Origin of the sequence: Enterobacter sp. PI-10, from assembly GCF_027947695.1 — a bacterium.
Classification (GTDB): Bacteria; Pseudomonadota; Gammaproteobacteria; order Enterobacterales; family Enterobacteriaceae; genus Enterobacter; species Enterobacter vonholyi.
The window spans coordinates 112033-167805 of the sequence record NZ_JAJNOG010000006.1 but is presented as its reverse complement, the minus strand read 5'-3'; the positions used below and the strand labels follow the sequence as shown (position 1 = coordinate 167805).

The window sequence follows — 55773 nt, the reverse complement described above, 5'->3', positions numbered from 1 at the left end:
AAGACATCACCCTGGCGATGGACTGTGCAGCATCTGAATTCTACAAAGACGGTAAATACGTTCTGGCTGGCGAAGGCAACAAAGCGTTCACCTCCGAAGAGTTCACTCACTTCCTGGAAGACCTGACCAAACAGTACCCAATCGTGTCTATCGAAGACGGTCTGGACGAGTCTGACTGGGCTGGCTTCGCATACCAGACTAAAGTACTGGGCGACAAAATCCAGCTGGTTGGTGACGACCTGTTCGTAACCAACACCAAGATCCTGAAAGAAGGCATCGAGAAAGGCATCGTTAACTCCATCCTGATCAAATTCAACCAGATCGGTTCTCTGACCGAAACTCTGGCTGCGATCAAAATGGCGAAAGACGCTGGCTACACCGCGGTTATCTCTCACCGTTCTGGTGAAACTGAAGACGCTACCATTGCCGACCTGGCTGTGGGTACCGCTGCAGGCCAGATCAAAACCGGTTCTATGAGCCGTTCTGACCGTGTTGCTAAATACAACCAGCTGATTCGTATCGAAGAAGCGCTTGGCGAAAAAGCACCATACAACGGTCGTAAAGAGATCAAAGGCCAGGCATAATTGCTTAAGCCTTAAAATGAAAATGCCAGTCGAATGACTGGCATTTTTTTTGGCTATTTAAAATCGACCGCCATTTGCTCCGGAATGGTCAGCCCCTGTGTAGTTTGCACGCAGCGGGCGATATAATCCGTAAACCGGGGCGGCTTTGGCATTCCCATGCTCAGCAGCTTATCGTTGCTGAAACGCACGTTAAGCGTGGCAAACGCGCCGTATAACCGCATGGCTTTAAGCATCAGACGCTCGTTGCACGGGCCAAAAATATGTTTCAACTCGCGGCGCATTCGGACCAGCGTTTCGTAGCTGACCTGGGCATATTTATCCCCGACGGGGGCTTTCTCCAGCGCCTGCGCCATCGCCTGATCGATATCCGCAAAGCGAACGCTGTTCTCTTCACCCGCAGAAATGTGCACCACTTCCCCCGGACGCGCGTTGCTGTTAAGCAACATTAACAGCGCGTCGGCGCAGTAATCCACTGGCACAACGTCAATCCGGTCTTCCATGGAGCACATAAACTTCTGCAGCATCAGGCCCATGCTAAAGACCCAGAAAATGCTGCTCGACGGCGTGCAGCCGTGACGGGTATGGCCGACAACGATGGACGGACGGGCGATGAGCAGGGGAAGGTTAGGGCACTCCTGGCGCATCAGCTGTTCGATGGTTGACTTCGAAAACGTGTATTCCACCAGGTGTTCAGCATTCTCTCTGAATTCGGCGCTTTCGGCGACCAGGGAATCCTGCTCCGGCGTGCATGACATCGCAGTGCCGACGTGGAGGAAACGCTGCAGTCCTGTGACCTGCTCCATACGACGCGCCAGCGCGAGCGTACCTTCAACGTTGACCTTCCAGATCAGCGGGTTGTTACCAAATGAGGCGACGGCCGCACAGTTCACGACATGCGTGACCCGATCCAGACGGGGATCGTTCAGGAAGGCTTCTGGCTGGCTGAGGTCGCCAATCAGGATATTGTCCACATTCAGGGAGGCCAGTTTGTCCTCAGGAACGTTGAACTTGCGCATATTCTCCAGTACGCGCTCCAGCCCGCTCTGCGGATCGCTGGCGCGCGCAAGCAAAAGGAGTTCTATGGATTGATCGTTGGTCAGAATTTTTTCAAGAACTGCACCGCCCAGAAATCCGGTCACGCCTGTAATCAATAACATCTTCATTAATACCGTCTCATTATGATTGATGAGGCGGATTGTAGGCGGGCAAAAGTAAACGGCATTTAAATAATAAAACGCCGAAATCAGTGGCGTCTTAAGCTTATTTTAAGGAAAGGAAATCAGGTGAAGATATTGGACATTATCGCAATGGTAAAAATTCAATCTATTAAAATTTAAATTTTAACTCGTTGAATTTAATTGATTTAATAAGGTCTGTGCCGAATGGTGGACTTAATTCAAAATGTAATAAATATAATACTTTGTTACACCAAACATTTGCCGGATAAATGATGAAAACCCCACTTAACGAAAATCAGACAATATAAGTCGCAGGCCGATTTATTTAGCCTGCGAATGATTTTCAGAGCAAAAGGGGAAGCGTGGCGCTGGCTGTTTGCTGGCTAACGTCGCCGTAATGACCATCCAGCGCAATCATGGACGTGGTCAGCAACTCGACCAGCAGCATCACACCAACCTTAGCATTGAGTGCGCCAGCGCTAAGGGGACCCTCTGGTTTGGCCGCAACCAGCAGCATGTCGCTCAGGGATGCCAGCGGGCTGCGGGGCGTATTGCTGAGTGCCAGAACCTTAACGCCGCGCTTGCGGGCAAGCTTCACCACGTGGAGTAAATCCCGCGTTGAACCCGAACTGGAGATAGCCACGACCAGGGTCTCTTTTGAAAGCGTTGTCGCATTCATGGCCGCGCGGTGCATATCGCTGAACAGCTGCGCGGGTTTGCCCAACCGCAACAGCTTGTAGTGGAGATACTCCCCGAGGATCGCGCTGGCCGCAACGCCATAAATCTGCACGGACTGCGCCTGGTGCAGCGCCAGTGCGGCCTTTTCAAGCAGCGTGCGGTCAAGAAGCCGGGCGGTATCCTGCAAAGCCTGCACCGACTCATCCACGACGTTATCAATCTCATCGCCCGCCTGACGCGCGGGCTGGCCCTGCTGAATATCCAGCGCAAGCGCCATTTTAAATTCGTTATAGCCCTTGCAGCCCAGCGTCCGGCAAAGACGCGTGACGCTGGCCTCGCTGGTGTGGCTCTCGCGCGCCAGCTCGGTGATCGTCAGGTAGAGCACCCGGGCAGGATCGCTGAGGACAAACTCGCCGAGTTTTTGTTGTGTTGGGCTGTACCCGGAAGCCTCCTGGCGTAGCTTCAGCAGCAGGTTTTCATGGTCTGACATGCTCGATCCTTAATGCGTTTCTCTGCGACTAGTGTGGCGGAAAGCGGGGGAAAGATGCCAGTCATTTTGAAAAAGTATGATCGTCGTCCTGGTTTGTGATGATAATTTTCACTATTAAATATTAATATGGTAAAAATTTTCATCGTTTAATAAGGGGATGAAAAAATGATGCAAATATTCAGTGGGGCTTCTTCAGGAGGATGGTTTGAAAAAGCGCAGCGATTTGGCAAATCCTTTATGTTGCCGATTGCCGTGTTGCCTGCGGCGGGTCTGCTGCTGGGGATAGGCGGCGCGCTATCGAATCCCAACACGCTGGCAGCCTATCCGTTTTTAGACGTGAGCTGGCTGCAGGCCATTTTCACCATCATGAGCAGCGCTGGATCCATCGTGTTTGCGAACCTCTCGGTGCTGTTTGCCGTTGGGGTGGCCGTCGGGCTGGCAAAAAGCGATAAGGGCACGGCCGGGCTGGCGGCATTACTCGCGTTTCTGGTGATGAATGCCACCATCAACGCGCTGCTGATCCTCACCGGCAAACTGGCGCATGAGAACCCGGGGGCCGTGGGGCAGGGCATGACGCTGGGTATTCAGACGCTGGAAACCGGCGTGTTTGGCGGCGTGGTGATTGGACTGGTGACCTGCGCGCTCCATCATCGGTTTAATAAAATTGCGCTTCCGCAGTTCCTGGGCTTTTTTGGCGGCTCGCGCTTTGTCCCCATTATCAGCTCCCTGGCGGCGATACTCGTCGGTGCGCTCATGACCGTGGTCTGGCCGCATTTCCAGAAGCTGATTTTTGGTCTGGGCGGGCTGGTGGATGCGACCGGTTATCTGGGCACCCTGCTGTACGGCTTTATTCTCCGCATGCTGGGCCCGTTTGGTTTGCACCACATCTTCTATCTGCCTTTCTGGACTACCGCGCTTGGCGGGAGTGAAATCGTCAACGGCCATCTGGTTGAAGGCACACAGCGGATCTTCTTCGCCCAGCTGGCCGACCCGAACACGCAGCATTTCTATGAGGGCACGTCGCGTTTCATGTCCGGGCGCTTTATTACGATGATGTTTGGCCTGCTCGGCGCGTGTCTGGCGATGTACCACACGGCAAAACCCGAGAACAAAAAGCGCGTTGCCGGGCTGCTGCTCTCTGCGGCGTTAACCTCGTTCCTTACCGGGATTACCGAGCCTATTGAGTTCTCCTTCCTGTTTATTGCGCCGGTGCTCTACGTCATCCATGCACTGTTTGACGGGCTGGCATTCATGCTCGCGCACATGCTGCATATCACCATCGGGCAAACCTTCTCCGGCGGCTTCATCGACTTCGTGCTGTTCGGCATTTTACAGGGAGAGGCCAAAACCAACTGGATGTTCGTACCGCTGGTCGGCGTACCGTGGTTCTTCCTTTACTACTTTACCTTCCGCTATCTGATTAACCGTTTTGATTTCGCCACGCCGGGTCGGGAAAAGGAGGCGATGGCTGACGAGGTCAGCCTGCCGCAAAACGAACGTGCCGCTGCGGTGATCGCCGGATTAGGCGGAAAAGACAATCTGGAAGAGGTGGACTGCTGCGCCACTCGTCTTCGCGTTACGGTCAAGGACGGCAGCAAAGTGAATGACGCGGCGCTGAAAGCCACCGGGGCGCGCGGCGTTATCGTGCGCGGCAACGGTGTTCAGGTCATCTATGGCCCGCACGTCACGATTATCAAAAACGAAGTGGAAGAGATCTTATCGTAATGAAAACTGTACTGGATACCCTGAAGGGAAAACTGGTCGTCTCCTGTCAGGCGCTGGAAAATGAACCGCTGCATAGCCCGTTTATTATGTCGCGAATGGCGCTGGCGGCGGCACAGGGCGGGGCCGCCGCAATTCGTGCCAACAGCGTGGTGGATATCGAGGCCATTAAGCAGCAGGTCTCTTTGCCTGTTATCGGCATCATCAAACGGGATTACCCGGAAAGCGAGGTATTTATCACCGCGACAATGAAAGAGGTGGATGAGCTCATGGCCGTATCTCCGGAAATCATTGCGCTTGATGCGACGGCGCGGGAGCGTCCCGGCGGAGAATCTCTGGAAACGCTGGTCACGCGCATACGCTCACGTTACTCCTCAGTATTGCTGATGGCGGATATTTCAACGGTCGAAGAGGCAGTGACGGCGCAGGCGCTGGGCTTTGACTGCGTCGGCACCACGCTTTATGGCTATACGGCGGAAACGGTGGGCCATTCGCTTCCTGAGAAAGACTGCGCGTTCCTGAAGGCCGTGCTGGCTGCCGTAACGGTCCCCGTAATTGCCGAAGGCAACGTGGATACGCCTGAACGCGCGGCCAGATGCCTGGCGCTAGGGGCGCATACGGTCGTTGTCGGCGGTGCGATCACCCGCCCACAGCAAATTACCGAGCGCTTTATGGCGGCGATTGGCGCGCAAAGCACCGATGGAGCATGACCATCCGGCGGGGATCTGCGATACTTATCGTTTATCCCCTTTACTGAGATGACTATGCAGTACCCGATTAACGAGATGTTCCAGACCCTGCAAGGCGAGGGTTACTTTACCGGCGTTCCCGCTATTTTCATTCGTTTACAGGGATGCCCGGTTGGCTGTGCCTGGTGTGATACCAAACATACGTGGGATAAGCTCGCAGATCGGGAAGTGTCGCTGTTTAGCATTCTGGCGAAAACCAAAGAGAGCGATAAGTGGGGCGCGGGCAGTTCAGAAGATCTGCTGGCCATTATTGGTCGTCAGGGCTGGACGGCGCGTCACGTGGTGATCACCGGCGGTGAACCCTGCATCCACGATCTGACGCCGCTGACCGAGCTGCTCGAAAAGAACGGCTACAGCTGCCAGATTGAAACCAGCGGCACCCATGAAGTGCGCTGTTCACACACCACCTGGGTGACGGTATCGCCAAAAGTGAATATGCGCGGCGGGTATGACGTGCTGTCTCAGGCGCTGGAACGCGCGGATGAGATTAAGCACCCGGTTGGGCGCGTGCGTGATATCGAAGCGCTGGATGAACTGCTGGCAACGCTGACGGATGAAAAGCAGCGCGTCATTGCGCTACAGCCGATCAGCCAGAAAGACGACGCGACGCGCCTGTGCATTGAGACCTGTATTGCGCGCAACTGGCGCCTGTCGATGCAGACGCACAAGTACCTGAATATTGCCTGACCCTTTCGTGGCCCCGCCTATTGCGGGGCCCGACCTGAAGGGAGTAACGCCCAGGTCACTCCCACCGAAGCGAGACACATCGCGCTGTTGAAAAGGAGGGCATACTGTGCGGCGCTGGCCATGCCCAGCGGCAGCAGCAGCGCATAGAGCGACGCGGTAACCGCGATCCCCATCGCTCCCCCCAGCGAGCTGCCCATTTTGTACACCCCCGAGGCCACCCCGACTTTGTTTTCTGGCGCGTTCATCACCGCCGTATCTGTTGACGGCGTGGCGTAACATCCCAGCCCCAGACCAAATAAAATGTTACTGAGAAAGACGGTGACGATGTAGATCTCCTTGCTTAAAAACGTGCAGGAGATGAGCGTGATGCCCGTTGCGGTCAGCAGCGGCCCGGTCATCATCGGCAGGCGCGCGCCGTAGCGCTGAAGCAGCTTTTCCCCTACCCGGATCATCGCCAGCACGGTAATCAGATACCCCAGCGTCATCATGCCGGTTTGCAATGGCGACAGACGGTGGCCCTGCTGCAGCCAGATGCTGGCGATCATCATGGTGCCAATGCAGCCGTTGAGCAAAAAGTTAGAGAATACCGAGGCGCTGTAGGCCTGGTTTTTAAACAGGGCAAAATCAATCAGCGCCGCGTCACCCTTGCGTCGCCCGGTGAGCACAAAGCAGGCCGCTGCCAGCGCGGAGCCCCCCAGCACCAGCAGCGACAGGCCGCTGCTCCAGCCCCAACCGTGTCCCTTGCTGATAAACAGGTTCAGCAGCACCAGCATAAGGACAAAACTCACCAGGCCGCCAATATCTAGCTTATGGCGACGTGCGCCGTCGCTTCGGCTTTCCGGCGTGCCGCGGAGCAGCAGGAGTGCCATCGCCGCCACCAGCATGGAAAAAATAAAGATCCATCGCCAGCCGAGCGTGGTGGCGATGGCGCCGCCGACAAACGAGCTCAGCCCGCTGCCGCCCCATGAACCAATCACCCAAAAGCTGATTGCCCGCTGGCGAGCGTTGCCTTGATACCAGGTTTTAATCAGCGCCAGGGTGGCGGGCATGATGCAGGCCGCTGACAGCCCCTGTATCGCTCTCCCCAGCAGAAACAGAACCGGCTCCCACGAGAAAAAAAGCAGGGCGCTGCCGATGATGCTCAGCGCGAGGCCAATGTAGGTCATACGCACGCGGCCAAACTTATCGGCAAAGCCGCCGCAGGCAACGACAAAACAGCCGCTGAACAAGGCGCTAAGGCTGACCGCCAGCGTGAGGGTTTCAAGGGAGATAGCGAGGCTGTTTTTCATTGCCGGGACAACGTTTATCACCGACTGCGCAAATAACCAGAAGGTCAGAACGCTCATCACAATACCGGCCAGCAGCCGATCGTTACCGGCGTAGGACGGTGTGCCTGTCAGGGGTACGGTACTCATCGTGCGGCCCTCCGGGGTTGGTGCGAATCAGCGCAGATAGTGCTCGGTCAACGCACTCCAGAGTGCCGCGCCGGTAAGCAGAAGCTTGTCGTTAAAGTCGTAGCCTGGGTTATGCACCATGCAGCGGTCCGGCTCATCGCCAGCGCCGAGGGTGAAGTAACAGCCGTTGGGGTTTTTCTCGAGCATGAACGCAAAATCTTCGCTTCCCATAAAGGCATTCACCGACGTGACGGCATCCTGACCGAACAGGTCGGTCGCCACCGTGCGCACCATGTCATTGGCCTGCGGGCTATTGCGCAGCACCGGGCTGCCGTTGACGTGACGAATCGTGGCCGTGGCGTTGAAGCTTTCAGCCTGTGCCACGGCAATGTCGTGGATTCGCTGCAGGACGGTTTGACGCACCGCTTCGTCCAGCGTGCGCACGGTCAGCTTCATTAATACCTTATCGTTGATAATATTCGGGGCATGTCCCGCCTGGATGCTGCCCACGGTTACGACGACCGGCTGGAATGGGGTGATATTCCTCGACACAATCGACTGCAGGGCGAGGGTGATATGGCAGGCAACCAGCGTGGCATCAACGGTGTGTTCCGGAACGGCGCCGTGACCCCCTACGCCGTTCACCTCAATATGAACGGTGTCAGAGGAGGCCATCATGGCGCCATCGCGCAGGCCAATTTTCCCAAGCGGCTGGGAGGGCATGTTGTGCAGGCCAAAAATATGGTCGCAGGGGAATTGTTCAAACAGGCCATCTTCAACCATGACGCGCCCGCCATACAGCAGCTCTTCGGCTGGCTGAAAAATCAGATGCAGCGTGCCGCTAAAGTTGCGGGTTCGGGCCAGATACTCTGCGGCATAAAGCAGGGTAGTGGTGTGGCCATCGTGCCCGCAGCCGTGAAATTTACCTTCAACCGTGCTGCTCCACGCTTTGCCGCTATTTTCCTGCATCGGCAGCGCATCCATATCGGCGCGCAGACCCAGACGTTTGCTGCCGTTTCCTACCTTAAGGGTGCTGACCACCCCGGTTTTGGCCATTCCCCGGTGGACCTCATAGCCCCACTGCCCCAGGAGTGACGCGACGCGGTCGCTGGTTTTGTGCTCCTCGAAGCCTGTTTCGGGATGTCGGTGAAACTCGCGGCGTAATTCAGTGAACTGAGCCTCGGAGCCTCGCAGCGCGTCAACAATTGGATGTGTCATTTTTGTTATCCTTTTCCTGCCAAATGGTGTTAGTTTCGAGTTTATGTCGATCGCATTGCCGGAAAATGTCCTTTTTTGTTGTAAATCGACGCCTTTTTTCTGATTGTTTTTCATACGATTCGGTTATGACAAAAAAGAGTGCGTCATTTTTTGTCTTCGTGGAGGGGGCGAATGGAACATCGTGGAAATGAGTTTGCGATAGCCGTTGAGGACATTCGCCTGTTCGCGCAGGATGAAGGCGATTTGCTGACGATACTGTGGGTGCTGGAAGGGCAAGCTGAACTGCAAACCGAGGCGGGACTAGAAAGGGTTCCGACAAATGGCCTTGTAGTGATAAACCGCCATCAGCGATGGAGGCTTATCAGCCAGAACGCGAATGTGACTCTGCGTGTCGTTCTATCCGGACGCTGGGTAATCCAGCTGTACAATGATTTTTTTGCCCATGATTACGCGGTTCCGGAGGAGTCAGGCGGGCGCTGGCCGCAGTGTGACGAGCTTCGGCACCTGCTGCGCCAGCTGCTGGTGGTGACGCTCGTCAACGATCCGCATCGCTACCGGCTGGAGGCGAATCGCTGGCTGAGCGAGATCCTGCTGCTGCTGATTGGTCGCTTTCAGCAGCCCGTCCGCCAGAAACCCCGGAACCAGCACGCCAACGTAAGCAAGCGCATCGCCCGTGTACTGGAGCGGATCGACGCCAGCTACACCCGCCGCATTACGTTGGCCGAAATCGCAGAGAGTGAGTTCGTCTCAGAAGCGTGGCTCTCTCGTCTCTTTAGAAAAGAGACGGGAGCTAGTTTTATGCAGTACATCACTGCCCTGCGGCTGGAAAAAGCGGCTGACGCCCTGTGTCTCACCAGCCGCCCTCTGCATCAGATTGCGCTGGAGAATGGATTTGCCAGCACACGTATGATGACCGATAGTTTCCAGCGCTATCACAATATGTCTCCGGGTGAGTTTCGTAAGGCCGGGCGTCATCGTCCCCTTGCGTTCCGCCCGCGCACGACCGTGGATGAACAGCGTATCCCTGTTGCGGTGGATACGTTATTTAGCCTGCTTAACGACGCTGAGACCCGCGGTTGGGAACCCTCGCCGCTAACCTACTCCCCGTGTCAGGAGCGGATACTGGATGTGCAGCAGCTTTATCCGCTCTCTTCCGCGCTGCGCCGCACGCGGCTGGTCATCACCCTGCGCGAGCTAGACGATTTGCTGCGAGAGGATGTTCGTCGGCATCTGGAGGCGCTACACGAGGCGATCCCGATTGAGGGCATTGATATCGCCGAACCTTTTCTCAGCAGCCGTCTGTTCGCTACGGGATGGGACGATCCCCAAATGGCGGGCTACGCCTGTTGGTATCATCTGCAGCAATTGTTTACCTGGGTGGCGAAAAAAGGCTGGACGGTCCTGCTGCACACGGGGGTCACTACCCGATGCGATCTCCTGACGCGCTTTTTGCAGCTTTCGGTTAACCGATTTTTGCCCGACATTACCGCTGGCTGGCACGTCGTCATGCACTGGTCTCCCCAGGCAAACGCGGAAACCCAGGAGCACGCCTGGCGGGCGCAGCGGGCGGCGCTGAGGGCCTACCTTCCGCAGGCAAAATTGGGGGTGTGGCATCGCTTCTCCCCCGATGGTAGCGAGCTGAGCGGTGACGCGCTGTTCCGTTCTGACATTCTGGACGAGGCTGATTTCCTCGCATGTCCGGCAGATGCCAACGAGCTGCTCGATCTGGCGCAGCTGGATCCCGCGCATCTTTCCTCTTCTGAAAATTACCCGGTGCTAAAGGTCCGCCAGATCCTCGCCGCCCTTCGCCAGCGGCAGCGGACGCTGCCGGTATGGTTACTCTCATGGAACACTCTTACGGGGAATACGCGGGCGACCAACGGCTGGTTTTTTCGCGGTGCGCTGTTGATGCAGAATCTGCTCGGGCTTTCAGAACAGGTATGGCTGGCGGGATTCTGGCTTAATTCTGGTTTACAGGGGGAAGCGAGGGCGAACAACACCCTCGATACATCAAGCCTTGCGCTTCAATATAATCACGGCCTTCCACGGCCCATCTATTGGGTACTCTGGCTGTGGCAGCGTCTGCGGGGAGAGGTGCTCGTTAACGACAAGAGCGTGCTGCTGCTCCGCCATCAGGGGCGATATCAGCTGCTGTTGCGTAACGTGGTGGTCTTCAATCCTCTGCTCTCCAGCGAGGAGGCCTTTATTCAGCGTTTTCGCCAGCAGTATCATCTTGAGCTACGAGGAATGCGCGGTCACTGGCGCATTAAGAGCCATTTGTTCGATCGGCACAACGGTGCGCTCTATCCGTTGCTGGAAGGAGTACACAGCGACAGCGGGCCTGATGAGGAGATGTGGCGCTGGATTGCGCACAAAGCGCGCCCAACGCTTTCCTTACGCGATGAACGGCTTTATGACGGCTGGCAAATTACTGAATCGCTGGAAAGTAACGCGCTTGTGCTCTATGAGTTCACGCCGCTAAACGTGCGTGGGGAAGAGGAGAATCACTCCCCGCGATAGATGCAGCCCGCGGTGCAGGTCTCTTTGATCATCACCGCGCTCAGCAGCGGTACCAGCGGCTTCATCTGATCCCAAATCCATTTTGCCAGCACTTCGCTGGTCGGGTTTTCAAGGCCCGGGATCTCATTCAGGTAATAGTGATCCAGACGATCGTAGGTCGGCTTAAACGCCGCCTTCAGCTCGGCAAAATCCATGATCCAACCGGTATGCGGATCAACTTCACCGGTGATCTCAAGACGCACCATGAACGAATGCCCGTGCAGACGGCCACATTTATGTCCTTCAGGGACATGCGGAAGGTGGTGGGCGGCTTCGAAGGTGAAATCTTTAAACAGTGTGGTGGACATGATCGCTCTCAGTAATGCGGAAAAAACCGCCGCATAGTACCGGAAAGCACAATTTTTAGCATTAACTAAAACGGCTCTGAGCGTCCACCGCTTCGTATTCGGGGTGTTTATCGCTATTTGTTCTTATATTTCAAATAATTATTTAATCGGTTTTATCGCTAAGCATGACAACCAAAACAGGTTAGTCCATTTGGTTATTTATTATTTCCATCCCTTCTTTAATTGTTATTATCCTCGCCGTTAACCTTATCTTCAGTTTGGATTTATTCGCTTAAAGTCCGCTTGGCTACTGGAACATAACGACGCATGACAACACAGGCCCCACCTTCAAATTTGCTTCCCCTGAACCCGGAGCAACTGGCGCGCCTTCAGGCTGCCACCTCTGATTTTTCTCCCACTCAGCTTGCCTGGGTCTCCGGTTATTTCTGGGGAATGCTCAATCAGCAGCCTGGCGCTGTGGCGGGTGCACCGGCTACGGCCGTTGAGATTCCGGCCATTACCCTGATTTCCGCCTCGCAGACGGGCAACGCCCGCCGCGTGGCCGAAGCGCTGCGCGACGACCTGCTGGCCGCTAAACTGAACGTGAACCTGGTCAACGCCGGGGATTATAAATTCAAGCAAATCGCGTCGGAAAAACTGCTGGTGGTGGTCGCCTCTACGCAAGGTGAAGGTGAACCTGCTGAAGAAGCGGTGGCGCTTCATAAGTTCCTGTTCTCGAAAAAAGTGCCGAAGCTGGATGGGACGGCGTTTGCCGTCTTTGGCCTGGGCGATACCTCCTATGAATTCTTCTGCCAGTCCGGCAAAGACTTCGACAGCAGGCTGGCGGAGCTGGGCGCGGAGCGTCTGCTGGACCGCGTTGATGCGGATATCGAATACCAGACCGCCGCCGCTGAATGGCGCGCCCGCATCGTTGAAGTGCTAAAAGCGCGCGTGCCGAAAGAGACGTCGGCACAGGCCGCGTTCACCGCGACGGGTGCTGTCAACGACATCCACACCAGCCCGTACACCAAAGAGGCGCCGCTGACGGCGAGCCTGTCGGTGAACCAGAAAATTACCGGCCGCGACTCAGAAAAAGACGTGCGTCATATCGAAATCGATTTAGGCGACTCGGGGCTGCGCTATCAGCCTGGCGATGCGCTGGGCGTCTGGTATCAGAACGATCCTGCGCTGGTGAAAGAGCTGGTTGAGCTGCTGTGGCTGAAAGGCGACGAGCCTGTGACCGTTGACGGCAAATCGCTGCCGTTATCCGAGGCGCTGCAGTGGCATTTTGAACTGACGGTGAACACCCCGAATATCGTCGAAAATTATGCCACCTTAACGCGCAGCGAATCCCTGCTGCCGCTGGTGGGCGACAAGGCGAAACTGCAGCATTACGCCGCGACGACGCCGATTGTCGATATGGTGCGTTTCTCTCCGGCTCAGCTGGATGCCGATGCGCTGATCGGCCTGCTGCGTCCGCTAACCCCGCGCCTTTACTCCATCGCCTCTTCGCAGGCCGAAGTGGAGAGTGAAGTGCATGTTACCGTCGGCGTGGTGCGCTACGACATCGAAGGCCGCGCGCGCGCGGGTGGGGCGTCGAGCTTCCTGGCCGATCGCGTGGAAGAAGAGGGCGAAGTGCGCGTCTTTATCGAGCACAACGACAACTTCCGCCTGCCGGCAAACCCGGAAACGCCGGTCATCATGATTGGCCCGGGCACCGGCATTGCGCCGTTCCGCGCCTTCATGCAGCAGCGCGCGGCAGACGGCGCGTCGGGTAAGAACTGGCTGTTCTTCGGCAATCCGCACTTTACCGAAGATTTCCTCTACCAGGTTGAGTGGCAGCGCTATGTGAAAGAAGGCGTACTGACCCGCATCGATCTGGCCTGGTCCCGCGACCAGAAAGAAAAAGTATACGTACAAGACAAACTGCGCGAACAGGGCGCAGAGCTGTGGCGCTGGATCAATGACGGTGCCCACATTTATGTCTGCGGCGACGCCAATCGCATGGCGAAAGACGTTGAGCAGGCACTGCTGGAAGTGATTGCCGAATTCGGCGGTATGGATGCCGAAACGGCGGATGAATTTTTAAGTGAGCTGCGCGTTGAGCGCCGTTATCAGCGAGATGTCTACTAATGAGCGAAAAACATCCAGGGCCACTGGTGGTCGAAGGTAAACTGACAGACGCCGAGCGCATGAAGCTGGAAAGCAACTATCTGCGCGGCACCATTGCTGAAGATCTGAATGACGGTCTCACCGGCGGTTTCAAAGGCGACAACTTCCTGCTGATCCGCTTCCACGGCATGTACCAGCAGGACGACCGCGACATCCGTGCCGAGCGTGCCGAGCAGAAGCTGGAGCCGCGTCACGCGATGCTGCTGCGCTGCCGTCTGCCGGGTGGGGTGATTACCACCAAACAGTGGCAGGCGATCGACAAGTTTGCCGGTGAAAACACGATTTATGGCAGCATTCGTCTGACCAACCGTCAGACCTTCCAGTTCCACGGCATTCTGAAGAAGAACGTCAAGCCGGTGCACCAGATGCTGCACTCGGTCGGGCTGGACGCGCTGGCGACCGCCAACGACATGAACCGTAACGTGCTCTGCACCTCGAACCCGTATGAGTCCGAGCTGCACGCCGAAGCCTACGAGTGGGCGAAGAAGATCTCTGAGCACCTGCTGCCGCGTACGCGCGCCTATGCCGAGATTTGGCTCGATCAGGAAAAAGTCGCGACCACCGACGAAGAGCCGATCCTTGGCCAGACCTACCTGCCGCGCAAGTTTAAAACCACGGTAGTGATCCCGCCGCAGAACGATATCGACCTGCACGCCAACGACATGAACTTCGTGGCGATAGCCGAAAACGGCAAGCTGGTGGGCTTTAACTTGCTGGTGGGCGGCGGCCTGTCCATCGAACACGGTAACAAGAAAACCTACGCCCGCACCGCGAGCGAGTTCGGCTTCCTGCCGCTGGAGCATACGCTGGCCGTGGCGGAAGCGGTGGTGACGACCCAGCGCGACTGGGGTAACCGTACCGACCGTAAAAACGCGAAAACCAAATACACCCTGGAGCGCGTGGGCGTGGAGACGTTCAAAGCGGAAGTGGAGCGTCGCGCGGGCATCAAGTTTGAGCCGATCCGCCCTTACGAATTCACCGGTCGCGGCGATCGCATTGGCTGGGTGAAGGGTATCGACAATAAATGGCACCTGACGCTGTTTATCGAAAACGGCCGTATTCTGGATTATCCGGGACGTCCGCTGAAAACCGGTCTGCTGGAAATTGCGAAGATCCACAAAGGTGAGTTCCGCATTACCGCTAACCAGAACCTGATTATTGCCGGCGTGCCGGAAAGCCAGAAGGCGAAGATCGAGAAGCTGGCGCGCGAACACGGATTAATGGATGCGGTTAAGCCGCAGCGTGAAAACTCGATGGCCTGCGTATCGTTCCCGACCTGCCCGCTGGCGATGGCCGAAGCGGAACGTTTCCTGCCGTCGTTTACCGACAAAGTGGAAGCGATTCTGGAAAAACACGGCATTCCGGACGAGCATATTGTTATGCGCGTCACCGGTTGTCCGAACGGCTGCGGTCGCGCGATGCTGGCCGAGCTCGGTCTGGTGGGGAAAGCGCCGGGGCGCTATAACCTGCATCTGGGCGGTAACCGTATCGGCACGCGCATTCCGCGCATGTTCCGCGAGAACATCACCGAGCCGGAAATTCTTGATTCCATCGACGAGCTTGTCGGGCGCTGGGCGAAAGAGCGCGAAGCGGGTGAAGGCTTCGGCGACTTTACGGTGCGTGCGGGCATCATTCGCCCGGTGCTCGATCCCGCAAGGGATTTCTGGGAGTAACCACGAGAGGTAACTATGTCCGAACTCGATCTAAACGCCCTTAATGACCTGCCAAAAGTCGAACGTATTCTGGCGCTGGCAGAAACCAATGCCCACCTTGAAAAGCTGGACGCCGAAGGGCGCGTGGCGTGGGCGCTGGAAAACCTGCCGGGAGAATATGTGCTCTCGTCGAGCTTTGGTATTCAGGCGGCGGTCAGCCTGCATCTGGTGAATCAGATCCGTCCGGACATTCCGGTGATCCTCACCGATACCGGCTACCTGTTCCCGGAAACCTATCAGTTTATTGACGAGCTGACGGACAAGCTCAGGCTGAACCTCAAGGTCTACCGCGCGACGGAAAGCGCGGCCTGGCAGGAGGCGCGCTACGGTAAGCTGTGGGAACAGGGCGTTGAGGGCATTGAGAAATACAATGAGATCAACAAGGTCGAGCCGATGAACCGGGCGCTGAAAGAGCTTAATGCGCAGACGTGGTTTGCGGGCCTGCGCCGCGAGCAGTCCGGCAGCCGGGCAACCTTACCGGTGCTGGCGGTGCAGCGCGGGGTGTTTAAAGTGCTGCCGATTATCGACTGGGATAACCGGACGGTGTACCAGTATCTGCAAAAACACGGGCTGAAGTACCATCCGCTGTGGGATCAGGGCTATCTGTCGGTGGGAGACACCCACACCACGCGTAAGTGGGAACCGGGAATGGCGGAAGAAGAGACGCGATTCTTCGGGCTGAAGCGCGAGTGCGGGTTGCATGAAGGGTGATAACCTTTTTGCCCGGTAAGGCGTAGCCGCCACCGGGCTTAACGGCCTCAGGCTTTCCCCGCTTTCGCCAGCTCCTTCACCAGCGGCAGCATCACCTTCACCACATCACGACTGCGGTGCTCAATCCGCTGCGGCAGCACGCGATCGATGTGCTGCTGATTGTCCAGCATCACGTTGTGCCAGCTCGTCCCGTCCGGGAAGGCCTTCGATTTAGCCCGCTGCTGGTAGCCATCTTTTTTGCCCAGCGCCCAGTTTGTCGCTTCCACGTACAGCACCGGAATGCCCGCCTTATCAAACACTTCCCCGTCGTTGCAGCAGCCTGTGCCTCGCGGATAATCCGGGTTACCGCCGGGATTGCTGGTGGCATAAACGCCATGGCTGCGGGCAATGGCCAGCGCACGGTCGCGCGTCAGTTTTCGCACGGTACCCGGCGTACTCTGCCCGCTGTTGAAATAGAGCTTGTCGCCGACGATCAGGTTGTCGAGGTTGATCACCAGCAGCGTATTTTTCTTCTCCTCGGCGCTCATGCGTTTAAGGAGATTCTCAGCGCCGAGTTTGCCCTCTTCTTCACCGCTGGTGGCAACAAAACGAATGCCATACTGGGTTGGAATATCTTTCATCCGCTCGGCCAGTTCGAGCATCACGCCCAGGCCTGCAGCGTTGTCGTCCATGCCCTGCAGCGTCAGCCCGCCGAGGTTGTTATCCGTGTCGGCATCGCTCATCGGAGCGTAGGTATCAAGGTGCGCCATAATAATAATTTGCTCTTTTGCGCTTCCTTCGTGGGCCGCAATCACCGTACTGCCGGTCACGTTATGCCAGTTTTTCGTTTTATTTCGCGAGGTATAGACGTAGCGGCTGTGAAACGACCGGATGTCGCTCTGGTAACCCATCTCAGCAAACTGCTGGCGAAGATAGTCCGCGGAGAGCATTTCCGCAGGCGAGCCGGTCATGCGGCCAGGGAAAACGGTGGCAATATGCCGCGCCTGCATATTGGCGATTTCACCATAAGGTTGGTTTTTTGCCTGAGCAGGAAGAATAAAGCAAACGCCGAGCGCCAGGGCAGCAATACGGTGGCGCGTTGCGGAAAACATAGTGAGTCCTTAAAAACAGAGCAAAATAATAACCCGCCTAGTATGAAACTGTGATCGTCCATACACAATTTGAATTGCTCTTAAATGCCCGAAATTTCGCGCGTTAAGCACTTTTTGGTATTAGCATTTTTACGGCGTTATTCCATTGAGTAACTACTCATTCCAATTCGTAATTTCATTCGGTCTAAGCCGCCCCCTATAGTCCCTCTATTCCTCGTTGTTAGTGAGTTGTTGCCTGTGGACTATCTGCCCTTATTTGCTGCGATTAAAGAGAAACCGGTGCTGGTTGTTGGCACGGGTGAAATCGCCGATCGCAAAATCGCGTTTCTGCAGCGCGCAGGGGCCCAGGTGCAGGTCGTTGCAGAGGCGGATTTCGACGAGTCACAAATCGACAGCGTGGTGCTGGTAATTGCGGCGACCGAAGATCGTGAACTGAACCAGCGGATCTCCGACGCCGCGCAGGCCCGTTACCGCCTGGTGAACGTGGTGGACGACCAGCCTTTATGCTCGTTTATTTTCCCGTCGATCGTTGACCGCTCGCCGCTGCTGGTGGCGATCTCCTCCGGCGGTACCGCACCGGTGCTGGCGCGTGTGCTGCGTGAAAAAATCGAAGCGCTGCTGCCGACCAGCCTCGGGCGCATGGCGGAGAAAGCCAGCTACTGGCGTAACCACCTGAAAACCCGCCTGACCAGCGTGACGGAACGCCGTCGCTTCTGGGAACGTGTGTTTCGCGGCCGCTTCGCCAGCCTGATGCATGCCGGCAATGAAACGGCTGCGCAAAAAATCCTCGAGGATGAACTGGATAACCCCGGCAGCACGGGCGGGGAGATCATCCTGGTGGGCGCGGGGCCTGGCGATGCCGGGCTCCTGACGCTGCGCGGCCTGCAGGTGCTGCAGGACGCGGACGTCGTGTTCTACGACCATCTGGTCACCGACGGCGTGCGCGAACTGATCCGTCGCGACGCGGAGCAAATCTGCGTGGGCAAACGGGCTGGCGAGCACTCGGTGCCGCAGCACGACACCAACCAGATGCTGGTTGACGCCGCCAAAGCGGGCAAAACCGTGGTGCGCCTGAAGGGGGGCGATCCGTTTATCTTTGGCCGCGGCGGCGAAGAGCTGCAGGCGGCAGCCGAAGCGGGCATACCGTTCCAGGTGGTGCCCGGCATTACGGCGGCCTCTGCGGTGACGGCCTACGCCGGTATTCCTCTGACCCATCGCGATTACGCCCAGAGCGTCACCTTTGTGACCGGCCACTACAAGGCGGACAGCACGCCGTTCGACTGGTCGCATCTCGCCCAGAGCCGCCAGACGCTGGCGATATACATGGGCACGATGAAGGCGGCGGACATCAGCGAACAGCTTATTCAGCACGGTCGCGAGGCGACGACGCCCGTTGCCGTCATTTCTCGCGGCACGCGCGTCGATCAGCACGTTGCGACGGGCACGCTGGAACATCTTGCAACCCTGGCGAAAGACGCCCCTATGCCCGCCCTGATCGTGGTGGGTGAAGTGGTGCAGCTGCACAGCACGCTCGCCTGGTTCCAACACACAACCGATACAGAAGGCTTTGGTTCTTCTGTTGTAAATTTGGCTTAAGGAACGGTTATGGACCAAAAACGTCTTACACACCTGCGGCAGCTCGAAGCGGAAAGTATCCATATTATCCGCGAAGTGGCCGCCGAGTTTTCTAACCCGGTGATGATGTACTCCATCGGTAAAGATTCCAGCGTCATGCTGCATCTGGCGCGTAAAGCGTTTTATCCGGGCACGCTGCCGTTCCCGCTGCTGCACGTGGATACCGGCTGGAAATTCCGCGAAATGTACGAGTTCCGCGATCGTACCGCGAAAGCCTACGGCTGCGAGCTGCTGGTGCACAAAAACCCGGAAGGGGTGGCGATGGGGATTAACCCGTTCGTGCACGGCAGCGCCAAACATACCGATATCATGAAGACCGAAGGGCTGAAGCAGGCGCTGAACAAATATGGTTTTGACGCGGCCTTCGGCGGCGCGCGCCGTGACGAAGAGAAATCCCGCGCCAAAGAGCGTATCTACTCCTTCCGCGACCGCTTCCACCGCTGGGACCCAAAAAACCAGCGCCCGGAGCTGTGGCACAACTACAACGGCCAGATCAACAAGGGCGAAAGCATCCGCGTCTTCCCGCTCTCCAACTGGACCGAGCTGGATATCTGGCAGTACATCTATCTGGAAAACATCGAGATCGTTCCGCTGTATCTGGCCGCCGAGCGTCCGGTGCTGGAGCGCGACGGCATGCTGATGATGATCGACGACGATCGCATCGACCTGCAGCCGGGCGAAGTGATTAAAAAACAGATGGTGCGTTTCCGCACCCTTGGCTGCTGGCCGCTGACCGGCGCGGTGGAATCCAGCGCGCAGACGCTGCCGGAGATCATCGAAGAGATGCTGGTGTCGACCACCAGCGAGCGACAGGGCCGCGTGATTGACCGCGACCAGGCAGGCTCCATGGAGCTGAAGAAACGTCAGGGTTATTTCTAAGGAGCCGCCATGAACACCACTATTGCTCAACAAATTGCCAAAGAAGGCGGCGTGGAAGCGTATCTGCACGCGCAACAACACAAAAGCCTGCTGCGTTTTCTGACCTGCGGCAGCGTGGATGACGGGAAAAGTACCCTGATTGGCCGCCTGTTGCACGATACGCGCCAGATTTACGAAGATCAGCTCTCTTCCCTGCATAACGACAGTAAACGTCACGGCACCCAGGGTGAAAAACTCGACCTGGCGCTGCTGGTGGATGGCCTGCAGGCGGAGCGCGAGCAGGGCATCACGATTGACGTGGCCTACCGCTACTTCTCTACCGAGAAGCGCAAATTTATTATCGCCGACACTCCGGGGCACGAACAGTACACCCGCAATATGGCGACCGGCGCGTCGACCTGCGACCTGGCGATCCTGCTGATGGACGCGCGTAAAGGCGTGCTGGATCAGACCCGTCGCCACAGCTTTATCTCGACGCTGCTGGGGATCAAACACCTGGTGGTGGCGGTCAACAAAATGGATCTGGTGAACTTCAGCGAAGAAAAATTCGAGGAGATCCGCCAGAGCTATCTGACCTTTGCTGAACAGCTGCCGGGCAACCTGGATATCCGCTTTGTGCCGCTCTCGGCGCTGGAAGGGGATAACGTCGCGTCCCAAAGCGCGAACATGCCTTGGTACAGCGGCCCGACGCTGCTGGAGGTGCTGGAAACGGTTGAAATTCAGCGCGTGGTCGACACCCAGCCGATGCGCTTCCCGGTGCAGTACGTGAACCGTCCAAATCTCGATTTCCGCGGTTTCTCCGGCACCCTAGCGTCAGGCTCTGTACAGGTTGGCCAGCGCGTCAAGGTGCTGCCATCCGGTGTGGAATCGACCATCGCCCGCATCGTCACCTTTGACGGTGACCTGCAGGACGCGGGGGCCGGTGAAGCCGTAACGCTGGTGCTGAAAGACGAAATTGATATCAGCCGGGGCGATCTTCTGGTAGACGCGCAGGAAACGCTGGCGGCGGTACAGGGCGCGTCCGTGGATGTGGTGTGGATGGCGGAGCAACCGCTGACGCCGGGCCAGAGCTACGACATCAAAATTGCCGGCAAGAAGACCCGCGCCCGCGTGGACGGTATTCAGTTCCAGGTGGACATCAACAATCTGACCCAGCGCGAGGTTACCGAGCTGCCGTTGAACGGTATTGGTCTGGTCGATCTGACCTTCGACGAACCGCTGGTGCTGGATCCGTATCAGCAGAACCCGGTGACGGGCGGGCTTATCTTTATCGACAGGCTGACCAACGTTACCGTCGGGGCCGGTATGGTACGCGAACCGATTAAACAGGCTGCCGTGGCCTCTGAATTCAGCGCCTTTGAGCTGGAACTGAACGCGCTGGTGCGTAAACACTTCCCGCACTGGGGCGCGCGCGATCTGCTGGGAGGCAAGTAATGGCCGCCCATGATGAGAACGTCGTCTGGCATCCTCATCCGGTCACCGTCGCCCAGCGCGAACAGCTCCACGGTCACCGTGGGGTTGTACTCTGGTTTACCGGACTGTCCGGCTCGGGTAAATCGACGGTGGCGGGCGCGCTGGAAGAGGCGCTTTATCAGCAGGGCGTAAGCACCTACCTGCTGGATGGCGACAACGTGCGCCATGGCCTGTGCAGCGATTTAGGGTTCAGCGACGACGACCGCAAAGAGAACATCCGCCGGGTCGGGGAAGTCGCCAGCCTGATGGCCGACGCCGGACTGGTGGTGCTGACCGCGTTTATCTCTCCGCACCGCGCCGAGCGCCAGATGGTGCGCGAACGCGTCGGCCAGGATCGCTTTATCGAGGTGTTTGTGGATACGCCACTGGAGGTCTGCGAAGCGCGCGACCCGAAAGGGCTGTACAAAAAAGCGCGTGCCGGAGAATTGCGCAACTTCACCGGAATTGACGCGGTATACGAAGCGCCTGAATCGCCTGAAATTCACCTGGAAGGTCAACAATTGGTAACAAATTTAGTAAGCCAATTATTAGACCTGCTCAGACGGGACGATATTATCAGATCCTGAGACGGTATCGTTCGGGAGCTGTCTTCCCGAACGATGAGTCACGGTCACAGGACTAGCTATGCGCAACAGTGAACATTACATCACCACCACCGGGTCGGAGCCGCTTGCGACCGACGACGAAACGACCTGGTCATTTCCTGGGGCCATCATTGGCTTCGTCTCATGGCTGCTGGCGCTGGGTATTCCGTTTCTCATCTACGGCGGCAACACGCTGTTCTTCTTTCTCTACACCTGGCCTTTCTTTCTGGCGCTGATGCCCGTGGCGGTTGTCGTTGGCATTGCGCTGCACTCGTTGCTCAACGGTAAGCTCCTGTACAGCACCGTGGTCACGATTGTGACGGTGGTTCTGATGTTTGGTCTGTTATTTTTGTGGCTCATGGGCTAACTTCAGCCATAATTCAAACCGTAACCAACTGTGTAACGATATTGTGCAGGACGATTCTGCGGAAAAAATGTGGTACATTTGCCCGCGATGTTGCGGCATCTCTATTACCCCGGCGTAGTGCTCTGGGGAAGTCTTGGGATGATGATGCCGTTTTTCAGGGGGCAGGATGGGTAAACTAACGCTGCTGTTGCTGGCTTTGCTAATCTGGCTGCAATATTCGCTGTGGTTCGGTAAGAACGGACTGCACGACTATAGCCGGGTAAGCGATGACGTCGCGGCTCAGCAGGCAACAAACGCCAAACTTAAGGCGCGAAACGATCAACTCTTTGCTGAAATTGATGACCTCAATGGCGGGCAAGAGGCGATTGAGGAACGCGCACGCAATGAACTCAGTATGACTAAGCCGGGCGAAACCTTTTATCGTCTGGTTCCGGATGCGTCTAAACGCAATCAGGGCTCAGCACAAAATAATCGATAATCAGGCCCAGGATTACGACATGGCAGTAACTTTTTCGGACGTATGCGCCGTGGTGCCGGCCGCAGGTTTTGGCCGGCGCATGCAGACAGAATGTCCCAAGCAGTACCTCTCTATTGGCGATAAAACGATCCTCGAGCACGCCGTGGCGGCGCTGCTGGCGCACCCGCGGGTGACGCGGGCGATCATCGCTATCAGCCCGGGTGATGCGCGCTTCGCGCAGCTCCCGCTGGCAAATCATCCACAGATTACCGTTGTCGATGGCGGTGCCGAGCGCGCCGATTCCGTGCTGGCAGGCATTCAGGCTGCCGGAAATGCCCCGTGGGTACTGGTTCATGACGCGGCGCGTCCGTGCCTGCATCAGGACGATCTCGCTCGCCTGCTGTCGCTGAGCGAAACCAGCAAAGTGGGTGGCATTCTGGCCGCCCCCGTGCGCGACACCATGAAGCGCGCCGAGCCGGGCAAACGGGCTATCGCCCACACCGTCGATCGCGTCGATCTATGGCACGCGCTGACGCCGCAATTTTTCCCCCGCGAATTACTCCACGACTGCTTAACGCGCGCGCTTAACGAAGGTGCGACCATTACGGACGAAGCCTCTGCGCTGGAGTACTGCGGTTTCCATCCTGAGCTTGTTGAAGGACGTGCTGATAATATTAAAGTGACGCGTCCGGAAGATTTACAGCTCGCGGAATTTTATCTTACCCGTTCGACCCATCAGGAGAAGGCATAATGCGAATTGGACACGGTTTTGATGTACACGCCTTTGGCGGTGAAGGCCCAATTATCATTGGCGGCGTGCGCATTCCTTATGAAAAAGGGCTGCTGGCGCATTCTGATGGCGACGTGGCGCTGCATGCGCTGACCGACGCGCTGTTGGGCGCTGCCGCGCTGGGTGATATTGGCAAGCTGTTCCCGGACACCGATCCGGCGTTCAAAGGGGCGGACAGCCGCGAACTGCTGCGCGAAGCGTGGCGCCGCATCCAGGCGAAAGGCTATACCATTGGCAACGTCGACGTGACGATTATTGCTCAGGCCCCGAAAATGCTGCCGCACATTCCGCAGATGCGCGTGTTTATTGCGGAAGATCTGGGTTGCCATATGGACGACGTGAACGTCAAAGCGACGACGACCGAGAAGCTGGGCTTTACCGGCCGTGGCGAAGGGATTGCCTGTGAAGCCGTGGCGCTGCTGGTGAAGGCGAGCAAATGACAGACTTCGACAACCTGACATACCTGCACGGTAAGCCGCAGGGGAACGGGGTGCTGAAAGCCAGCCCGGAAGATTTCCTCGTGGTCGAGGATCTGGGCTTTGAGCCGGATGGCGAAGGCGAACATATCCTGGTGCGTATTCTGAAAAATGGCTGCAATACCCGCTTTGTGGCCGACGCGCTGGCAAAATTCCTCAAAATTCATGCCCGCGAAGTGAGCTTTGCCGGGCAGAAAGATAAACACGCCGTCACGGAACAGTGGCTCTGCGCGCGCGTTCCCGGCAATGCGATGCCTGATTTAAGCAAATTTGAGCTTGAGAGCTGTAAGGTACTGGAATATGCCCGCCACAAGCGCAAACTGCGTCTGGGGGTGTTGAAAGGCAACGCCTTTACGCTGGTGCTGCGCGAAGTGACTGACCGAGAAGACGTTGAAAAACGTCTGAACGCCATCAGCGACCGCGGCGTACCGAACTACTTTGGCGCGCAGCGCTTTGGCATCGGCGGCAGCAACCTGCAGGGCGCGCTGCGCTGGGCGCAAAGCGATGCGCCGGTACGTGACAGGAATAAACGCAGTTTTTGGTTGTCGGCAGCCCGCAGCGCGTTGTTTAATCAGATTGTGAGCGAAAGGCTGAAAAAACCGGACGCGAATCAAGTTGTTGTTGGCGATGCGCTACAATTAGCGGGACGCGGAAGCTGGTTTGTGGCAACGGCCGAAGAGATGGCTGATGTGCAGTCGCGCGTGGACGCAAAAGCGCTGATGATTACCGCCGCGTTGCCCGGTACGGGCGACTGGGGAACCCAGGGGGAGGCCCTGGCCGCCGAGCAGTCAGCCGTGGCGGATGCGCCAGAATTGCAGTCCTTGCTGGTGCGGGAAAAAGTCGACGCGGCACGCCGCGCGATGCTGCTCTATCCGCAGCAGTTAAGCTGGAACTGGTGGGATGACGTGACCGTCGAGTTACGCTTCTGGCTGCCGGCAGGCAGCTTTGCCACCAGTGTTGTCAGGGAACTTATCAACACCTCGGGTGATTATGCGAATATTGCTGAGTAACGATGACGGTATCCACGCGCCAGGCATTCAGACCCTGGCGAAACACCTCCGCGAATTTGCGGACGTGCAGGTCGTGGCGCCCGATCGTAACCGCAGTGGAGCGTCTAACTCTTTGACGCTGGAGTCGTCGCTTCGCACCTTTACCTTTGATAATGGCGATATTGCCGTGCAGATGGGAACGCCAACCGACTGCGTTTTTCTGGGCGTGAACGCGCTGATGCGGCCTCGTCCGGATATCGTCGTCTCCGGCATCAACGCCGGGCCTAACCTCGGCGATGACGTGATTTACTCCGGCACCGTGGCGGCCGCAATGGAAGGGCGCCATCTGGGGTTCCCGGCGCTGGCGGTCTCGTTAAATGGCCACACGCACTACGACACCGCTGCCGCGGTAACCTGTTCGATCCTGCGGGCGCTTGGCCGTGAGCCGCTGCGTACCGGGCGCATTCTTAATATCAACGTGCCGGATCTTCCTCTTGATGAAATTAAAGGCATCCGCGTCACCCGTTGCGGGAGCCGACATCCTGCCGATCAGGTGATCCCGCAGCAGGATCCTCGCGGCAACACGCTTTACTGGATTGGCCCTCCCGGCGACAAGTGCGATGCGGGTCCGGATACCGACTTTGCCGCCGTGGATGAAGGCTATGTTTCGGTTACTCCGCTGCACGTAGATTTAACCGCGTATAGCGCGCATGATGTGGTGTCGGGCTGGCTGGATCGCGCAGGAGTGAACGCGCAATGGTAAACAAACGTGTACAAACTCTTCTGGAACAACTCCGCGCGCAGGGGATCCGCGACGAGCACGTGCTCGAAGCGCTCGCCCTGGTTCCGCGTGAAAAATTTGTAGACGAGGCGTTTGAACACAAAGCGTGGGAAAACGTGGCGCTGCCCATCGGACAGGGCCAGACGATTTCGCAGCCTTACATGGTGGCACGCATGACGGAGCTGCTGGAGCTGACGCCCGACTCCCGCGTGCTGGAGATTGGCACTGGGTCGGGGTATCAGACCGCGATCCTGGCGCATCTGGTTCATCATGTATGCTCCGTTGAGCGGATCAAAGGTTTACAGTGGCAGGCGCGTCGTCGCCTGAAACAACTTGATTTACATAATGTTTCGACACGACACGGTGATGGATGGCAGGGTTGGAAGGCGCGCGCCCCGTTTGACGCGATCATCGTGACGGCGGCCCCGCCTGAAATTCCTGCAGCCCTGTTGTCGCAGCTGGATGAGGGGGGCATTCTGGTTCTGCCTGTCGGGGACGAGCAGCAGTTGTTGAAGCGCGTTCGTCGGCGCGGCGGCGAGTTTATTATCGACACCGTGGAAGCCGTGCGCTTTGTGCCTCTGGTGAAGGGGGAGTTGGCCTGAGACTCGGAATTATCCAGGGTTATTAAGGCAAATTCAGCGTATGGTGTGGCGCGAAAGATTCGTGCCATCACGGTAAATTTTAAGTCACTGGTAGTTAACACATTCCTGGGGGATAAATGAGCGCGGGAAGCCCTAAATTCACCATCAGCCGTGTTGCGGCATTATCACTGGTTTCGCTCTGGCTGGCAGGCTGTACAAGTTCAAACAACGCGCCTGCGCCCGTGAGTTCCGTCGGCGGAAACAGCGGCTCCGGTAACACGTCCAGCGGAATGTTAATCACGCCGCCACCTAAAATGGGGACGGCTGCACCGCAGCAAACACCACAAATTCAGCCTGTGCAACATCCTGTTACACAGCCAGTACAGGTTCAGCCAGTTGAACAACCTGTTCAGACCCAAAATGGCCGCATAGTCTATAACCGCCAGTATGGGAACATTCCGAAAGGCAGCTACACCGGTGGCAGCACCTATACCGTGAAACGCGGCGATACGCTGTTCTACATTGCGTGGATCACCGGGAACGATTTCCGTGACCTCGCGCAGCGCAATAACGTCCAGGCCCCATATGGTCTGGAAGTCGGGCAAACGCTCCAGGTGGGCAACGCGACGGGGACGCCGCTTACGCCTGGCAACACCGTTTCAGCGGCCGATGTAACAGCTCAAAATAACAGCGTTAAGCCTGCACAAAAATCCACCACGGTGGTTGCTTCACAACCTGTAATTACGTATTCTGAGGATTCAGGTGATCAGACTGCTAACAAAATGTTGCCGAATAATAAAGGGACTGCGACTGCTGTCACAGCACCGGTTACGGCACCTGTGGTTAGCTCTACTGAACCGACTGCCAGCAGTATGACCTCCAGTTCGCCGATTTCTGCATGGCGCTGGCCGACTGACGGCAAGGTTATCGAGAACTTCTCTTCCTCCGAAGGGGGAAATAAAGGGATCGATATCGCAGGGAGTAAAGGACAGGCTATCATCGCGACCGCAGATGGACGCGTTGTGTATGCCGGTAACGCCCTGCGCGGTTACGGTAATCTTATTATCATCAAACATAACGATGATTACCTGAGTGCCTACGCCCATAACGACACAATGCTGGTCCGGGAACAACAAGAAGTTAAGGCGGGGCAAAAAATCGCTACCATGGGTAGCACCGGAACCAGTTCTACACGCTTGCATTTTGAAATTCGTTACAAGGGGAAATCCGTAAACCCGCTGCAGTACTTGCCGCAGCGATAATTTGACGGGGCATGCCAGCCAGGGTGTCTCGTTCAGGGATCACGGGTAGGAGCCACCTTATGAGTCAGAATACGCTGAAAGTTCATGATTTAAATGAAGACGCGGAATTTGATGAGAACGGAGTAGAGGCTTTTGACGAAAAAGCCTTAGTAGAAGAGGAACCCAGTGATAACGATTTGGCTGAAGAAGAGCTGTTATCGCAGGGTGCCACACAGCGTGTACTGGACGCGACTCAGCTTTACCTTGGGGAGATTGGTTACTCCCCACTGCTAACGGCCGAAGAAGAAGTCTATTTCGCACGTCGTGCTTTGCGTGGTGATGTTGCCTCGCGTCGTCGCATGATTGAAAGTAACCTGCGACTGGTCGTAAAAATTGCCCGCCGTTACGGCAATCGTGGTCTGGCTCTGCTGGATCTGATTGAAGAGGGCAACTTAGGTCTCATCCGCGCAGTTGAGAAGTTTGACCCGGAACGCGGGTTCCGTTTCTCAACCTACGCGACCTGGTGGATTCGTCAGACCATCGAACGGGCTATTATGAACCAGACCCGTACGATCCGCCTGCCGATTCACATCGTCAAAGAGTTGAACGTTTATCTGCGCACCGCGCGCGAGTTGTCCCATAAACTGGACCACGAGCCAAGCGCAGAAGAGATTGCCGAACAACTCGATAAACCGGTTGATGACGTAAGCCGTATGCTGCGTCTCAACGAGCGCATTACCTCCGTTGACACCCCGCTGGGTGGCGACTCCGAAAAAGCGCTGCTGGACATCCTGGCCGATGAAAAAGATAACGGTCCGGAAGACACCACGCAGGACGATGACATGAAACAGAGCATCGTCAAATGGCTGTTCGAACTGAACGCCAAACAGCGTGAAGTGCTGGCACGTCGTTTCGGTTTACTGGGGTATGAAGCTGCGACACTGGAAGACGTCGGCCGCGAAATTGGCCTGACCCGTGAACGTGTTCGTCAGATTCAGGTTGAAGGTCTGCGCCGCCTGCGTGAAATCCTGCAGGGGCAAGGTCTGAACATCGAAGCGCTGTTCCGCGAATAAGCAACCTTTCGTCAAAAAAGGCCCGTCGTGAGACGGGCCTTTTTCTTTTGCGCTACGGCTTAGCCGTTTCGTGCAGCAGACGCCACACTATCCGATCGCCTTCCTGATTAAGCACCGCAGTTGACCAGCGCACGTTGACGGGCAGGTCCGTCCGGGTTTGCGTCTCCCGGTAGTGGAGCACCGCGCCACGATCCCAACGCTGGATCGTGGATAATTCGTCAATGACGATCTTCAGTCCGGGACGGCTTCCACGCTGTTTTTCCAGAAAACTGGCCAGGCCGATATAGTCGATCTGAACACCGCCCGGTGGGATCATCAGAAAATCTGGGCTGAAGCGGGCGAGCAGGGCGTCGGGATCGCCTTCACCTTTGCCTAACCAGTCTTCAAGCGCAATGTGGAGGTCGATAATGTCGTGTTCGAAAGGCGTCATGAATTCTCCTGTCGCAGCTGATTTAGCACCTGCGTATTGTTAAGACGAAAAACGTACGGTACAGGCAGCAAGGTCATGCCTGCAGCAAAAATAAACATCCCGTGCCAGGCGGCGAGTGGTGTCAGCCACGCCTGCGCCAGGTTCAGCACCTGCGCAAGCAGCAGGGCACCGGCAAAAAAACTCAGCTGACGATTGAGATTCCACAGCGCGCTGGCATCCGGCATCTCGTCCCGGCGCGTTGTCAGAAACGCGCTGCTCTGAGCTGTACTGCTGCACAGGCTTCCCCCCGCGCCCATCAGGGCAAACGCGACGGCAGGCAACAGCGTTGACGAGCTGACGTCAATCAAAAGCAGAATACCCGCCGCCTGCAAAAGGCAGCCGATGACTATCAGCGGTCGGGGGCCGATACGGTTAAAATAACGTCCCGTCGCCGTGATGGCGAGAAACGATGCCACAGACCACGGCAGCATGAGCATTCCCGTTGCGGCTGGGCTCATGTTCGCCTCGTGCTGAAGATAAAACATGGCCGTGACGTTCACCCCAATAAATATGCCGGGGACGCATAAATAGACAAGCATGGAAAAACGCAAAAGCGGGTCCGCGAGCAAGGGCAGGTTTAGCAATCTGGCCGCGTTCATCGTGGGTTTTTCGTGTTTAAGCCACAGACAGGCCAGAACAAAGGTCACGATAGCCACCGGGAGCGTGGCGAAAAAGATCCATCGCCAGCCCAGCGTCTGAACCAGCACGCCGCCGATAGCCGGGGAGCAGGCCGGGGCAAGCAACGCAACCAGCATCACTACCGAGGAGAGTCGGGCCCGCTCGTGAGGCCTGAACTGTTGCCAGGTCAGCGCCTGTCCGACGGGGATCAGTAAGCCTCCTCCCACGCCCTGAAGCACTCGCCAGGCAATCAGAGTTTCCAGCGTTGCAGACATGCCCGCTGCAGCTGAGGTTGCGCTGAACAGAAAAAGCGAAAGCAGGATGACGCGCTTTGGCCCGATGCGACGCGTGAGCACGCTGCTGAACGGGATCGCCAGCGTCAGACCGGCAATATACCCGTTACTGACCCAGGCAAGGGCAGAAGGCGTGGTGTTAAAGGCGTGAGCCATCGCCGGAAAGGCGACGCTGGCAATAAACATGTTGATCAAATCAAGAAAAAAGCCCAGCAGATAGACAACGGCAACTTTGCTGCGATACGTCATGGTGGATCCTCCGGTGAGGTGGCGTATCGTATCGGCTCGGGAATCACGGATAAACCTGACAAAGCGCGATATACTGTCAAAAATATTTTGACAGTATAGGGCGTGACGATGATTAACCTACAGCGGACGCAGATGTTTGTCGCAGTGGCCGACACCGGCAGTTTTACGGCGGCCGCCGAGGCGATGGGGCTGACAAAAGCGGTGGTTAGCTTCAATATCCGCCAGCTTGAAGATGAGCTGGGCGTTACGCTGCTGCTGCGCTCCACCCGCCGCCTGACGTTAACCGAGGCGGGCGCGCTTTTTCATCAGCGCAGCGTGGCGCTTCTGAAGGACGCCGAACGGCTGCAGGATGATGTCCGCGCGAACCATGCGGGGCTCACCGGCGAACTGCGGATCACGACCACGCCTGAGTTTGGCTCCCGGGTAGTGGTGCCGTTGCTGGCAAGATTTAGCCACCAACACCCGGATCTTCGCGTACGACATGCTTCGTCGTCACTGCCTGCTGATCTTATCTCGGAGCGTTTTGACGTGGCCATCCGGCTGGGCACGCTTGTCGATTCGCGCAACCACGCCGCACTGATTTCTCACTTTTCTATTCTCCCCGTCGCAACGCCCGAGTGGCTTGTGAGAAACCCGATCGAATCTCTTGCGCAGCTGGCGCAGGCCGACTGGATTATCCACGAGCGCCTGGCCTCACCGCTGCGCTGGCAGGTGAAAAATGCCAGCGGCGCGCCTGAAACGCTCGAGATAAAAAAGGCGCCGCGCCTGTTTGCCGACAGCGCTCAGGCCCTTATGGCTTTTGCGCTCGCAGGCGGTGGGGTGGCGTTACTGCCGGAATGGCTGGTGCGTGATGCGCTTGGTGCGGGAACGCTGGTGACGGTTTTACCGGAGTATACCTTTGCGCGGCAAGGGATCTATGCGGTCTATCCTGATGCCCGGCATGTGCCAGCGAAAGTGCGCACCTTTATCGATTTTATGCGCACCAGCGTGAATTAATCGTGCATCATCTTTTTGATGAGAGCCGAGAACTGCTCCCGCTCGGCCTTGTTAAGACGGCCTAAAAAGGCCTCATCAACCTCATTGCCTACCGGCTTACAGTCTGCAAGCAGGGCCTCACCTTCTGGCGTGAGGAAGACAAAGCGACGGCGCTTATCCGCAGGGTCGTGCTCGCGTTTGACCAGCCCGCGCGCCTCCATGCGGCTGAGCATTTCCGCCAGGGTCGCTTTGGTGCTGACCGCGACTTCAGTCAATGCCACCTGTTCGATGCCCGGATGCTCGGCAATAGAGCGCATCACCGCATACTGCGGCTTGGTCAGCTCCGGCAGGGCATGTTGCCACTTCGCGGTATGCTGTTGAAAAAGCTGACGTAACAGGTGGAACGCCTCTTGTCTTAGTTCCATGAACACTCCGACAGAAAAAATCACCCCCTATGATAGCTGCTAAAGCCCGGGATGATAATGCGGCATTTTTTAGCATTTAGTGTGATCGTATGCGAACGATATTGTCAGAAAAAGTATTCGGGGGTAGTTTATTGATAATGTTCGTACACGAACAAAATGACTGAGGTGATGAATGAGATTGATCGTGGGAATGACGGGGGCAACGGGTGCTCCGCTGGGCGTGGCGCTGCTGCAGGCGCTGCGGGAAATGCCGGAAGTAGAGACGCATCTGGTGATGTCGAAGTGGGCAAAAACCACCATTGAGCTGGAAACGCCTTACGCCGCCCAGGACGTTGCTGCGCTGGCTGACGTTGTCCATAGCCCGGCTGACCAGGCCGCCACCATCTCCTCCGGTTCGTTTTGTACCGACGGCATGATCGTCATTCCCTGCAGCATGAAAACGCTGGCCGGGATCCGCGCGGGCTATGCCGAAGGGCTGGTGGGCCGTGCGGCGGATGTGGTGCTGAAAGAGGGGCGTAAGCTGGTGCTGGTGCCCCGTGAAACGCCGCTCAGCACCATTCATCTGGAGAATATGCTTGCGCTCTCCCGCATGGGCGTGGCGATGGTGCCGCCTATGCCTGCGTATTACAACCATCCGCAAACCGCCGATGACATCACCCAGCATATTGTGACCCGCGTGCTTGACCAGTTTGGCCTGGAGCATAAAAAGGCGCGCCGCTGGAACGGGTTGCGGGAGGCGAAACATTTTTCACAGGAGAATAAAGATGGCATTTGATGATTTGAGAAGCTTCCTGCAGGCGCTCGATGAGCAAGGGCAACTGCTGAAAATTGAGGAAGAGGTTAACGCCGAGCCCGATCTGGCGGCGGCAGCCAACGCGACCGGCCGCATCGGTGACGGCGCCCCCGCGCTGTGGTTCGACAATATTCGCGGGTTTACCGATGCCCGCGTGGTGATGAACACCATCGGCTCCTGGCAGAACCATGCCATTTCGATGGGGCTGCCGGCGAACACGCCGGTGAAAAAGCAGATCGACGAGTTTATCCGTCGCTGGGATAAATTTCCTATTGCGCCAGAACGCCGCGCCAATCCGGCCTGGGCGCAGAATACGGTGGACGGCGAAGACATTAACCTGTTCGATATTCTGCCGCTGTTCCGTCTGAACGACGGAGACGGGGGTTTTTATCTCGATAAAGCGTGCGTCGTCTCGCGCGATCCACTTGACCCGGATAACTTCGGCAAGCAGAACGTTGGCATCTACCGCATGGAAGTGAAGGGCAAGCGCAAGCTCGGCCTGCAGCCGGTACCGATGCACGATATTGCTCTGCATCTGCACAAAGCCGAAGAGCGTGGCGAAGACCTGCCGATTGCCATTACCCTCGGCAACGATCCGATCATTACGCTGATGGGCGCGACGCCGCTGAAATACGATCAGTCAGAGTATGAAATGGCCGGCGCGCTGCGTGAAAGCCCATATCCGATTGCCACCGCGCCGCTGACCGGCTTCGACGTGCCATGGGGTTCTGAAGTGATCCTGGAAGGGGTGATTGAAGGCCGTAAGCGCGAAATTGAAGGGCCGTTCGGCGAGTTTACTGGGCACTACTCCGGTGGTCGTAACATGACGGTTGTGCGTATCGACAAAGTTTCTTACCGCACCAAACCGATTTTCGAATCCCTTTATCTCGGTATGCCGTGGACCGAGATTGATTATCTGATGGGGCCAGCCACCTGCGTGCCGCTCTACCAGCAGCTGAAAGCGGAATTCCCGGAAGTGCAGGCGGTGAATGCGATGTATACCCACGGTCTGCTGGCGATTATCTCCACCAAAAAACGCTACGGCGGTTTTGCCCGCGCGGTCGGCTTGCGCGCCATGACCACGCCGCACGGCCTGGGCTACGTGAAGATGGTGATCATGGTGGATGAGGATGTCGACCCGTTCAACCTCCCGCAGGTGATGTGGGCGCTGTCATCGAAGGTCAACCCGGCAGGCGATCTGGTGCAGTTGCCGAACATGTCGGTGCTGGAACTCGATCCTGGATCCAGTCCGGCGGGCATTACCGACAAACTGATTATCGATGCCACCACGCCTGTCGCGCCGGACACCCGTGGCCACTATAGCCAGCCGGTACAGGATCTGCCTGAAACCAAAGCCTGGGCTGAAAAACTGACCGCGATGCTGGCTTCACGTCAATATGGAGGAAAAGATGATTTGTCCACGTTGTGCCGATGAGCATATTGAAGTGATGGCGACGTCGCCGGTGAAAGGGGTCTGGACCGTTTACCAGTGCCAGCATTGTCTGTATACCTGGCGAGATACCGAACCGTTGCGTCGTACCAGCCGCGAGCATTACCCTGAAGCGTTCCGCATGACGCAGAAGGATATTGACGAGGCGCCGCAGGTGCCAACGATCCCGCCGCTGCTGTAAAGACAGCCCGGTGGCGCTGCGCCACCGGGCAAAGACCGCAGAAAACTAAACCAGACTCTTCAGGCGATAAATCCACTCCAGCGCCTGACGCGGCGTCAGTGAATCCGGATCGAGGTTTTCCAGCGCTTCCACAGCAGGCGATGTCTCTTCCGCCGGTACCAGCAGCGACATCTGCGTACCGTCAATCTGCGTCGCCGCCGCATTCGGTGACAGGCTTTCCAGCTCACGCAGTTTCTGACGCGCACGCTTTATCACCTCTTTCGGTACGCCGGCCAGCGCCGCAACGGCCAGACCATAGCTCTTGCTTGCCGCGCCATCCTGCACCGTGTGCATAAAGGCGATGGTGTCGCCGTGCTCCAGCGCATCAAGGTGGACGTTAGCCACGCCTTCCATTTTCTCCGGCAGCTGCGTCAGCTCGAAGTAGTGGGTGGCGAACAGCGTCATGGCCTTGATTTTATTCGCGAGGCTTTCCGCACAGGCCCATGCCAGCGACAGACCATCGTAGGTTGACGTTCCGCGTCCGACTTCGTCCATCAGCACCAGGCTGTGCTCCGTCGCGTTATGCAGAATGTTTGCCGTTTCAGTCATTTCGACCATGAAGGTTGAGCGACCGCTCGCCAGATCGTCCGCAGCTCCGACACGGGTAAATATGCGGTCGATGGGGCCAATCTCCACGTTTTGCGCCGGAACGTAGCTGCCGATATAGGCAAGCAGGGCAATCAGCGCCGTCTGACGCATATAGGTACTCTTACCGCCCATGTTCGGACCGGTAATGATCAGCATTCTTCTCTGCGGCGACAGGCTCAGCGGGTTGGCGATGAACGGTTCGTTCAGCACCTGCTCGACCACCGGGTGACGGCCTTCAGTGATGCGAATGCCGGGCTTGTCGGTAAAGGTCGGGCAGGTGTAGTTCAGCGTTTCCGCACGCTCTGCGAGGTTCACCAGCACGTCCAGTTCCGCCAGCGCGCTGGCGCTCAGCTGCAGGTCGGCCAGGTGCGGCATCAGCATATCAAACAGCTCTTCATACAGCTGTTTTTCCAGCGCCAGGGCTTTCCCTTTCGAGGTGAGGACTTTGTCCTCGTACTCTTTCAGCTCGGGAATGATGTAGCGTTCAGCGTTTTTCAACGTCTGGCGGCGCACGTAGTGAATCGGTGCCAGGTGGCTCTGCCCGCGGCTGATTTGAATGTAGTAACCGTGAACCGCGTTATACCCCACTTTCAGGGTGTCGAGCCCAAGACGCTCGCGCTCGCGGATCTCCAGCTTATCGAGGTAGTCCGTCGCGCCATCGGCCAGCGCGCGCCATTCGTCCAGCTCCTCGTTGTAGCCCGGAGCAATCACGCCGCCATCACGCACCAGAACCGGAGGCGCATCGATAATGGCGCGCTCCAGCAGCTCGCGGAGTTCGGTAAATTCACCCATGGTTTCGCGGAGTTTCTGTACCGGCGCGCTGTCAACGTCGCTCAGCTGCGCACGAAGTTCCGGCAGCTGCTGGAAAGCATGACGCATCCGTGCGAGATCGCGCGGTCGTGCCGTGCGCAGCGCCAGACGGGCCAGGATACGTTCCAGATCCCCCACCTGACGCAGGACCGGCTGCAGCTCGGTATAGCGATCCTGCAGGGCGGCAATCGTCTGCTGACGGCAAACCAGCGTAGCGGTATCGCGAATCGGCATATGCAGCCAGCGTTTCAGCATACGGCTGCCCATTGGCGTGACCGTATTGTCGAGGACCGACGCCAGCGTATTTTCTACGCCGCCCGCGAGGTTCTGCGTGATCTCCAGATTACGGCGAGTGGCGGCATCCATGATGATGCTGTCCTGCTGGCGCTCCATGGTGATAGAGCGGATATGCGGCAGGGCGGTGCGCTGGGTATCTTTAACGTACTGCAGGAGGCAGCCTGCCGCACACAGCCCGCGCGGGGCATTTTCAACGCCAAAGCCAATCAGATCGCGGGTGCCAAACTGCAGATTCAGCTGCTGGCGCGCGGTATCAATTTCGAATTCCCACAGCGGACGGCGGCGCAACCCGCGACGACATTCAATCAGCGCCATTTCGGCGAAATCTTCGGCGTAGAGCAATTCTGCCGGGTTGGTGCGCTGCAGTTCGGCAGCCATCGTTTCACGATCGGCCGGTTCACTCAGACGAAAACGCCCGGAGCTGATGTCCAGCGTCGCGTAGCCAAACCCTTTGCCGTCCTGCCACAGCGCGGCCAGCAGGTTGTCCTGGCGTTCCTGAAGCAGGGCTTCATCACTGATGGTGCCAGGCGTGACGATGCGCACGACCTTGCGTTCCACCGGACCTTTTGAGGTCGCGGGGTCGCCGATCTGTTCGCAGATGGCGACAGACTCACCCTGATTCACCAGTTTCGCCAGGTAGTTTTCTACCGCGTGGTGCGGAATACCTGCCATCGGGATGGGTTCACCTGCCGATGCGCCACGTTTGGTCAGCGAGATGTCGAGCAGTTGCGATGCGCGTTTGGCATCGTCATAAAACAGCTCGTAAAAATCGCCCATACGGTAAAACAGCAGGATTTCCGGATGCTGTGCCTTCAGCTTCAGATACTGCTGCATCATCGGCGTATGTGCGTCGAAATTGTCGAGTGTGCTCATGGAGTTATGATGTCCATTTCTTTGAATATAAACCGTTTTGAGCGGCTCAGAGGCCGTTTGTTCCTTCTATTGTCGCATGAAAAAAAGGTACGGCGCAGAAAAATGTCGTCGCTTTACGAGGCATCTTCCGACATTAACTCAATGACTATTTTTCCATGCTCGACGCCCACTCGAACCCTGGAGTGGGTGGTAAACCCAGCCTGTTCAAGCCAGTCTCCTTTTAAGCTCAGCGCCGCATGCACGCTGTAGCGCTTCGGTATCTTGGTATTGCGGTCTTCATGGCGCTTTCTGAAATATCCCACTGTTAAATGGCGATAGGGTTTGTTGATAGCGAGTTCTTGCATAGGGTCTCCCGACAACACGGATAAAAGTCATCACTAATGCCTGTATAAAATACCAGTGATTGCCGGGCGGTGCAGGGATAAAACTGGAATCAGGCTTCAGAAAACCGCATGCAACAACTGAAATCCCGCATTGAAAGGTGTATTATTTTTGCACTTTATTGTTTGGTAAGTCGCTATGTCCGGTAAACGAATTTCTCGCGAAAAAGAGACCATCGCGAAAATGATCGCGCTGTATCAGAAGCAGTGTCCTCAGGCCTCTGTGGAAGACGGGCACTATCAGGCGCTGAATGCCTATGCCGATAAGCGCCTGGATAAGTGCGTTTTTGGTGAGGAAAAGCCTGCCTGTAAGCAATGTCCGGTCCACTGCTACCAGCCTGCAAAACGCGAAGAGATGAAGCTGATTATGCGCTGGGCAGGCCCGCGTATGTTATGGCGTCACCCCATTCTGACCGTCCGCCATCTGATTGATGACCGTCGTCCCGTGCCGGAGCTGCCGGAAAAGTATCGTCCGAAAAAGTGACCGGTTCAGCTTCTGAGCGGGCGGCAAATAACGTTCAGGGCCAGCGCGCTGCAGAGTGGGAAAAGAGCCAGCAGCAGCCAGGGATACATCGCCTGCGTTGAGGGTACCAGCGCGCGATCCAGCAGGCTACCAAACAACAAGTTTCCTGCCAGTACCGCGATGCCGCCAGCGGTGGCGAGTGCGCCATAGTGCGCCCCCAGCGTGGACTCCTCGGCAAACCTCGGGATCAGATCCTTTGCCGAGGGTACCAGCAGCATCTGCCCCAGCGTCAGCAGCGTCACGAAACAGACTGACGGCAGCAGGCGCAGCCAGCCCTCTGGCGGTGCCGTCGACGCAAATATTGCCACGCTTGCAAAGGCGGCGGAGAGCAGCAAAAAGCCCACCGGCAAGATCCTCACCGCGCCCACGCGCCGGGCGAAACGCGCCAGCGGCAGCTGTAAGGTGATGATCAGAACGGAGGCCAGCATAAAAAGCGGGCCGAGATCTTTCTCGTTACCGCCAGAGCGCTGGATCTCTACCGGCAGCGCCAGATAGAGCTGGTTATAGCTTAAAAGCCACGAACTGTAGGCAATAATAAATGCGACAAAGCGGGGCTGGCGGAACGTCGTCCACCAGGGAACGAGCTTCAGCGTCCGCGCGGCGTGGCGTGACGCGGGCAGGCAAAAGTAGAGAACCACCAGCGCAACGAGAAAGACCCCCGCGCCCGCCAGCGCCACCTGACGAAAGCCCAGGCCGGTTAGCAGGGCGCCGGCGACCGGGCCCAGTACGGCACCGAGTTCCCCGCAAACCGCAAAGAGCGCGAACCACTCCGCCCGGCTTCGTTTACCTTTCGCCTCGCTGTGCGTGCCCGCTTTCGCCAGCAATGCCTCAATAGACGGAGAAAACAGCGCGCCGCCAATGCCTGTCAGACACGCGCCCAGAATAATCGGCCACAGCGATTCCCCGAGGGCCAGCAGCAGATAACCTGAAACACGAACAATACAGCCGCTCAGGATAATCACTTTCGCGCCAAACCGGTCCGAGAGGGCACCACCGACGATAAACATCCCCTGTTGCGAGAACGTGCGCAGGCCGAGGATCAGCCCGATCAGCCCGCCGGAGAGCAGCATGTCGTCGCGCAGGAATATCGCCAGGAAGGGAACAACGGCGTAAAAGCCAATGTTAAAAACAAACTGGCTACCCAGTAAAACGGGCGGCCAGAGCATGGTGGCAGGGCGAAGGGGCATCGTTGGTCACTCGCCCCTAAACGATAAAATGAATGTGCTTTTTGCCATGGAACGGTGAGATCTCGATTTTGGTTTTGACCCGGAAGACGTCCCAGAGCAACGACTCGGATAAGATATCCTGCGGTGTCCCCGTCGCCACAATTTGCCCTTTCTGCATGACTATCAGCGAGTCGCAGAACATCGAGGCGTGGTTGAGATCGTGTATAGCGACAATGCTGGTGACCGGTAATTCGCTGATCAACTGCATCAGCTGCATCTGATGATGAATGTCCAGGTGGTTGGTCGGTTCATCCAGCAGGATTTCCGTCGGGGTCTGGGCCAGCGCGCGGGCAATGTGGACGCGCTGGCGCTCGCCGCCGGAGAGGCTCAGCCAGCCCTGGTCGCTTTTATCCAGCATATCCACGCGCTGCAGAGCGGCGGTGACGGTCTCGTCATCGTGCGTGCTCCAGTTGGAAAAGGCGGAGTGGTGCGGAATACGCCCAAGTTTCACCACGTCGCGCACGCGCATATTGGCGTCCGTCATACCGTGCTGCTCGACAAAGGCCACCCGTCGCGCCAGCTGCTTTTTGGCGATGCTGCAGATGTCCTGACCGTCCAGGGTAACGCGGCCAGCATCCGGGCGACGCAGACCCGCGAGGATACGTAAAAGAGACGATTTACCGCAGCCGTTAGGGCCAAGCAGCCCTACCGTTTCGCCCCGTGACACCTTCAGCGAGACGTCATTAACGATGACTTTTTTGCCGACCTTCCAGGTAATATTTTCCGCGCAGATGCTCATCACTTATTCCTTGAACGGTAGATAATCACGGCAAAGAAGGGGACGCCAACCAGCGCGGTGACCACGCCGACGGGCAGGCTTTGCGGCGCAATCAGCATGCGTGAGGCAATGTCTGCCAGCACCATCAGGATCGCGCCTGCCAGCGCGCTGGCAATCAGCAGCGTGCGGTGCAGCGGCCCGAACAGGAAGCGCATGACGTGCGGCACCACCAGCCCGACAAAGCCGATTGACCCCGCCATGCTGACGATGGTCGCGGTGATAAGTGCGGTAGTGGTAAAGAGCGCCAGGCGCACCCAGGGAACAGCAATGCCAAGCGACGCCGCGGCGTCGTCACCGAACGTAAAGGCATCCAGCGCACGGGAATAGTAGAGGCAAATGGCTAATCCAATCAGCACCACGACAAGTGCCAGCTGGAACTCGGGCCAGCGTACGCCGCTGAAGCTGCCCAGCAGCCAGAACATCACGTCGCGCGCCTGCTGGGCGCTGGCGGAGGTGCTGATGGTATAGGCGGTAATGGCGTTGAAAAGCTGCGAGGCGGCAACGCCTGCCAGAATAGTACGTTCATTCCCGCCGCGCGCGCCGTTCGTCAGAAATGCGACAAACGCAAACGCGGCGAACGCCCCGGCAAAGGCCCCGGCAGAGAGCGACACCGCACCGGTGCCGATCCCCAATACGACAACAGAAACCGCCCCGGTCGACGCGCCCGCGGACACGCCGAGCACGTAGGGTTCCGCCAGCGCGTTCTTCAGCAGGCTCTGCAATACGGCACCACAGATGGCCAGCCCCGCGCCGCAGCAGGCCGCAACCAGCGCGCGGCTCAGGCGAAAGTCCCAGATCACGCTCTCATAGATACGAGTGAGCGGAATATCGGTGAGCCCCATTTTATTGCTGATAGCGTAAAACACGTTATCCAGCGGGATGGACAGTTCGCCGACGCTGACGCTCAGCGCGATAACCAGAAATAGCAGGACGAAGGCGAGCAAACACGAGGTCGTCAGAACCAGGCTCTGCCGGGCCTGAAGAACGGCGGTGGTCATCAGTTCAGCCCCAGCTTTCTGAGCTGTTCGCCGACCTGCTCAGCCCCGTAAATCGTGCGAATCGTCGGGTTCATGGCCTGACCGTCCATCACCACGATATGACCTTTTTTCACCGCGTCCAGCTGGCTGACGGCCGGATCGCTTTTCAGGAATTTGATTTTCTCTTCCGCGTTATCCAGCGCCCAGCGGTTGCGATCGAGGCTGGACACCACAATGACATCCGGATTGGCGGCAATAATGCTCTCCCAACCCACGGTTGGCCATTCGGTCTCGGAGGTGATGGCGTTATGGCCGCCCATCAGGCTCGCAATAAACCCGGAGGGGCTATTTTTACCGCCGACGTAGGCGTCCGCAGAGGGGGAGGAGCTGGAGAACCAGAAGACAAACGAGAGGTCTTTTTTGCTCTTGCCGAATTCCTTACGCAGGTCGGCCTCTCGTTTTTTGAAATCGGCAATCACGGCCTGACCGCGGTCTTCAACGTTAAATATTTTGGCGAAGTCCTCAATCTCCTGATAGAGATACGTCATATCCCACAGCTTCTGGCGGCTGCCGTACATATCGCCGGTGGCTTTTTTGGTCGCGCACATGCCCGGCGACACGTAGCTGTTCACGCCCAGAGTCATCAGATCGTCGCGTTTTGCGACCTTGCTTTCCGGCCCCAGCAGCAGTGGCGTCTGGGCGGGGACAAAGTCGGGATTTTGCGCAAGCACGGATTCAAGGGTAGGGATTTCGACCGTCAGGGTTTTGATTTTTGCGTTCTGTTCAGCGAGCTGCGGCAACACTTTCGTCGGCCAGAAGGCGCTGGCCTTCACCTTATCTTCCAGCCCCAGCAGGAGCAATATTTCGACGGTGTTCTGGCCCAGGGCCACGACGCGTTCCGGCGCTTTGGTGAATGTCTCTTTATAGCCACAGTTTTCAATCGTCAGAGGATATGTGGTTGCCAGAGCAGAACTGACCGACGCAACCGCCAGGCCTAACGCGCAGATGACCTTCTTCATGAAACGCTACCCTTCATTAAAATTATTTTTGATGCAAATGAAACTCATTATTAAGGCGGAATTTTATACAGAGGAAACGATTTTGTGTCAATGAGGGACAATCGCGCAGGGTAACAAAAGGCGGTGTCAGAAAAACACCGCCGGAATAAGGCCTTAAATGAGGCTCTCTTTATCAATACCGAGACGCTTCATGCGCGACAGCAGGGTGGTGCGTTTTAACCCCAGGCGCTGGGCGGCACCTTTCGGCCCGGCGACCACGCCGTTGGTCTCTTTGAGTACGCGCATAATGAGCTGATATTCATCTTCTCCCTCTTTCGCCGTCTCGGCGGCGGGCACGCTCACGTCAGGCAGCGTAACTTCAGGAAGGGAGAGCTGCAGCACATTGCCGCGCGTCAGCAGCACCGCGCGTTCAATGACGTTTTCCAACTCGCGCACGTTGCCGGGCCATTCCATCGATGAAAGGGTACGCAACGTCTCGGCAGGAATGCTGTCGATGTTTCGCCCCATCCGGCGCGCGATCTTCGCGGTAAAGGCTTTAACCAGCAGGGGGATATCTTCCGGGCGCTCGCGCAGCGGCGGCAGGAAGATCGGGAAGACGTTCAGGCGATAGTAGAGATCGCTGCGAAACTCGCGGTCGGCGACCATTTTTTTCAGGTCGCGGTTGGTGGCGGCAATCAGCCGCACGTCGGTCTGGATAAGCTTGTTGCTGCCCAGGCGCTCAAACTCCTGCTCCTGCAGGACGCGCAGCAGTTTCGGCTGTAGCTCCAGCGGCATATCGCCCACTTCGTCAAGGAACAGCGAGCTTTTGTCTGCCAGCTCAAAACGGCCCAGCCGCTGGCTGCTGGCCCCGGTGAAGGCACCCCGTTCGTGGCCGAACAGATCGCTTTCCAGCAGCCCTGCGGGCATCGCCGCGCAGTTCATCTTCACCATCCGACGGCTGTTGCGGTTGCTCAGGTTATGGATGGCGCGGGCAATCAGCTCTTTACCCGTACCGGTTTCGCCCAGGATCAGCACCGTGCTGTCGCTTTGCGCCACCATCTCAACCTGCTTGAGCACGCTGTACATGGCGTCGCTGCGCCCGATGATTTCACCAAACTCGCTGTCCACGTTGTTGAGCTGTTCGGTCAGGGCCAGGTTTTCATCCACCAGCCGCTCTTTCAGACGGTGGATCTCCTGATAGGCAAGCGCGTTATCGAGCGCGATGGAGATACGCTCGGCGATCTGACGCAGCAGCTTCAGGTTGGCGGTGGTGAACACGCCTTCCTCGCACTGTGCCAGCTTCAGCACGCCCAGCATGGTGTTGCCGGACATCAGGGGCAGCAGGCACAGGGTCTGGATTTTGTTGCCCCAGGTGTTGAACAGCATCCGCTCGTACGGCGCGACCGGATCCTGCTCGTTGAGGTTGATCAGGAGGATCTCTTTGCTTTTGAAGACCCGTTCAGAAAGAGTGCCCGCTTCATCCACTTCGCTCTGCTCGTGCGCCGGGTTGGCTTCATCAAGATAATGCGTGGAGTAGATGTTCAGCTTGCCCTTGCGATGCCCGCGAAGCGCAATGCTGATGGCATCGATTTTGAAATAGTGGTGGATCTCTTTCGAGACTTCGCTGACCAGCTCATCCATGTCCAGGCGGGAGAGTACGGCGTTGGTGATGGCGACCAGAATGCGGAAGTTGTCGCGTTCGCGGCTGAGCAGGTCGTAATCCACGTTATTCGTCACTCGGCTTTGGATCTGCTCCGCGACGACGGCCACTATCTGGGTAAAGGTGTGCAGGCGCTCGTATTCCGCCTCGCTCCAGGGCTGGTCGGTCGTGCGGATAAACTCGCATCCGCCAAAAATCTGGCCCTCTGCAGCCAGCGGCAGCATGCAGTAATGCCCGAACGGCTGATAGAGGTTGCTCTCCGCGAGCCGCGGCCACGCCTGTTGAAATTCCGCAAAGTTGCAGTGCAGCACTTCAGGTCTGGAGAGAATGCGGCGCACCGGGCCATGCGCGAGATACGTTTCGTCTTCGTATTCAAACGTTTTGCCATTATCACGCGTTGAGAAGTAGCTCGCGCGCTGCGTTCCGCTATGCCAGAGCACAATCGCGGCGCTGTCCGCCAGCGCTGATTGCCTGACCAGCCGCGTCAGGGCATCGCTCAGCGCGCCGAGATCGGGTTGCTGTAAAAGTGTGCGCGTAATGTCAAACAGACCCTGCTGTCCAAGATCGCTCATCGGTGTATACGGCATAGTGCTTTCCAGTAGAAACGAGCAAAAAAATCCATGCTGGCCGCTTGTGGCGCGGCCTAGCAAATACGGGGTAAGGGTTCAGCGTGCGGCAGATCCAGCGTGCGCTTCACGCCATAAAGTCCGGTCAGGCGCACCCCTTTGCGCTCAACCACTTCACCAATCATCGCCGCCTCTTTTCCTGACGGATGAGCCTGCAGCTGTTCAAGAACAGCTTGTGCCGCGGCCCGTTCAACGCCAATCACCAGCTTGCCTTCGTTTGCAAAGTTGAGCGGGTCCAGACCCAGCAGTTCGCAAAGCCCGCGAACGGCGGGCTTAACGGGCAGGCTGCGCTCGGTGAGTTCAATCCCGTACCCGCAGCTTGCCGCAAACTCGTGAACCACGGCGTTGACACCGCCTCGCGTGGCGTCACGCAGGGCCTTCACGCCGGGAATACCGCGCAGCGTCTGAATCAGCGGGGTGAGTACCGCGCAGTCGCTGCGCAGTTCGCCGTCCAGCCCCAGGCCTTCGCGCAGGTTCAGGATGGTCGCCCCGTGGCAGCCCAGCGTGCCGGTCACGATCAGCACGTCGCCCACGCTGAGGCGCTGCGCGCCCCAGTGAATATCGGGGGGGATCGCGCCCATTCCGGCGGTGTTGATAAACAGCTTGTCGGCCGCGCCGCGCTGCACCACTTTGGTGTCGCCGGTGACGATAGCTATCCCCGCCTCGCGCGCGGTCTGCGCCATGCTGTTGACCACGGCCGCGAGCATCTCCATCGGTAAGCCCTCTTCGAGGATAAACCCGCAGGAGAGGTAGCGCGGAACGGCGCCGCTGACGGCCACGTCGTTTGCCGTGCCGCAGACGGCAAGCTTGCCGATATCGCCGCCCGGGAAGAACAGCGGGTCTATCACGTAGCTGTCGGTGGAGAAGGCCAGCCTGTCGCCCTGGGCGGTGAGGGTGGCGAGGTCAATGCGCGCCTGGTCTTCCTGTTCGGCGAGCCAGGGGTTGTTAAAGGCCTCCATAAACAGCCGGTTAATCAGCTGCTGCATCGCCTGTCCGCCGCTGCCGTGCGCCATTTCAACCGTATTCATGCTTCACTCTCCTGGTTGCGATACTGATACCACGCGGCACACGCCCCTTCGGAGGAGACCATCAGCGCGCCAAAGGCGGTTTGCGGGTTACAGGTATTGCCAAATAACGGACACTGATGCGGTTTGCATTTGCCGGTGAGCACCTCGCCGCAGCGGGCACGGGGATCGTCGCAAACCTGCTGCGGCTGCGGGCGGAAATGCGCTTCGGCGTCGAACGCGCGATAGGCTGGCGTCAGGCGCACGCCGGATTCAGCAATCAGCCCCATGCCGCGCCATTCGCTGTCGCCCTCAACGCTAAACACGTCGGCTATCGCCTGCTGCGCTCGTTCATTTCCCGCATCCGGCACCACGCGGCGGTACTGATTTTCCACGGTACTCAGGGACGCTATTTTCTGCTCAACCAGCATGGTGACACCTTGCAGTAGATCAAGTGGTTCGAAACCAGCGACCACTAACGGACGATTGTACTGTTCAGCGATAAAACCGTAGGCGTCTGTGCCAATCACCATGCTGACGTGGCCCGGTGCCAGAAAGGCGTCAATGCCGTTGCCTGGCTCTTCCAGCAGGCTGCGCAGGGTGGGGATGAGCGTAATGTGTTGGCAGAAGAAGAAAAAGTTATCGACGCCGCGCGCTTTCGCCTGCTGCAGCGTGATGGCGGTGGCGGGCATGGTGGTTTCAAACCCCAGGCCAAAAAACACCACCTTGCGCGCGGGGTTATCCGCTGCCAGCGTCAGGGCATCCATCGGCGAATAGACGATCCGGATGTCTGCGCCGCGCGCTTTCGCCTGCAGCAGCGAACCATTTTTCCCCGGCACGCGCATCGCGTCGCCAAAGGTGCAGAAAATGACGTCGGGCTGGCTGGCAATTTCAATACAGCTGTCGATGCGCCCCATCGGCAGCACGCAGACCGGACAGCCGGGGCCGTGGATAAACTCAATGTTTTCCGGCAACAGCTGGTCGAGGCCAAATTTGAAGATGGCGTGCGTGTGCCCGCCGCACACCTCCATGATCCGCAGCGGCCTTTCTTTCGTGTAGTCCAGCCGCGCTGCGCGCGTTTTCAGGTGGCCGATAAGCTGCAGCACCTGCTCCGGCGCGCGGTATTCATCAACGTAACGCATGATTATCGCTCCTCGCCGTACAGCAGCGCGCCCACGTCAGGCTCCACGTCGAACATATTTTGCAGGGCGTCGAGCGTGTCGCGGGCTTCCGCTTCGTTAATCACGCTCATGGCAAACCCCACGTGGACCAGCACCCACTGGCCGAGACGCGATGCGCCGCTCTCATCGGTGGTGCCCACCAGCGTCAGGTCGACGTCGCGCAGGATGCCGCAGACCTCGACTTTGGCCTGATTACCGTCGATGGCGTGAATTTGTCCCGGTACGCCTATGCACATCGTTCGCTCTCCAGCCAGCGTAACCAGCCGTCCATGCCGTCGCCGCGCGTGGCGGAGACCAGCAGGATCTCAATATCCGGATTCACGTCGCGGGCATACGCCACGCACTTATCCACGTCGAAATTCAGGTACGGCAGCAGGTCGACTTTGTTCAGCAGCATGATGGACGCGGCGGCAAACATGTGCGGGTACTTCAGCGGTTTATCTTCGCCTTCGGTCACCGAAAGCACCGCAACCTTGTGTCGTTCGCCAAGATCGAAGCTCGCCGGGCAGACCAGGTTGCCGACGTTTTCAATAAACAGGATGCCGTTATCCGCCAGCGGCAGGCGCGGGGCAGCGTCGGCAATCATCTGCGCATCGAGGTGGCAGCCTTTACCGGTGTTGACCTGAATCGCCGGGGTGCCGGTTTCGCGAATGCGCGCCGCATCGTTAACGGTTTGCTGGTCGCCTTCGATCACCGCGCAGGAGACAAGCCCGTTCAGGCGCTTGAGCGTTTCGGTCAGTAGCGTGGTTTTGCCGGATCCGGGGCTGGAGACAAGGTTCAGCGCCAGCTGTTTGCGGGTGGCAAAGCGGGCGCGGTTGCGGGTGGCGATCTGGTTATTCTTGTCCAGCACGTTGATTTCCACCTCCAGCATCTGGCGCTGGCTCATGCCCGGCGCGTGGGTGCCCGCTTCGCCGTGGCCGTAATGCAGGTCGCCCGCATCGGAGCGTTGCGGCGCAAAGGTAATGCCGGTCAGGGCTGCCGCAGGGCGCGGTGCGGGGGAAAAGGGCGCGGAGCGAAACGCGGAGTGGGGGCGGTGTTCATCCCCTTCTATATACAGGTTGCCTTCGGCGCAACCGCAGGTACTACACATACTTTACTCCTTCTCGATTTCGAGGCGTTGGATCTGCATGCCGTCATCCGCCACGATGCGCAGACCGGTGCTCTGACACTGCGGGCAGCGCTGTACCTTTGATGACACCAGGGTGACGTACTGCTGGCACTGCTCGCACCAGCACTCCGCCTGCTGTTCTTCAATATGCAGTTCGCAGCCTTCCGCCAGCGTGCCGCGGCAGACCAGCTCAAAACAGAAGGTCAGGGCGCTGGTCTCGACGCAGGAAAATGCTCCGACCTTCAGCCAGACGCCGGTGACGCGTTTCGCGTGGTTTTGCACTGCCTGCTGTTCGATAAGTTCCAGAGCCCGCTGGCAGAGGGTGATTTCGTGCATGACGCCTCCTCAATGAATTGCCCCGGTAATGCAATAACGGTGCCAGCTTGATTTTTGTTAAGGCGTGACGATGTCAACGCTGTCGAAATGACACGTCGACACCGCGGTGTTGACAGCAATTTTTAAGGTAAATGTATTGAAAATCATAAAGATAAAAACTGGCATGGAATCTGCTTAACAGCCGCTATCTCCATTAAACGGATACCTTTTATGACTATTTGGGAAATCAGCGAAAAAGCGGATTACATCGCGCAGCGTCATCAACAGTTACAGGACCAGTGGCACCTTTACTGCAACTCTCTGGTCCAGGGCATTACCTTGTCGAAAGCGCGTCTTCACCATGCGATGAGCTGCGCGGCGCAGGGCGACATGCGCTTCGTTCTGTTCGGCCATTTCACCATCAACGTTACCCTGGCGGACAACTTCAACAGCCACACCATTGAGTACTACCTCGAGACAAAAGACGGCGAAAAACAGTGTATTGCGAAGGCGCAGCTGATGGCCGACGGCATGGTGGACGGCCACGTCAGCAACCGCGATCGCCAGCAGGTGCTGGAACACTATCTGGAAAAAATCGCGCCGGTTTATAACGGCCTGTACGCCGCCGTTGAGCACGATCTTCCTGTCAACCTGAAGCAGCTGATGGACGGAAATGCCTCAGCGAACGTGGCCTGACCCATGCGTGTCGAGAAGTGTCGACAAGACAGCTTTTCGACAAAAATGACTATCACCAGAGGATAACCCGGTGAACCGTTTTGTAATTGCTGACTCGACGGTCTGTATTGGCTGTCGAACCTGTGAGGCGGCGTGTTCGGAAACGCATCGCCTGCATGGGCTGCAGTCCATGCCGCGCCTGCACGTCATGCGTAATGAAAAAGAGTCTGCCCCGCAGCTCTGCCATCACTGTGAGGATGCCCCGTGCGCGGGTGTCTGTCCTGTAAATGCCATCACCCGCGTGGATGGCGCAGTCCAGCTGAACGAAAGCCTGTGCGTAAGCTGCAAGCTGTGCGGCATTGCCTGCCCGTTCGGCGCGATTGAATTTTCCGGCAGCCGACCGCTGCATATCCCGGCGAATGCCAACTCGCCAAAAGCCCCGCCCGCGCCGCCGGCGCCTGCACGCGTCAGCACGCTGCTGGACTGGGTGCCCGGCATCCGTGCCGTGGCGGTGAAGTGCGACCTGTGCAGCTTCGATGAACAGGGCCCGGCCTGCGTACGGACCTGTCCGACGAAAGCGCTGATTCTGGTTAACATTCGCGACATCGCCCGTACCAGCAAGCGCAAACGCGAGCTGACCATCAACAGTGATTTTGGCGACCTTTCTCTGCTACAGGCGCTTAACGAGGGGGCGAAATGAATGCGGTGATGATGATTACCAGCGCGGTAGCCTGTTTTGCGGCCGCCGCCGTTCTGGCGCCGATCTTCTCATTCCATAAAACCCTGAGCGGCGCGATCGCCGGGCTCGGCGGGGCGGTCGCTAGCCTGATGACGCTGGCGGCAGGCGGCGTTGTTCTGCTCGGCGGCCAGTCGGCAGAGACCGTGATGCCGCTGATTCACCACACGGTTGAGATCACTCCCCTGAACGCCATCTGGCTGGTGACGTTTGGCCTGTGCGGGCTGTTTATCAGCCTGTTCAATATCGACTGGCACCGCCACCCGCACGCTAAAGCCAACGGCCTGCTGGTCAATCTCCTGATGGCGACGGCGGTCTGCACCGTGACCGCCAGCAACCTCGGCACGCTGGTGGTGATGGCGGAGATCATGGCGCTGTGCGGCGTGTTCCTGACGGGCTGCAGCGCCTCCGGGAAATTGTGGTTTGCGCTGGGACGCCTCGGGACGCTGCTGCTGGCGCTGGCCTGCTGGCTGGTGTGGCAGCGCTTCGGCACGCTGGATTTCGCTGTGCTCAACGGGCATCCGCTGGGCAATGACGTCTGGCTGCTGGGTGTGCTCGGCTTTGGCCTGCTCGCCGGCATCATTCCGCTGCACGGCTGGGTGCCGCAGGCGCATGCGAATGCCTCCGCGCCCGCCGCCGCGCTGTTTTCTGTGGTGGTGATGAAAGTGGGTCTGTTCGGGATTCTGGCGATTACGCTGACCGGCGGACAACCGCCGCTGTGGTGGGGCGTTGTGCTGCTGGTCGCCGGCATGATTACGGCGTTCGTCGGTGGCCTGTACGCGCTGATGGAGCACAATATCCAGCGTCTTCTGGCGTACCACACGCTGGAGAATATCGGCATCATTCTGCTCGGCATTGGCGCGGGCGTGACCGGGCTGGCGCTGAATCAACCGGCGCTGATTGCGGCCGGTTTTATCGGTGGTCTTTATCACCTGATCAACCACAGCCTGTTTAAAAGCACCCTGTTCCTTGGAGCGGGAAGCGTCTGGTTCCGCACCGGCCATCGGGATATCGAAAAGCTCGGTGGGATTGGCAAAAAGATGCCGGTGATTTCACTGGCGATGCTGGTCGGGCTGATGGCGATGGCCGCGCTGCCGCCGCTGAACGGCTTTGCCGGGGAGTGGGTGATCTATCAGTCCTTCTTCGCCCTCGGTCAGAGCGAGGCGTTTATCGCCCGTCTGCTGGGGCCGCTGCTGGCGGTCGGGCTGGCGATTACCGGGGCGCTGGCGGTGATGTGCATGGCGAAAGTTTATGGCGTGACCTTCCTCGGCGCACCGCGTACGCGTGAGGCTGAGAACGCCTGCTGCGCACCGCTACTGATGGGCGTAAGCGTGGTCGCGCTGGCGCTGTGCTGCATCGCGGGCGGCGTCGCCGCACCGTGGCTGCTGCCGCTGCTGGGCAATGCCATTCCGCTGCCGCTGACCTCGGCGAACACCACCGTTTCCCAGCCCATGATCGCGCTGTTGCTGATCGGCGCACCGCTGCTACCGCTCATCCTGATGATGTTCTTCAAACGCGACCGGCTCACCTCCCGCTCGCGCGGTGCGGCATGGGCCTGCGGCTACGAACACGAACAGTCGATGGTCATCACCGCCCACGGTTTCGCTATGCCGGTGAAAGAGAACTTTGCCGCCGTGCTGAAGCTGCGCCACTGGCTGAACCCGGTGCGCTGGATACCCGGCTGGCAGAGCGCTGCCGCACCCGCGCTGTTCCGCCGTCTGGCGGTTATCGAGCTGGCGGTGCTGGTGATCGTTGTGATTTCACGAGGAGCCTGACATGAGTCTGTTACTGGCAATTCTTCAGGCGCTGGTGCTGTTTGCCGCCGCGCCGCTGCTGTCGGGCATCACGCGCGTGGCGCGCGCCCGGATGCACAACCGTCGCGGTCCTGGCGTGCTCCAGGAGTATCGCGATCTCTTCAAGCTGCTTTCTCGCCAGAGCGTGGCGCCGGATGCCGCAGGCTGGGTCTTCCGCCTGACGCCGTTCGTGATGGTGGGCGTGATGCTCACCATCGCCACCGCGCTGCCGGTGGTGACGGTGGCTTCGCCGCTGCCGGCGCTCGGGGATCTGATTACGCTGATCTACCTGTTTGCCATCGCCCGCTTCTTCTTTGCGATTGCGGGTCTCGACACCGGGAGCCCGTTTACCGGCATCGGTGCCAGTCGCGAGGCGATGCTCGGCGTGCTGGTTGAGCCGATCCTGCTGCTGGGGCTGTGGGTTGCCGCGCAGGTTGCGGGCTCCACCCACATCAGCTTTATCACCCACGCCGTCTACCACTGGCCGGTTGCCCGCTCCATTCCGCTGGTGCTGGCGCTGTGCGCTTGCGCGTTCGCCACCTTTATCGAGATGGGCAAACTGCCGTTCGATCTGGCGGAAGCCGAGCAGGAACTGCAGGAAGGGCCGCTCACCGAGTACAGCGGCTACGGCTTTGCGGTGCTGAAGTGGGGCATTAGCCTCAAACAGCTGGTGGTGCTGCAGATGTTTGTCGGCGTCTTCTTCCCGTGGGGGCAGATGACGCACTTCTCCGCGGGCGGTCTGCTGCTGGCCGTCGTGGTTGCCGCCCTCAAGCTGCTGGTCGGCGTGCTGGTAATTGCCCTGTTCGAAAACAGCATGGCGCGTCTGCGTTTTGTGGAAACGTCCCGCATCACCTGGGCCGGGTTTGGTTTTGCATTTTTAGCGTTCGTCTCCTTGCTGGTGGCGTGATTAAAGAGAGTATTTATGTCTGAAGAAAAGAAAGGTCAGCAGTATCTCGCCGCGTTGCATCAGGCTTTCCCCGGCGTGGTGCTGGAGGAGTCCTGGCAAACCAAAGACCAGATAACCGTCACCATTAAGGTGAACTATCTGCCGGAAGTGGTGGAGTTTCTCTACTACCAGCAGGGCGGCTGGCTGTCGGTGCTGTTCGGTAACGACGAGCGCCAGCTGTGCGGCAACTACGCGGTGTACTACGTGATGTCGATGGAGCAGGGCGAGAAGTGCTGGATCACCGTGCGCGTCGAGGTCGACCCGGCTAAGCCAGAATACCCGTCCGTCACGCCCCGCGTGCCCGCTGCCGTCTGGGGCGAGCGTGAAGTGCGCGACATGTACGGTCTGGTGCCGGTCGGCCTGCCGGACGAGCGCCGCCTGGTGCTGCCTGACGACTGGCCGGACGAGCTCTATCCGCTGCGCAAAGACAGCATGGACTACCGCCAGCGTCCGGCCCCAACTACCGACAGCGAAACCTACGAGTTCATCAACGAGCTGGGCAGCAAGAAGAACAACGTGGTGCCGATCGGCCCGCTGCACGTCACCTCTGACGAGCCGGGCCACTTCCGCCTGTTCGTCGACGGCGAAAACATTATTGACGCCGACTACCGCCTGTTCTACGTCCACCGCGGCATGGAAAAGCTGGCGGAAACCCGCATGGGCTACAACGAAGTGACCTTCCTCTCTGACCGCGTGTGCGGCATCTGCGGCTTCGCCCACAGCACCGCCTACACCACCTCGGTGGAAAACGGCATGGGGATCGTGGTGCCGGAACGCGCTCAGATGATCCGCGCCATTCTGCTCGAGGTGGAGCGCCTGCATTCGCACCTGCTGAACCTCGGCCTGGCCTGTCACTTCGTCGGCTTTGACTCCGGGTTTATGCAGTTCTTCCGCGTGCGCGAAGCGTCGATGAAGATGGCGGAGATCCTCACCGGGGCGCGCAAAACCTACGGTCTGAACCTGATCGGCGGGATCCGTCGCGACCTGCTGAAAAACGATATGATCCAGACCCGCCAGCTGGCGCAGCAGATGCGCCGCGACGTGCAGGAGCTGGTGGATATGCTGCTCAGCACGCCCAACATCGAGCAGCGCACCGTCGGCATCGGCCGTCTTGACCCGGAAATTGCCCGCGACTTCAGCAACGTCGGCCCGATGGTGCGCGCCAGCGGTCACGCCCGCGACACCCGTGCCGATCACCCGTTCGTCGGCTACGGCCTGCTGCCGATGACCGTGCACAGCGAGCAGGGCTGCGACGTCATCTCTCGCCTCAAGGTGCGCATCAACGAGGTGTTCACGGCGCTGAACATGATCGACTACGGCCTTGATAACCTGCCGGGCGGCCCGCTGATGGTGGAGGGCTTCACCTACATTCCGAACCGCTTTGCCCTCGGCTTTGCCGAAGCGCCGCGCGGGGACGACATTCACTGGAGCATGACCGGCGACAACCAGAAGCTTTACCGCTGGCGCTGCCGCGCGGCCACCTACGCCAACTGGCCAACCCTGCGCTACATGCTGCGCGGCAACACGGTTTCCGATGCGCCGCTGATCATCGGCAGCCTCGACCCGTGCTACTCCTGCACCGACCGCATGACCGTCGTCGACGTGCGCAAGAAGAAAAGCCAGGTGGTGCCGTACAAAGAGCTTGAGCGCTACAGCATCGAGCGTAAGAACTCGCCGCTGAAATAAGGATTAGTCATGTTTACCTTTATCAAAAAAGCGATCAAAACCGGCACGCAAACCAGCAGCTATCCGCTGGAGCCGATGCCGGTGGATAAAAACTTTCGCGGCAAGCCGGAGCACAATCCACAACAGTGCATCGGCTGCGCGGCCTGCGTCAACGCCTGTCCGTCGAATGCCCTGACGGTGGAAACGGATCTCAAAACCGGCGAGCTGGCCTGGCAGTTTAACCTCGGGCGCTGCATCTTCTGCGGCCGCTGCGAGGAGGTCTGCCCGACGGTCGCCATTCGCCTGTCGCAGGAATACGAGCTGGCGGTGTGGAAGAAAGAGGATTTTCTGCAGCAGTCGCGCTTTGAGCTGTGCAACTGCCGCGTCTGCAGACGTCCGTTCGCCGTGCAGAAAGAGATCGACTACGCCATTGCGCTGCTGCAGCACAACGGCGACGCCCGCGCGGAGCATCACCGCGAAAGCTTTGAAACCTGCCCGGCGTGCAAGCGTCAGAAGTGCCTGCTGCCGTCCGACCGCATTGATATCACCCGCCACATGAGAGAGGCCAACTGATGGAAAACCTACTGGGCCCGCGCGACGCTAACGGCATTCCGGTGCCGATGACGGTGGACGAATCCATCGCCAGCATGAAGGCGTCGCTGCTGAAAAAAATCAAACGCTCGGCCTACGTCTACCGCGTGGACTGCGGCGGCTGCAACGGCTGCGAGATCGAGATCTTCGCTACGCTGTCGCCGCTGTTTGACGCCGAGCGCTTCGGCATCAAAGTGGTACCGTCCCCGCGTCATGCGGACATCCTGCTGTTTACCGGGGCCGTCACCCGCGCCATGCGCTCGCCCGCGCTGCGCGCCTGGCAGTCCGCGCCGGACCCGAAAATCTGCATCTCGTACGGCGCCTGCGGCAACAGCGGCGGCATCTTCCACGACCTTTACTGCGTCTGGGGCGGTACCGACAAAATCGTGCCGGTGGACGTCTACATTCCGGGCTGCCCGCCGACGCCTGCCGCAACGCTGTACGGCTTTGCGATGGCGCTCGGCCTGCTGGAGCAGAAAATCCACGCGCGCGAGCCGGGCGAGTTGGACAACCAGCCAGCGGCCATTCTGCACCCCGACATGGTGCAGCCGCTGCGGGTGAAGGTTGACCGTACGGCGCGCAGGCTGGCGGGCTATCGCTACGGCCGTCAGATTGCCGATGACTATCTGCGCCTGCTGAGCCAGGGCGACCATCAGGTGGCGCGCTGGCTGGAGGCGGAAAACGATCCGCGCCTCAATGAGATCGTGGCGAACCTGAACAGCATCGTCGATGAGGCGCGAATCCGATGAGTGAAACGGTGGTGTTCAGCCAGCTGAGCCGTAAGTTTATTGATGAGAACGATGCCACGCCGGATGCGGCGCAGCAGGTGGTCTATTACAGCCTGGCGATTGGGCATCACCTCGGGGTGATTGACTGCCTGGAGGCCGCGCTGAGCTGCCCCTGGCCGGAATACCTGGCGTGGATTGCCACGCTGGAGGAGGGCAGTACGGCGCGGCGCAAGATGGAAGGCGTGCCGAAGTACGGCGAGATCGTGATCGATGTAAACCACATTGCGATGCTCGCCAACGCCTTTGACGCGGCGCTCGGCAGGCAAACCCCGGCGCAGCAGGCGTGGAGCAAAACGCTGCTCGGCATGCTGCACGATATTCATCAGGAGAGCGCCATCTACCTGATGGTGAGGAGATTACGTGACTGACGTTTTACTGTGTGTCGGCAACAGCATGATGGGCGACGACGGCGCGGGTCCGCTGCTCGCAGAGATGTGTGCCGCCAACCCGCAGGGCAGTTGGCTGGTGATTGACGGCGGCAGCGCGCCGGAAAACGACGTGGTCGCCATTCGCGAACTGCGTCCGGACAGGCTGTTAATCGTCGATGCCACCGATATGGGGCTCAACCCCGGCGAGATCCGCTTGATTGACCCGGACGACATCGCCGAGATGTTTATGATGACCACCCACAATATGCCGCTGAACTACCTTGTGGATCAGATCAAAGGTGACGTGGGCGAGGTGCTGTTTTTGGGCATTCAGCCGGACATCGTTGGGTTTTATTACCCGATGACGCCGCCGGTGAAGGGGGCGGTGGAGGTGGTGTATTCACGACTAGCCGGGTGGGCTGGAGACGGAGGGTTTTCTCAGCTCTGAGCAGCGGCTTACCGGGCCTACGGTTTTGTAGGCCGGGTAAGGCGAAGCCGCCACCCGGCAAAACAGTCTACTCCAGATCCGCCCCGTTACTCGCAATCACCTTCTTATACCATCCGAACGATTTCTTACGTTTCCGCTCCAGCGTGCCGTTCCCGGCGTCGTCGCGGTCGACGTACACAAACCCGTAGCGCTTGCTCATCTCGCCTGTTGAGGCCGAAACCAGGTCAATGCAGCCCCAGGTGGTGTAGCCCATCAGCGGCACGCCGTCCTCAATCGCATCGCCCATCGCGCGAATATGCTCGCGCAGATAGCTGATGCGGTAGTCGTCGTTAATCTCGCCGTTTTCATCAACGACATCTTTCGCCCCGA

The 55773-nt window shown here is 58.3% G+C and carries 57 protein-coding genes (2 of these 57 cut by a window edge); 35 read left to right on the top strand and 22 right to left on the bottom strand.

The features are described from left to right. Positions 1-584, top strand: the 3' end of a protein-coding gene (gene eno, locus LRM19_RS14755) for a phosphopyruvate hydratase (RefSeq protein WP_024909267.1). The gene continues 715 nt to the left of window position 1, outside the view; the window shows 584 of its 1299 coding nt (coding positions 716-1299); its start codon lies beyond the left edge, outside the window; it ends in the stop codon at positions 582-584. A 53-nt stretch (positions 585-637) separates the two neighbouring features. Here eno and LRM19_RS14750 read toward each other — a convergent pair whose 3' ends face one another. Beyond that, entirely contained in the window at positions 638-1747 is a 1110-nt protein-coding gene (locus LRM19_RS14750) for an SDR family oxidoreductase (RefSeq protein ID WP_115876180.1), read from the bottom strand. A gap of 358 nt (positions 1748-2105) precedes the next feature. Next, positions 2106-2930: a MurR/RpiR family transcriptional regulator gene (locus tag LRM19_RS14745; RefSeq protein WP_024909265.1), complete on the bottom strand. Its 825-nt coding sequence runs from the start codon at positions 2928-2930 to the stop codon at positions 2106-2108. 165 nt (positions 2931-3095) lie between these two features. On the opposite strand from LRM19_RS14745, the gene LRM19_RS14740 reads away from it, so the two are divergent. Genes LRM19_RS14740 through queE form a run of 3 tightly spaced genes read left to right on the top strand, consistent with a single transcriptional unit; the run spans position 3096 to position 6088 of the window. Further along, entirely contained in the window at positions 3096-4655 is a 1560-nt protein-coding gene (locus LRM19_RS14740; protein ID WP_271369227.1) for a PTS transporter subunit EIIC, read from the top strand. After that, complete coding sequence (locus LRM19_RS14735; protein ID WP_271369226.1) at positions 4655-5362, top strand: N-acetylmannosamine-6-phosphate 2-epimerase; 708 nt, start codon at positions 4655-4657, stop codon at positions 5360-5362. The genes LRM19_RS14740 and LRM19_RS14735 overlap by 1 nt, the downstream gene beginning before the upstream one ends. A gap of 54 nt (positions 5363-5416) precedes the next feature. Further along, complete coding sequence (queE, locus tag LRM19_RS14730; protein WP_023333236.1) at positions 5417-6088, top strand: 7-carboxy-7-deazaguanine synthase QueE; 672 nt, start codon at positions 5417-5419, stop codon at positions 6086-6088. Between the two features lie 17 nt (positions 6089-6105). On the opposite strand, the gene LRM19_RS14725 is transcribed toward queE, so the two are convergent. Together LRM19_RS14725 and LRM19_RS14720 are read right to left on the bottom strand one after the other, a co-directional pair. Then, positions 6106-7503 carry an MFS transporter gene (locus tag LRM19_RS14725; RefSeq protein ID WP_271369225.1) on the bottom strand — a complete coding sequence of 466 codons (1398 nt, stop codon included), beginning with the start codon at positions 7501-7503 and terminating at the stop codon, positions 6106-6108. A 27-nt stretch (positions 7504-7530) separates the two neighbouring features. Further along, positions 7531-8700 carry a M20 aminoacylase family protein gene (locus LRM19_RS14720; protein ID WP_271369224.1) on the bottom strand — a complete coding sequence of 390 codons (1170 nt, stop codon included), beginning with the start codon at positions 8698-8700 and terminating at the stop codon, positions 7531-7533. Between the two features lie 171 nt (positions 8701-8871). Here LRM19_RS14720 and LRM19_RS14715 point away from each other — a divergent pair, with 171 nt between their 5' ends. Then, positions 8872-11220, top strand: a complete 2349-nt coding sequence (locus LRM19_RS14715) for a helix-turn-helix domain-containing protein (protein WP_271369223.1) — start codon at positions 8872-8874, stop codon at positions 11218-11220. Here the strand turns inward: LRM19_RS14715 and queD are convergent. Then, positions 11205-11567 carry a 6-carboxytetrahydropterin synthase QueD gene (gene queD, locus LRM19_RS14710; protein ID WP_111965448.1) on the bottom strand — a complete coding sequence of 121 codons (363 nt, stop codon included), beginning with the start codon at positions 11565-11567 and terminating at the stop codon, positions 11205-11207. The two genes, LRM19_RS14715 and queD, sit on opposite strands and share 16 nt — an antisense overlap. Before the next feature lie 306 nt (positions 11568-11873). Here queD and cysJ point away from each other — a divergent pair, with 306 nt between their 5' ends. Genes cysJ through cysH form a run of 3 tightly spaced genes read left to right on the top strand, consistent with a single transcriptional unit; the run spans position 11874 to position 16141 of the window. Continuing rightward, a complete protein-coding gene (gene cysJ / locus LRM19_RS14705) occupies positions 11874-13679 on the top strand; it encodes an NADPH-dependent assimilatory sulfite reductase flavoprotein subunit (RefSeq protein WP_271369222.1) in 1806 nt (601 codons plus the stop codon). Then, positions 13679-15391, top strand: a complete 1713-nt coding sequence (gene cysI, locus LRM19_RS14700; RefSeq protein ID WP_008499617.1) for an assimilatory sulfite reductase (NADPH) hemoprotein subunit — start codon at positions 13679-13681, stop codon at positions 15389-15391. The genes cysJ and cysI overlap by 1 nt, the downstream gene beginning before the upstream one ends. A gap of 15 nt (positions 15392-15406) precedes the next feature. After that, positions 15407-16141 (top strand): phosphoadenosine phosphosulfate reductase, encoded by a 735-nt coding sequence (cysH, locus tag LRM19_RS14695; RefSeq protein WP_023344813.1) that lies wholly within the window; start codon positions 15407-15409, stop codon positions 16139-16141. 47 nt (positions 16142-16188) lie between these two features. On the opposite strand, the gene LRM19_RS14690 is transcribed toward cysH, so the two are convergent. Next, positions 16189-17232, bottom strand: coding sequence for an aminopeptidase (locus tag LRM19_RS14690; RefSeq protein WP_115876173.1), 1044 nt, complete (start codon positions 17230-17232; stop codon positions 16189-16191). 246 nt (positions 17233-17478) lie between these two features. Here LRM19_RS14690 and cysG point away from each other — a divergent pair, with 246 nt between their 5' ends. The 13 genes from cysG (at position 17479) to rpoS (ending at position 28558) form a co-directional block, all read left to right on the top strand. Continuing rightward, complete coding sequence (gene cysG, locus LRM19_RS14685) at positions 17479-18828, top strand: siroheme synthase CysG (RefSeq protein WP_168708014.1); 1350 nt, start codon at positions 17479-17481, stop codon at positions 18826-18828. Between the two features lie 9 nt (positions 18829-18837). Further along, positions 18838-19746: a sulfate adenylyltransferase subunit CysD gene (gene cysD, locus LRM19_RS14680; RefSeq protein ID WP_006811770.1), complete on the top strand. Its 909-nt coding sequence runs from the start codon at positions 18838-18840 to the stop codon at positions 19744-19746. A 9-nt stretch (positions 19747-19755) separates the two neighbouring features. Further along, positions 19756-21180, top strand: a complete 1425-nt coding sequence (gene cysN, locus LRM19_RS14675; protein WP_127732156.1) for a sulfate adenylyltransferase subunit CysN — start codon at positions 19756-19758, stop codon at positions 21178-21180. Beyond that, positions 21180-21785, top strand: a complete 606-nt coding sequence (gene cysC, locus LRM19_RS14670) for an adenylyl-sulfate kinase (RefSeq protein ID WP_025912398.1) — start codon at positions 21180-21182, stop codon at positions 21783-21785. The genes cysN and cysC overlap by 1 nt, the downstream gene beginning before the upstream one ends. 58 nt (positions 21786-21843) lie before the next feature. Beyond that, positions 21844-22170 carry a DUF3561 family protein gene (locus tag LRM19_RS14665; protein ID WP_008499610.1) on the top strand — a complete coding sequence of 109 codons (327 nt, stop codon included), beginning with the start codon at positions 21844-21846 and terminating at the stop codon, positions 22168-22170. A gap of 166 nt (positions 22171-22336) precedes the next feature. Next, positions 22337-22648 (top strand): cell division protein FtsB, encoded by a 312-nt coding sequence (gene ftsB / locus LRM19_RS14660; protein WP_008499609.1) that lies wholly within the window; start codon positions 22337-22339, stop codon positions 22646-22648. Between the two features lie 19 nt (positions 22649-22667). Next, complete coding sequence (gene ispD, locus LRM19_RS14655) at positions 22668-23378, top strand: 2-C-methyl-D-erythritol 4-phosphate cytidylyltransferase (protein WP_127732154.1); 711 nt, start codon at positions 22668-22670, stop codon at positions 23376-23378. Further along, positions 23378-23857 carry a 2-C-methyl-D-erythritol 2,4-cyclodiphosphate synthase gene (gene ispF, locus LRM19_RS14650; RefSeq protein WP_127732152.1) on the top strand — a complete coding sequence of 160 codons (480 nt, stop codon included), beginning with the start codon at positions 23378-23380 and terminating at the stop codon, positions 23855-23857. Before ispD ends, ispF begins: the two co-directional genes overlap by 1 nt. After that, a complete protein-coding gene (truD, locus tag LRM19_RS14645) occupies positions 23854-24903 on the top strand; it encodes a tRNA pseudouridine(13) synthase TruD (protein ID WP_271369221.1) in 1050 nt (349 codons plus the stop codon). Before ispF ends, truD begins: the two co-directional genes overlap by 4 nt. Further along, positions 24884-25645 carry a 5'/3'-nucleotidase SurE gene (surE, locus tag LRM19_RS14640; protein WP_115876168.1) on the top strand — a complete coding sequence of 254 codons (762 nt, stop codon included), beginning with the start codon at positions 24884-24886 and terminating at the stop codon, positions 25643-25645. The genes truD and surE overlap by 20 nt, the downstream gene beginning before the upstream one ends. Continuing rightward, positions 25639-26265, top strand: a complete 627-nt coding sequence (locus LRM19_RS14635; protein ID WP_008499604.1) for a protein-L-isoaspartate(D-aspartate) O-methyltransferase — start codon at positions 25639-25641, stop codon at positions 26263-26265. Before surE ends, LRM19_RS14635 begins: the two co-directional genes overlap by 7 nt. A gap of 116 nt (positions 26266-26381) precedes the next feature. Beyond that, positions 26382-27506: a murein hydrolase activator NlpD gene (nlpD, locus tag LRM19_RS14630; RefSeq protein WP_039024138.1), complete on the top strand. Its 1125-nt coding sequence runs from the start codon at positions 26382-26384 to the stop codon at positions 27504-27506. A 59-nt stretch (positions 27507-27565) separates the two neighbouring features. Continuing rightward, the gene (gene rpoS / locus LRM19_RS14625) at positions 27566-28558 is read left to right on the top strand and encodes an RNA polymerase sigma factor RpoS (RefSeq protein WP_008499600.1); all 993 of its coding nucleotides are present in this window, start codon (positions 27566-27568) and stop codon (positions 28556-28558) included. A gap of 52 nt (positions 28559-28610) precedes the next feature. Here rpoS and LRM19_RS14620 read toward each other — a convergent pair whose 3' ends face one another. Both LRM19_RS14620 and LRM19_RS14615 read right to left on the bottom strand, forming a co-directional pair. After that, positions 28611-28988 (bottom strand): DUF4440 domain-containing protein, encoded by a 378-nt coding sequence (locus LRM19_RS14620; RefSeq protein WP_115876167.1) that lies wholly within the window; start codon positions 28986-28988, stop codon positions 28611-28613. Further along, positions 28985-30187, bottom strand: a complete 1203-nt coding sequence (locus LRM19_RS14615) for an MFS transporter (protein ID WP_271369220.1) — start codon at positions 30185-30187, stop codon at positions 28985-28987. Before LRM19_RS14615 ends, LRM19_RS14620 begins: the two co-directional genes overlap by 4 nt. Before the next feature lie 108 nt (positions 30188-30295). On the opposite strand from LRM19_RS14615, the gene LRM19_RS14610 reads away from it, so the two are divergent. Further along, the gene (locus LRM19_RS14610) at positions 30296-31183 is read left to right on the top strand and encodes a LysR family transcriptional regulator (RefSeq protein ID WP_271369219.1); all 888 of its coding nucleotides are present in this window, start codon (positions 30296-30298) and stop codon (positions 31181-31183) included. On the opposite strand, the gene LRM19_RS14605 is transcribed toward LRM19_RS14610, so the two are convergent. After that, positions 31180-31587, bottom strand: coding sequence for a MarR family winged helix-turn-helix transcriptional regulator (locus tag LRM19_RS14605; RefSeq protein ID WP_008499596.1), 408 nt, complete (start codon positions 31585-31587; stop codon positions 31180-31182). The genes LRM19_RS14610 and LRM19_RS14605 overlap by 4 nt on opposite strands. Positions 31588-31759: 172 nt before the next feature. Between LRM19_RS14605 and LRM19_RS14600 the strand changes: the two genes are divergently transcribed. From LRM19_RS14600 to LRM19_RS14590, 3 genes are read left to right on the top strand one after another with little or no spacing between them, the layout of a single operon-like run. After that, the gene (locus tag LRM19_RS14600) at positions 31760-32362 is read left to right on the top strand and encodes a non-oxidative hydroxyarylic acid decarboxylases subunit B (protein WP_127732142.1); all 603 of its coding nucleotides are present in this window, start codon (positions 31760-31762) and stop codon (positions 32360-32362) included. Then, positions 32352-33815 carry a non-oxidative hydroxyarylic acid decarboxylases subunit C gene (locus LRM19_RS14595; protein ID WP_271369218.1) on the top strand — a complete coding sequence of 488 codons (1464 nt, stop codon included), beginning with the start codon at positions 32352-32354 and terminating at the stop codon, positions 33813-33815. The genes LRM19_RS14600 and LRM19_RS14595 overlap by 11 nt, the downstream gene beginning before the upstream one ends. After that, the gene (locus tag LRM19_RS14590) at positions 33790-34011 is read left to right on the top strand and encodes a non-oxidative hydroxyarylic acid decarboxylases subunit D (RefSeq protein WP_003862116.1); all 222 of its coding nucleotides are present in this window, start codon (positions 33790-33792) and stop codon (positions 34009-34011) included. The genes LRM19_RS14595 and LRM19_RS14590 overlap by 26 nt, the downstream gene beginning before the upstream one ends. A 45-nt stretch (positions 34012-34056) precedes the next feature. On the opposite strand, the gene mutS is transcribed toward LRM19_RS14590, so the two are convergent. Continuing rightward, entirely contained in the window at positions 34057-36618 is a 2562-nt protein-coding gene (gene mutS, locus LRM19_RS14585; RefSeq protein WP_271369217.1) for a DNA mismatch repair protein MutS, read from the bottom strand. Positions 36619-36731: 113 nt separating this feature from the next. After that, entirely contained in the window at positions 36732-36962 is a 231-nt protein-coding gene (locus LRM19_RS14580; RefSeq protein ID WP_045908493.1) for a SymE family type I addiction module toxin, read from the bottom strand. A 175-nt stretch (positions 36963-37137) separates the two neighbouring features. On the opposite strand from LRM19_RS14580, the gene LRM19_RS14575 reads away from it, so the two are divergent. Beyond that, entirely contained in the window at positions 37138-37482 is a 345-nt protein-coding gene (locus LRM19_RS14575) for a nitrous oxide-stimulated promoter family protein (RefSeq protein WP_111965467.1), read from the top strand. Positions 37483-37487: 5 nt separating this feature from the next. On the opposite strand, the gene LRM19_RS14570 is transcribed toward LRM19_RS14575, so the two are convergent. The 10 genes from LRM19_RS14570 to hypA all read right to left on the bottom strand — a co-directional run bounded on the left by LRM19_RS14570 (position 37488) and on the right by hypA (position 47415). Continuing rightward, positions 37488-38708, bottom strand: coding sequence for an MDR family MFS transporter (locus tag LRM19_RS14570; RefSeq protein ID WP_127732136.1), 1221 nt, complete (start codon positions 38706-38708; stop codon positions 37488-37490). 16 nt (positions 38709-38724) lie between these two features. Beyond that, positions 38725-39486 (bottom strand): ABC transporter ATP-binding protein, encoded by a 762-nt coding sequence (locus LRM19_RS14565; RefSeq protein WP_111965469.1) that lies wholly within the window; start codon positions 39484-39486, stop codon positions 38725-38727. Beyond that, positions 39486-40523, bottom strand: a complete 1038-nt coding sequence (locus tag LRM19_RS14560; RefSeq protein WP_111965470.1) for a FecCD family ABC transporter permease — start codon at positions 40521-40523, stop codon at positions 39486-39488. Before LRM19_RS14560 ends, LRM19_RS14565 begins: the two co-directional genes overlap by 1 nt. Then, positions 40523-41521, bottom strand: coding sequence for an ABC transporter substrate-binding protein (locus tag LRM19_RS14555; protein ID WP_115876159.1), 999 nt, complete (start codon positions 41519-41521; stop codon positions 40523-40525). Before LRM19_RS14555 ends, LRM19_RS14560 begins: the two co-directional genes overlap by 1 nt. Before the next feature lie 153 nt (positions 41522-41674). Continuing rightward, entirely contained in the window at positions 41675-43747 is a 2073-nt protein-coding gene (gene flhA / locus LRM19_RS14550) for a formate hydrogenlyase transcriptional activator FlhA (RefSeq protein ID WP_115876158.1), read from the bottom strand. Positions 43748-43803: 56 nt separating this feature from the next. Next, positions 43804-44814: a hydrogenase expression/formation protein HypE gene (hypE, locus tag LRM19_RS14545; protein WP_271369216.1), complete on the bottom strand. Its 1011-nt coding sequence runs from the start codon at positions 44812-44814 to the stop codon at positions 43804-43806. Then, complete coding sequence (gene hypD, locus LRM19_RS14540; protein ID WP_271369215.1) at positions 44811-45932, bottom strand: hydrogenase formation protein HypD; 1122 nt, start codon at positions 45930-45932, stop codon at positions 44811-44813. The genes hypE and hypD overlap by 4 nt, the downstream gene beginning before the upstream one ends. 2 nt (positions 45933-45934) lie before the next feature. Next, positions 45935-46207, bottom strand: a complete 273-nt coding sequence (locus LRM19_RS14535; RefSeq protein WP_111965475.1) for a HypC/HybG/HupF family hydrogenase formation chaperone — start codon at positions 46205-46207, stop codon at positions 45935-45937. After that, positions 46198-47061, bottom strand: a complete 864-nt coding sequence (gene hypB / locus LRM19_RS14530) for a hydrogenase nickel incorporation protein HypB (RefSeq protein ID WP_149366655.1) — start codon at positions 47059-47061, stop codon at positions 46198-46200. Before hypB ends, LRM19_RS14535 begins: the two co-directional genes overlap by 10 nt. 3 nt (positions 47062-47064) lie before the next feature. Then, positions 47065-47415 carry a hydrogenase maturation nickel metallochaperone HypA gene (hypA, locus tag LRM19_RS14525; protein WP_047173498.1) on the bottom strand — a complete coding sequence of 117 codons (351 nt, stop codon included), beginning with the start codon at positions 47413-47415 and terminating at the stop codon, positions 47065-47067. A 210-nt stretch (positions 47416-47625) separates the two neighbouring features. Between hypA and hycA the strand changes: the two genes are divergently transcribed. The 9 genes from hycA (at position 47626) to hycI (ending at position 55404) form a co-directional block, all read left to right on the top strand. Next, positions 47626-48090: a formate hydrogenlyase regulator HycA gene (hycA, locus tag LRM19_RS14520; protein ID WP_032653166.1), complete on the top strand. Its 465-nt coding sequence runs from the start codon at positions 47626-47628 to the stop codon at positions 48088-48090. A gap of 70 nt (positions 48091-48160) precedes the next feature. Continuing rightward, positions 48161-48769, top strand: coding sequence for a 4Fe-4S dicluster domain-containing protein (locus tag LRM19_RS14515; protein ID WP_023308971.1), 609 nt, complete (start codon positions 48161-48163; stop codon positions 48767-48769). Beyond that, complete coding sequence (hycC, locus tag LRM19_RS14510) at positions 48766-50580, top strand: formate hydrogenlyase subunit 3 (protein WP_271369214.1); 1815 nt, start codon at positions 48766-48768, stop codon at positions 50578-50580. Before LRM19_RS14515 ends, hycC begins: the two co-directional genes overlap by 4 nt. A 1-nt stretch (position 50581) precedes the next feature. Beyond that, positions 50582-51505 (top strand): respiratory chain complex I subunit 1 family protein, encoded by a 924-nt coding sequence (locus LRM19_RS14505; RefSeq protein ID WP_271369213.1) that lies wholly within the window; start codon positions 50582-50584, stop codon positions 51503-51505. Between the two features lie 15 nt (positions 51506-51520). Beyond that, positions 51521-53230, top strand: coding sequence for a formate hydrogenlyase subunit HycE (gene hycE, locus LRM19_RS14500; RefSeq protein WP_271369212.1), 1710 nt, complete (start codon positions 51521-51523; stop codon positions 53228-53230). 9 nt (positions 53231-53239) lie between these two features. After that, positions 53240-53782, top strand: coding sequence for a formate hydrogenlyase complex iron-sulfur subunit (locus LRM19_RS14495; protein ID WP_271369211.1), 543 nt, complete (start codon positions 53240-53242; stop codon positions 53780-53782). Continuing rightward, positions 53782-54549, top strand: coding sequence for an NADH-quinone oxidoreductase subunit B family protein (locus tag LRM19_RS14490; protein WP_021241938.1), 768 nt, complete (start codon positions 53782-53784; stop codon positions 54547-54549). Before LRM19_RS14495 ends, LRM19_RS14490 begins: the two co-directional genes overlap by 1 nt. Continuing rightward, positions 54546-54956, top strand: coding sequence for a formate hydrogenlyase maturation HycH family protein (locus tag LRM19_RS14485; protein WP_111965483.1), 411 nt, complete (start codon positions 54546-54548; stop codon positions 54954-54956). The genes LRM19_RS14490 and LRM19_RS14485 overlap by 4 nt, the downstream gene beginning before the upstream one ends. Next, positions 54949-55404, top strand: a complete 456-nt coding sequence (gene hycI, locus LRM19_RS14480) for a hydrogenase maturation peptidase HycI (RefSeq protein ID WP_133295040.1) — start codon at positions 54949-54951, stop codon at positions 55402-55404. Before LRM19_RS14485 ends, hycI begins: the two co-directional genes overlap by 8 nt. 67 nt (positions 55405-55471) lie before the next feature. On the opposite strand, the gene LRM19_RS14475 is transcribed toward hycI, so the two are convergent. Beyond that, positions 55472-55773, bottom strand: partial view of a 6-phospho-beta-glucosidase gene (locus tag LRM19_RS14475; protein ID WP_023618131.1) — the final stretch only. Its footprint extends 1123 nt past the window's final position; only the last 302 of its 1425 coding nucleotides appear in the window; the start codon falls outside the window, past its right edge — the gene reads right to left on this strand; it ends in the stop codon at positions 55472-55474.

Excerpts from the sequence above, each read along its gene's own strand:
- LRM19_RS14595 (WP_271369218.1), top strand. The coding sequence starts at position 32,352 with ATGGCATTTGATGATTTGAGAAGCTTCCTGCAGGCGCTCGATGAGCAA.
- LRM19_RS14715 (WP_271369223.1), top strand. The coding sequence starts at position 8,872 with ATGGAACATCGTGGAAATGAGTTTGCGATAGCCGTTGAGGACATTCGC.
- LRM19_RS14490 (WP_021241938.1), top strand. The coding sequence starts at position 53,782 with ATGGAAAACCTACTGGGCCCGCGCGACGCTAACGGCATTCCGGTGCCG.
- LRM19_RS14725 (WP_271369225.1), bottom strand. The coding sequence starts at position 7,503 with ATGAGTACCGTACCCCTGACAGGCACACCGTCCTACGCCGGTAACGAT.
- hypA (WP_047173498.1), bottom strand. The coding sequence starts at position 47,415 with ATGCACGAAATCACCCTCTGCCAGCGGGCTCTGGAACTTATCGAACAG.
- LRM19_RS14495 (WP_271369211.1), top strand. The coding sequence starts at position 53,240 with ATGTTTACCTTTATCAAAAAAGCGATCAAAACCGGCACGCAAACCAGC.
- ftsB (WP_008499609.1), top strand. The coding sequence starts at position 22,337 with ATGGGTAAACTAACGCTGCTGTTGCTGGCTTTGCTAATCTGGCTGCAA.
- cysN (WP_127732156.1), top strand. The coding sequence starts at position 19,756 with ATGAACACCACTATTGCTCAACAAATTGCCAAAGAAGGCGGCGTGGAA.
- nlpD (WP_039024138.1), top strand. The coding sequence starts at position 26,382 with ATGAGCGCGGGAAGCCCTAAATTCACCATCAGCCGTGTTGCGGCATTA.
- LRM19_RS14610 (WP_271369219.1), top strand. The coding sequence starts at position 30,296 with ATGATTAACCTACAGCGGACGCAGATGTTTGTCGCAGTGGCCGACACC.
- queD (WP_111965448.1), bottom strand. The coding sequence starts at position 11,567 with ATGTCCACCACACTGTTTAAAGATTTCACCTTCGAAGCCGCCCACCAC.
- hycC (WP_271369214.1), top strand. The coding sequence starts at position 48,766 with ATGAATGCGGTGATGATGATTACCAGCGCGGTAGCCTGTTTTGCGGCC.
- hypE (WP_271369216.1), bottom strand. The coding sequence starts at position 44,814 with ATGAATACGGTTGAAATGGCGCACGGCAGCGGCGGACAGGCGATGCAG.
- cysC (WP_025912398.1), top strand. The coding sequence starts at position 21,180 with ATGGCCGCCCATGATGAGAACGTCGTCTGGCATCCTCATCCGGTCACC.
- LRM19_RS14615 (WP_271369220.1), bottom strand. The coding sequence starts at position 30,187 with ATGACGTATCGCAGCAAAGTTGCCGTTGTCTATCTGCTGGGCTTTTTT.
- LRM19_RS14565 (WP_111965469.1), bottom strand. The coding sequence starts at position 39,486 with ATGAGCATCTGCGCGGAAAATATTACCTGGAAGGTCGGCAAAAAAGTC.
- LRM19_RS14575 (WP_111965467.1), top strand. The coding sequence starts at position 37,138 with ATGTCCGGTAAACGAATTTCTCGCGAAAAAGAGACCATCGCGAAAATG.
- surE (WP_115876168.1), top strand. The coding sequence starts at position 24,884 with ATGCGAATATTGCTGAGTAACGATGACGGTATCCACGCGCCAGGCATT.
- LRM19_RS14735 (WP_271369226.1), top strand. The coding sequence starts at position 4,655 with ATGAAAACTGTACTGGATACCCTGAAGGGAAAACTGGTCGTCTCCTGT.
- LRM19_RS14505 (WP_271369213.1), top strand. The coding sequence starts at position 50,582 with ATGAGTCTGTTACTGGCAATTCTTCAGGCGCTGGTGCTGTTTGCCGCC.
- LRM19_RS14605 (WP_008499596.1), bottom strand. The coding sequence starts at position 31,587 with ATGGAACTAAGACAAGAGGCGTTCCACCTGTTACGTCAGCTTTTTCAA.
- LRM19_RS14560 (WP_111965470.1), bottom strand. The coding sequence starts at position 40,523 with ATGACCACCGCCGTTCTTCAGGCCCGGCAGAGCCTGGTTCTGACGACC.
- hycA (WP_032653166.1), top strand. The coding sequence starts at position 47,626 with ATGACTATTTGGGAAATCAGCGAAAAAGCGGATTACATCGCGCAGCGT.
- LRM19_RS14600 (WP_127732142.1), top strand. The coding sequence starts at position 31,760 with ATGAGATTGATCGTGGGAATGACGGGGGCAACGGGTGCTCCGCTGGGC.
- LRM19_RS14555 (WP_115876159.1), bottom strand. The coding sequence starts at position 41,521 with ATGAAGAAGGTCATCTGCGCGTTAGGCCTGGCGGTTGCGTCGGTCAGT.
- LRM19_RS14745 (WP_024909265.1), bottom strand. The coding sequence starts at position 2,930 with ATGTCAGACCATGAAAACCTGCTGCTGAAGCTACGCCAGGAGGCTTCC.
- LRM19_RS14535 (WP_111965475.1), bottom strand. The coding sequence starts at position 46,207 with ATGTGCATAGGCGTACCGGGACAAATTCACGCCATCGACGGTAATCAG.
- cysJ (WP_271369222.1), top strand. The coding sequence starts at position 11,874 with ATGACAACACAGGCCCCACCTTCAAATTTGCTTCCCCTGAACCCGGAG.
- LRM19_RS14580 (WP_045908493.1), bottom strand. The coding sequence starts at position 36,962 with ATGCAAGAACTCGCTATCAACAAACCCTATCGCCATTTAACAGTGGGA.
- LRM19_RS14570 (WP_127732136.1), bottom strand. The coding sequence starts at position 38,708 with ATGCCCCTTCGCCCTGCCACCATGCTCTGGCCGCCCGTTTTACTGGGT.
- cysH (WP_023344813.1), top strand. The coding sequence starts at position 15,407 with ATGTCCGAACTCGATCTAAACGCCCTTAATGACCTGCCAAAAGTCGAA.
- truD (WP_271369221.1), top strand. The coding sequence starts at position 23,854 with ATGACAGACTTCGACAACCTGACATACCTGCACGGTAAGCCGCAGGGG.
- hypD (WP_271369215.1), bottom strand. The coding sequence starts at position 45,932 with ATGCGTTACGTTGATGAATACCGCGCGCCGGAGCAGGTGCTGCAGCTT.
- cysD (WP_006811770.1), top strand. The coding sequence starts at position 18,838 with ATGGACCAAAAACGTCTTACACACCTGCGGCAGCTCGAAGCGGAAAGT.
- LRM19_RS14620 (WP_115876167.1), bottom strand. The coding sequence starts at position 28,988 with ATGACGCCTTTCGAACACGACATTATCGACCTCCACATTGCGCTTGAA.
- LRM19_RS14750 (WP_115876180.1), bottom strand. The coding sequence starts at position 1,747 with ATGAAGATGTTATTGATTACAGGCGTGACCGGATTTCTGGGCGGTGCA.
- rpoS (WP_008499600.1), top strand. The coding sequence starts at position 27,566 with ATGAGTCAGAATACGCTGAAAGTTCATGATTTAAATGAAGACGCGGAA.
- ispF (WP_127732152.1), top strand. The coding sequence starts at position 23,378 with ATGCGAATTGGACACGGTTTTGATGTACACGCCTTTGGCGGTGAAGGC.
- LRM19_RS14590 (WP_003862116.1), top strand. The coding sequence starts at position 33,790 with ATGATTTGTCCACGTTGTGCCGATGAGCATATTGAAGTGATGGCGACG.
- LRM19_RS14690 (WP_115876173.1), bottom strand. The coding sequence starts at position 17,232 with ATGTTTTCCGCAACGCGCCACCGTATTGCTGCCCTGGCGCTCGGCGTT.
- LRM19_RS14635 (WP_008499604.1), top strand. The coding sequence starts at position 25,639 with ATGGTAAACAAACGTGTACAAACTCTTCTGGAACAACTCCGCGCGCAG.
- LRM19_RS14665 (WP_008499610.1), top strand. The coding sequence starts at position 21,844 with ATGCGCAACAGTGAACATTACATCACCACCACCGGGTCGGAGCCGCTT.
- flhA (WP_115876158.1), bottom strand. The coding sequence starts at position 43,747 with ATGCCGTATACACCGATGAGCGATCTTGGACAGCAGGGTCTGTTTGAC.
- LRM19_RS14485 (WP_111965483.1), top strand. The coding sequence starts at position 54,546 with ATGAGTGAAACGGTGGTGTTCAGCCAGCTGAGCCGTAAGTTTATTGAT.
- mutS (WP_271369217.1), bottom strand. The coding sequence starts at position 36,618 with ATGAGCACACTCGACAATTTCGACGCACATACGCCGATGATGCAGCAG.
- hypB (WP_149366655.1), bottom strand. The coding sequence starts at position 47,061 with ATGTGTAGTACCTGCGGTTGCGCCGAAGGCAACCTGTATATAGAAGGG.
- hycE (WP_271369212.1), top strand. The coding sequence starts at position 51,521 with ATGTCTGAAGAAAAGAAAGGTCAGCAGTATCTCGCCGCGTTGCATCAG.
- LRM19_RS14720 (WP_271369224.1), bottom strand. The coding sequence starts at position 8,700 with ATGACACATCCAATTGTTGACGCGCTGCGAGGCTCCGAGGCTCAGTTC.
- queE (WP_023333236.1), top strand. The coding sequence starts at position 5,417 with ATGCAGTACCCGATTAACGAGATGTTCCAGACCCTGCAAGGCGAGGGT.
- cysI (WP_008499617.1), top strand. The coding sequence starts at position 13,679 with ATGAGCGAAAAACATCCAGGGCCACTGGTGGTCGAAGGTAAACTGACA.
- LRM19_RS14740 (WP_271369227.1), top strand. The coding sequence starts at position 3,096 with ATGATGCAAATATTCAGTGGGGCTTCTTCAGGAGGATGGTTTGAAAAA.
- ispD (WP_127732154.1), top strand. The coding sequence starts at position 22,668 with ATGGCAGTAACTTTTTCGGACGTATGCGCCGTGGTGCCGGCCGCAGGT.